Annotated in this window: 55 protein-coding genes; 27 read left to right on the top strand and 28 right to left on the bottom strand. The window is 69.6% G+C overall.

Translation table 11 applies throughout. From position 1 onward, the window contains the following. From H0488_RS03900 to H0488_RS03845, 12 genes are all read right to left on the bottom strand, one after another. A partial coding sequence (locus tag H0488_RS03900) for a hypothetical protein (RefSeq protein ID WP_183097967.1) occupies positions 1–251 on the bottom strand: 251 nt, incomplete at its 3' end. Positions 252–271: 20 nt separating this feature from the next. Further along, positions 272–547: a hypothetical protein gene (locus tag H0488_RS03895; protein WP_183097966.1), complete on the bottom strand. Its 276-nt coding sequence runs from the start codon at positions 545–547 to the stop codon at positions 272–274. Then, positions 544–798 (bottom strand): hypothetical protein, encoded by a 255-nt coding sequence (locus H0488_RS03890; protein ID WP_183097965.1) that lies wholly within the window; start codon positions 796–798, stop codon positions 544–546. Before H0488_RS03890 ends, H0488_RS03895 begins: the two co-directional genes overlap by 4 nt. Before the next feature lie 2 nt (positions 799–800). Next, entirely contained in the window at positions 801–1,385 is a 585-nt protein-coding gene (locus tag H0488_RS03885; protein ID WP_183097964.1) for a hypothetical protein, read from the bottom strand. 122 nt (positions 1,386–1,507) lie between these two features. Then, complete coding sequence (locus tag H0488_RS03880) at positions 1,508–2,344, bottom strand: hypothetical protein (RefSeq protein ID WP_183097963.1); 837 nt, start codon at positions 2,342–2,344, stop codon at positions 1,508–1,510. After that, entirely contained in the window at positions 2,277–2,798 is a 522-nt protein-coding gene (locus tag H0488_RS03875) for a hypothetical protein (RefSeq protein WP_220794167.1), read from the bottom strand. Before H0488_RS03875 ends, H0488_RS03880 begins: the two co-directional genes overlap by 68 nt. A 134-nt stretch (positions 2,799–2,932) precedes the next feature. Continuing rightward, positions 2,933–3,163, bottom strand: a complete 231-nt coding sequence (locus tag H0488_RS03870; RefSeq protein WP_183097961.1) for a DUF1059 domain-containing protein — start codon at positions 3,161–3,163, stop codon at positions 2,933–2,935. Continuing rightward, positions 3,160–3,414 carry a hypothetical protein gene (locus tag H0488_RS03865; RefSeq protein ID WP_183097960.1) on the bottom strand — a complete coding sequence of 85 codons (255 nt, stop codon included), beginning with the start codon at positions 3,412–3,414 and terminating at the stop codon, positions 3,160–3,162. The genes H0488_RS03870 and H0488_RS03865 overlap by 4 nt, the downstream gene beginning before the upstream one ends. Before the next feature lie 28 nt (positions 3,415–3,442). After that, the gene (locus tag H0488_RS03860) at positions 3,443–3,688 is read right to left on the bottom strand and encodes a hypothetical protein (RefSeq protein WP_183097959.1); all 246 of its coding nucleotides are present in this window, start codon (positions 3,686–3,688) and stop codon (positions 3,443–3,445) included. A gap of 17 nt (positions 3,689–3,705) precedes the next feature. Continuing rightward, on the bottom strand, positions 3,706–4,452 hold the full coding sequence (locus H0488_RS03855; RefSeq protein WP_183097958.1) for a PsbP-related protein: 747 nt from the start codon (positions 4,450–4,452) through the stop codon (positions 3,706–3,708). A 160-nt stretch (positions 4,453–4,612) separates the two neighbouring features. Then, entirely contained in the window at positions 4,613–5,488 is an 876-nt protein-coding gene (locus tag H0488_RS03850) for a phosphoribulokinase (protein ID WP_183097957.1), read from the bottom strand. Between the two features lie 10 nt (positions 5,489–5,498). Further along, complete coding sequence (locus H0488_RS03845; protein WP_183097956.1) at positions 5,499–6,572, bottom strand: class 1 fructose-bisphosphatase; 1,074 nt, start codon at positions 6,570–6,572, stop codon at positions 5,499–5,501. Between the two features lie 236 nt (positions 6,573–6,808). On the opposite strand from H0488_RS03845, the gene H0488_RS03840 reads away from it, so the two are divergent. Beyond that, on the top strand, positions 6,809–7,855 hold the full coding sequence (locus H0488_RS03840; protein ID WP_183097955.1) for an HAD-IIA family hydrolase: 1,047 nt from the start codon (positions 6,809–6,811) through the stop codon (positions 7,853–7,855). 18 nt (positions 7,856–7,873) lie between these two features. On the opposite strand, the gene H0488_RS03835 is transcribed toward H0488_RS03840, so the two are convergent. The 7 genes from H0488_RS03835 to H0488_RS03805 all read right to left on the bottom strand — a co-directional run bounded on the left by H0488_RS03835 (position 7,874) and on the right by H0488_RS03805 (position 13,877). Continuing rightward, positions 7,874–8,902 carry a hypothetical protein gene (locus tag H0488_RS03835; RefSeq protein WP_183097954.1) on the bottom strand — a complete coding sequence of 343 codons (1,029 nt, stop codon included), beginning with the start codon at positions 8,900–8,902 and terminating at the stop codon, positions 7,874–7,876. 160 nt (positions 8,903–9,062) lie between these two features. Next, positions 9,063–9,650, bottom strand: coding sequence for a hypothetical protein (locus H0488_RS03830; protein ID WP_183097953.1), 588 nt, complete (start codon positions 9,648–9,650; stop codon positions 9,063–9,065). A 135-nt stretch (positions 9,651–9,785) separates the two neighbouring features. Then, positions 9,786–10,715, bottom strand: coding sequence for a class I fructose-bisphosphate aldolase (locus H0488_RS03825; RefSeq protein ID WP_183097952.1), 930 nt, complete (start codon positions 10,713–10,715; stop codon positions 9,786–9,788). A gap of 83 nt (positions 10,716–10,798) precedes the next feature. After that, complete coding sequence (locus tag H0488_RS03820) at positions 10,799–11,626, bottom strand: hypothetical protein (RefSeq protein ID WP_183097951.1); 828 nt, start codon at positions 11,624–11,626, stop codon at positions 10,799–10,801. A 13-nt stretch (positions 11,627–11,639) separates the two neighbouring features. Next, positions 11,640–12,440, bottom strand: coding sequence for a hydrogenase nickel incorporation protein HypB (gene hypB, locus H0488_RS03815; protein WP_183097950.1), 801 nt, complete (start codon positions 12,438–12,440; stop codon positions 11,640–11,642). A gap of 21 nt (positions 12,441–12,461) precedes the next feature. Then, positions 12,462–12,818 (bottom strand): hydrogenase maturation nickel metallochaperone HypA/HybF, encoded by a 357-nt coding sequence (locus H0488_RS03810; RefSeq protein WP_183097949.1) that lies wholly within the window; start codon positions 12,816–12,818, stop codon positions 12,462–12,464. A 3-nt stretch (positions 12,819–12,821) separates the two neighbouring features. Continuing rightward, positions 12,822–13,877 carry an AraC family transcriptional regulator gene (locus H0488_RS03805; RefSeq protein WP_183097948.1) on the bottom strand — a complete coding sequence of 352 codons (1,056 nt, stop codon included), beginning with the start codon at positions 13,875–13,877 and terminating at the stop codon, positions 12,822–12,824. A 239-nt stretch (positions 13,878–14,116) separates the two neighbouring features. Between H0488_RS03805 and H0488_RS03800 the strand changes: the two genes are divergently transcribed. Genes H0488_RS03800 through H0488_RS03725 form a run of 16 tightly spaced genes read left to right on the top strand, consistent with a single transcriptional unit; the run spans position 14,117 to position 29,416 of the window. Continuing rightward, entirely contained in the window at positions 14,117–14,680 is a 564-nt protein-coding gene (locus H0488_RS03800) for a DUF1641 domain-containing protein (RefSeq protein WP_183097947.1), read from the top strand. 24 nt (positions 14,681–14,704) lie between these two features. Beyond that, on the top strand, positions 14,705–15,676 hold the full coding sequence (locus H0488_RS03795) for an NADH-quinone oxidoreductase subunit B family protein (RefSeq protein ID WP_183097946.1): 972 nt from the start codon (positions 14,705–14,707) through the stop codon (positions 15,674–15,676). 57 nt (positions 15,677–15,733) lie between these two features. After that, complete coding sequence (locus tag H0488_RS03790; RefSeq protein WP_183097945.1) at positions 15,734–17,341, top strand: nickel-dependent hydrogenase large subunit; 1,608 nt, start codon at positions 15,734–15,736, stop codon at positions 17,339–17,341. A gap of 12 nt (positions 17,342–17,353) precedes the next feature. Continuing rightward, the gene (locus H0488_RS03785; RefSeq protein ID WP_220794166.1) at positions 17,354–18,163 is read left to right on the top strand and encodes a hydrogenase maturation protease; all 810 of its coding nucleotides are present in this window, start codon (positions 17,354–17,356) and stop codon (positions 18,161–18,163) included. A 36-nt stretch (positions 18,164–18,199) separates the two neighbouring features. Continuing rightward, positions 18,200–18,481 (top strand): hypothetical protein, encoded by a 282-nt coding sequence (locus H0488_RS03780; RefSeq protein ID WP_220794165.1) that lies wholly within the window; start codon positions 18,200–18,202, stop codon positions 18,479–18,481. A gap of 26 nt (positions 18,482–18,507) precedes the next feature. Next, a complete protein-coding gene (locus tag H0488_RS03775; RefSeq protein ID WP_220794164.1) occupies positions 18,508–19,824 on the top strand; it encodes an amino acid adenylation domain-containing protein in 1,317 nt (438 codons plus the stop codon). A gap of 5 nt (positions 19,825–19,829) precedes the next feature. Continuing rightward, positions 19,830–20,735, top strand: coding sequence for a NifU family protein (locus H0488_RS03770; RefSeq protein ID WP_183097944.1), 906 nt, complete (start codon positions 19,830–19,832; stop codon positions 20,733–20,735). Positions 20,736–20,737: 2 nt separating this feature from the next. Further along, positions 20,738–21,952, top strand: coding sequence for an NHL repeat-containing protein (locus H0488_RS03765; RefSeq protein ID WP_183097943.1), 1,215 nt, complete (start codon positions 20,738–20,740; stop codon positions 21,950–21,952). Further along, complete coding sequence (hypF, locus tag H0488_RS03760; protein WP_183097942.1) at positions 21,949–24,336, top strand: carbamoyltransferase HypF; 2,388 nt, start codon at positions 21,949–21,951, stop codon at positions 24,334–24,336. Before H0488_RS03765 ends, hypF begins: the two co-directional genes overlap by 4 nt. 1 nt (position 24,337) lies before the next feature. Then, entirely contained in the window at positions 24,338–24,631 is a 294-nt protein-coding gene (locus tag H0488_RS03755; RefSeq protein WP_183097941.1) for a HypC/HybG/HupF family hydrogenase formation chaperone, read from the top strand. Next, positions 24,628–25,395, top strand: coding sequence for a hydrogenase assembly protein HupF (locus H0488_RS03750; RefSeq protein WP_183097940.1), 768 nt, complete (start codon positions 24,628–24,630; stop codon positions 25,393–25,395). The genes H0488_RS03755 and H0488_RS03750 overlap by 4 nt, the downstream gene beginning before the upstream one ends. Beyond that, positions 25,392–26,066, top strand: a complete 675-nt coding sequence (locus H0488_RS03745) for a D-sedoheptulose-7-phosphate isomerase (RefSeq protein ID WP_183097939.1) — start codon at positions 25,392–25,394, stop codon at positions 26,064–26,066. The genes H0488_RS03750 and H0488_RS03745 overlap by 4 nt, the downstream gene beginning before the upstream one ends. Beyond that, positions 26,063–27,175: a hydrogenase expression/formation protein HypE gene (gene hypE, locus H0488_RS03740; protein WP_183097938.1), complete on the top strand. Its 1,113-nt coding sequence runs from the start codon at positions 26,063–26,065 to the stop codon at positions 27,173–27,175. The genes H0488_RS03745 and hypE overlap by 4 nt, the downstream gene beginning before the upstream one ends. A gap of 22 nt (positions 27,176–27,197) precedes the next feature. Next, on the top strand, positions 27,198–27,476 hold the full coding sequence (locus H0488_RS03735) for a HypC/HybG/HupF family hydrogenase formation chaperone (RefSeq protein ID WP_183097937.1): 279 nt from the start codon (positions 27,198–27,200) through the stop codon (positions 27,474–27,476). A gap of 7 nt (positions 27,477–27,483) precedes the next feature. Next, positions 27,484–28,632 (top strand): hydrogenase formation protein HypD, encoded by a 1,149-nt coding sequence (hypD, locus tag H0488_RS03730; protein ID WP_183097936.1) that lies wholly within the window; start codon positions 27,484–27,486, stop codon positions 28,630–28,632. Continuing rightward, the gene (locus tag H0488_RS03725; protein WP_183097935.1) at positions 28,619–29,416 is read left to right on the top strand and encodes a DUF6390 family protein; all 798 of its coding nucleotides are present in this window, start codon (positions 28,619–28,621) and stop codon (positions 29,414–29,416) included. The genes hypD and H0488_RS03725 overlap by 14 nt, the downstream gene beginning before the upstream one ends. A gap of 9 nt (positions 29,417–29,425) precedes the next feature. On the opposite strand, the gene H0488_RS03720 is transcribed toward H0488_RS03725, so the two are convergent. After that, positions 29,426–30,385 (bottom strand): phosphoribulokinase, encoded by a 960-nt coding sequence (locus H0488_RS03720; RefSeq protein WP_281369506.1) that lies wholly within the window; start codon positions 30,383–30,385, stop codon positions 29,426–29,428. A 20-nt stretch (positions 30,386–30,405) separates the two neighbouring features. Further along, the gene (gene tkt / locus H0488_RS03715; RefSeq protein WP_220794163.1) at positions 30,406–32,415 is read right to left on the bottom strand and encodes a transketolase; all 2,010 of its coding nucleotides are present in this window, start codon (positions 32,413–32,415) and stop codon (positions 30,406–30,408) included. Positions 32,416–32,527: 112 nt separating this feature from the next. Between tkt and H0488_RS03710 the strand changes: the two genes are divergently transcribed. Together H0488_RS03710 and H0488_RS03705 are read left to right on the top strand one after the other, a co-directional pair. Next, positions 32,528–33,220, top strand: coding sequence for a response regulator transcription factor (locus H0488_RS03710; protein WP_183097933.1), 693 nt, complete (start codon positions 32,528–32,530; stop codon positions 33,218–33,220). 10 nt (positions 33,221–33,230) lie between these two features. Beyond that, positions 33,231–34,418, top strand: a complete 1,188-nt coding sequence (locus H0488_RS03705) for a GAF domain-containing sensor histidine kinase (protein ID WP_183097932.1) — start codon at positions 33,231–33,233, stop codon at positions 34,416–34,418. A 7-nt stretch (positions 34,419–34,425) separates the two neighbouring features. Here H0488_RS03705 and H0488_RS03700 read toward each other — a convergent pair whose 3' ends face one another. Further along, a complete protein-coding gene (locus H0488_RS03700; protein ID WP_183097931.1) occupies positions 34,426–35,436 on the bottom strand; it encodes a class I fructose-bisphosphate aldolase in 1,011 nt (336 codons plus the stop codon). A 34-nt stretch (positions 35,437–35,470) separates the two neighbouring features. After that, complete coding sequence (locus H0488_RS03695; RefSeq protein ID WP_246371424.1) at positions 35,471–36,364, bottom strand: LysR family transcriptional regulator; 894 nt, start codon at positions 36,362–36,364, stop codon at positions 35,471–35,473. Positions 36,365–36,484: 120 nt separating this feature from the next. Between H0488_RS03695 and H0488_RS03690 the strand changes: the two genes are divergently transcribed. Genes H0488_RS03690 through H0488_RS03680 form a run of 3 tightly spaced genes read left to right on the top strand, consistent with a single transcriptional unit; the run spans position 36,485 to position 39,285 of the window. Continuing rightward, a complete protein-coding gene (locus H0488_RS03690) occupies positions 36,485–37,936 on the top strand; it encodes a form I ribulose bisphosphate carboxylase large subunit (protein ID WP_183097930.1) in 1,452 nt (483 codons plus the stop codon). Between the two features lie 16 nt (positions 37,937–37,952). Beyond that, entirely contained in the window at positions 37,953–38,381 is a 429-nt protein-coding gene (locus tag H0488_RS03685; RefSeq protein ID WP_246371422.1) for a ribulose bisphosphate carboxylase small subunit, read from the top strand. Continuing rightward, positions 38,371–39,285 (top strand): AAA family ATPase, encoded by a 915-nt coding sequence (locus H0488_RS03680; protein ID WP_183097929.1) that lies wholly within the window; start codon positions 38,371–38,373, stop codon positions 39,283–39,285. Before H0488_RS03685 ends, H0488_RS03680 begins: the two co-directional genes overlap by 11 nt. A gap of 592 nt (positions 39,286–39,877) precedes the next feature. Here H0488_RS03680 and H0488_RS03675 read toward each other — a convergent pair. The 3 genes from H0488_RS03675 to H0488_RS03665 all read right to left on the bottom strand — a co-directional run bounded on the left by H0488_RS03675 (position 39,878) and on the right by H0488_RS03665 (position 48,660). Further along, entirely contained in the window at positions 39,878–41,248 is a 1,371-nt protein-coding gene (locus H0488_RS03675) for a WS/DGAT/MGAT family O-acyltransferase (RefSeq protein WP_183097928.1), read from the bottom strand. A gap of 7 nt (positions 41,249–41,255) precedes the next feature. Continuing rightward, on the bottom strand, positions 41,256–46,733 hold the full coding sequence (locus H0488_RS24920; protein ID WP_220794168.1) for an ATP-binding protein: 5,478 nt from the start codon (positions 46,731–46,733) through the stop codon (positions 41,256–41,258). A 535-nt stretch (positions 46,734–47,268) separates the two neighbouring features. After that, positions 47,269–48,660 carry an EAL domain-containing protein gene (locus H0488_RS03665; protein WP_246371428.1) on the bottom strand — a complete coding sequence of 464 codons (1,392 nt, stop codon included), beginning with the start codon at positions 48,658–48,660 and terminating at the stop codon, positions 47,269–47,271. A 914-nt stretch (positions 48,661–49,574) separates the two neighbouring features. Here H0488_RS03665 and H0488_RS23880 point away from each other — a divergent pair. The 5 genes from H0488_RS23880 to H0488_RS03645 all read left to right on the top strand — a co-directional run bounded on the left by H0488_RS23880 (position 49,575) and on the right by H0488_RS03645 (position 54,171). Beyond that, the gene (locus H0488_RS23880; protein WP_246371427.1) at positions 49,575–50,030 is read left to right on the top strand and encodes a relaxase domain-containing protein; all 456 of its coding nucleotides are present in this window, start codon (positions 49,575–49,577) and stop codon (positions 50,028–50,030) included. After that, a complete protein-coding gene (locus tag H0488_RS03660; protein ID WP_312856202.1) occupies positions 49,994–52,156 on the top strand; it encodes an AAA family ATPase in 2,163 nt (720 codons plus the stop codon). The genes H0488_RS23880 and H0488_RS03660 overlap by 37 nt, the downstream gene beginning before the upstream one ends. 303 nt (positions 52,157–52,459) lie before the next feature. Beyond that, positions 52,460–52,696: a hypothetical protein gene (locus tag H0488_RS24915; RefSeq protein ID WP_183097926.1), complete on the top strand. Its 237-nt coding sequence runs from the start codon at positions 52,460–52,462 to the stop codon at positions 52,694–52,696. After that, complete coding sequence (locus H0488_RS24910) at positions 52,689–52,880, top strand: helix-turn-helix domain-containing protein (RefSeq protein ID WP_312856201.1); 192 nt, start codon at positions 52,689–52,691, stop codon at positions 52,878–52,880. The genes H0488_RS24915 and H0488_RS24910 overlap by 8 nt, the downstream gene beginning before the upstream one ends. Positions 52,881–53,277: 397 nt before the next feature. Next, positions 53,278–54,171: a Fic family protein gene (locus H0488_RS03645; RefSeq protein WP_220794161.1), complete on the top strand. Its 894-nt coding sequence runs from the start codon at positions 53,278–53,280 to the stop codon at positions 54,169–54,171. 23 nt (positions 54,172–54,194) lie between these two features. Here the strand turns inward: H0488_RS03645 and H0488_RS03640 are convergent, their stop codons facing one another. Beyond that, complete coding sequence (locus tag H0488_RS03640; protein WP_183097924.1) at positions 54,195–55,376, bottom strand: tyrosine-type recombinase/integrase; 1,182 nt, start codon at positions 55,374–55,376, stop codon at positions 54,195–54,197. A 258-nt stretch (positions 55,377–55,634) separates the two neighbouring features. Beyond that, a partial coding sequence (locus H0488_RS03635) for a flavin monoamine oxidase family protein (RefSeq protein WP_183097923.1) occupies positions 55,635–56,982 on the bottom strand: 1,348 nt, incomplete at its 5' end.

Raw genomic sequence — 56,982 nt, 5'->3', positions numbered from 1 at the left:
CGTCCTCGAACGGCCGAGGTGGCACGCTCCTGCGCGGCGCCGACGGCGCTGGAGAGTCCGTCCGCCGCGACGCTGAGGTTCTGGTTGAGTGCAAGCACGCCTGCGATGACGTTCTCGCAGTCTTGCCGGATGGTGACCACGACAGGTACCGCGGCGGCCAGGGTGTCACCAGTACGTCGCAGGAGCCGCGCGAGGTGCTGGACGAATGCGACCAGCACGGCGATCAGTGCGACGACGACGACCAGGCTCAACACGGCCATGAGATTGGTGTTCATAGTGGTCCCGTCTTGCTCGAGAGTGCCTGGACGTGTGCGCCCACCTCGACGCCGAGTGCATGGATGAGCTGCGCTGTCTCGTGGAGGTGCGGATAAGAGCCGGTGTTCGCGTCCAGGTGGTCCAGTCGGACGGCGACCACGCCGACGTGGTGGCCGATGTCGCCGACGAACGCGGAGAGCAGGCAGAGGAGGACGACGACGACGAGCGCGACGACGATGCCGATGCCGATGCAGATCCACCACAGGGCGGTGGTGTCGCTGACGGCGGTCATCGTCCACCTCCGAAGAACTTCGCCCGGACGCCGCTGACCGCGGCGTAAACCTGGACCACCTGTTCGTTGACGGCCGGGATGACCTGCAGGATGTCGGTGTTGCGTCCAGTCGCGCTCAGTGCGACGGCGATCTCCCGCACCTGCACCGAGATGCGCCGGGCGAGGTTGAGGATCGTCGCCACACAGATGACGACGACCGAGACGAGCACGAACGCGATGACGAGGCCGAAGTACCAACCGGGATGACCCATGATCAGTTCCCTCCCGTGAGGTCGCCGAGCAGCGTCTCCAGGCCCAGTACGGGGCCGAGGCTGCGAAGCAGGAGCGGGCTGTTCTCGATGCGCCGGGCGCTGCCGTCGATGCGTTCGACGCTTCCGTTGATGCCGCGCACCGCCTGCCGTAGGGGTTCCGTCGCGGCGAGGATTCGCGCAAGCGATGCGTTGGTGTCGTTCAGGTCGTCGCCCATCGAGGACGTCAGTCCGGCGACCGTCCGTAGATCGCCGACGATGTCGCCGACCTGGCCGTGGATGCTGTCGACTAGCCGATTGAGTACGACGACAGCGGGTCTGATCGAATGGGTCGATCGTTTGATCCCATCGACTGAGGTGCCGATCGTGGTCACGTGCTCCCTCGTCGAGGCGAGGTTGCCGTTGATGTGATCGGTTGCCTGGACGACCTCGTCGAGGTGGGTCGACAGCGGCTTGGCCGCGATGGCGATCTGGTGGCTGAGCCGGACGGTCCTGTCGAGTACCGGAAGTCGCTCGATGTCCTTGTCGATACCGTCGGTCGCGGGCTCGATGGCGCTTGCGACATCCCGGTTGATGGCGTTGGCGGCCACCGCCGTGCGGGTGAGGAGGACGACGGCGGTCAGCGCGAAAAGTAGGAAGACGACGAGGTTGACGGCGATGGCTCGCCGCTGCCCGGCGTACGGCGTCGTCGAGTAGCGATCGATGAGACCCGTCAGCACGGCTGCCTCCCGTGCAGCACGTTGATGGCCGGGCTCTCGCAGACGTGCTGGAGGTGAAGGTTGACCGAGCCGAGGCCGGCGAGGATGTTGCCGAGGCCGGCACGGGTTGGCTGCAGGTGACCGACGATGGCCTGGACCGTCGCGCTGGTCCTGGACACGCCCGCTGGACCGTCGCTGTTGAGCGTGACCAGGTTGCGGTCGATCGCCGAGGTGGAGTCGAGGATCGAGGTGAGTAGCTGCGAAGTATCGGTCAGCTGCGAGGTGATGTGGGTCAGCAACGGCGCGCTGGCGCTGAGGTCTTCAGCGACCGAGGCGAGGTGTCCGCTGGTGCTGGCCAGTGACTGGTTGATGGCATCGCCGTGGTCCCTGACGGACTGGAGGTCCGCGCGGATCGCCTCGGCCTGAGCCGGAATCGGCCGGAGCGACTGGTCAATCTTCGCAAGGTTGGCGTTCACGGCGTCGATCTGCCCGGGCAGGGTCTTGGTGTTGCCGTTGACGTCGGTCACGGCATCTCGGGCGGTCGCCAGATGCGTGTTGATTCCGGCGAGCGAGCTGGAGATGAAGATCAGGTAGGCGATTACCGTCAGCGCGACGATCACCGCGAGGGCGATCCAGGTCCTCAGCCAGAGATCGACGCCTCGTCGCTGGGAAAGCTGTTCGGAGTCGAGGTCGAGGATGTCCTCGATGCGGGTGTCGGTTGCCATGGTCAACGTCCAGTTCTCGTCGGGATGGTCTGGCGCAGCAAGGGCTCGCGCGTTCGAATCAGCACGGGCTGCCGCCGTTGAGTCCGTCGTCGATGCAGCGCGCGAGGTGGGCAGTGCGGACCGCATGGGTGTTGATATTGCGGGCGTCGGCGAGAATGACGCCCACGACGTCGGCCGCTCGCGCCGCGCTGTCGTTGATCAGGCGGATGCCACGCTGGATGGCCACCGCGGTGCGAAGGATGCCGGCCGCGTCTGCATTGATCCCGCCGGCCGTGGTGGAGATCGAGTTCGCCTGCTGGTTGATGTCGGTCACGTCGCCCAGGATCGTCGCGGCGCTGGCGTTGATCGACCGCGCACTCGAGTCGATGGACTCGGCGTGGCGCTGGATTCCAACAACCGCGTCGTCGATGTCGCCGGCGACTGCCTCGACGTCCGTTAACGACGCGTCCAGTGGCTGTGCACTGGCAAGGATGGAGGCCGCGAGCTTGTTGGTCCGGTTCAGCTGCATGATCGAGTCGGTGTAGTCGTTGATGCCCCGGCCGCTCTCCGCGATGTCAGCCGCCTCATCGCGGATCTGCACAGCGTTCGACTCCGTTCGGTGCAGCAGGAGGAGCAGGACGATCGCGGCGGCGACGACGACGGCGATAGACGCCAGCCCGCCTGGTGTGACGCTGCGCCGTGACGGCGGTCGCGCCGGGAAGAAGTCGTTGGTGTTCACGATGCGTGCTCCTTGCGGTGAGAGTGACGGCCGGATGGACCCCTGGCCGGGAGCTCAGCGACGTAGCGTTCGACCAGCGCGCTCAGTGCAAGCGACGTCGTACCCGTGCCGTGGGCTTTGTTGACGTGCTCCACGACCGCGGCGACCGCGGCGGGCTTGTCGTCGGAGATCATCCGCCAGTCACAGACGAAACCGAGTGCTTGGCATTCGACCGCGTAGTCGGTCACCTGGATCCCCCCACAGTGATGCCAAGGGTGCGGGCGACGCCGGTCACCAGCTCCTCGAGCGATGCGACGTTGCTGCCGATGCCGCCGACCAATTCGCTCGCGGGCTCGGTCTGCGACGCGACAGTGAGCAGGAGCAAGCGGGCGTTGGCGAGCTTCGCGGTGATGCTGCGAAGGGCCGCGATCACGCGAACCAGGTAGAAGACGACCATCGCGATCGCAGAGATCGACAGGACGACGGCCAGCGTGGTCAAGAGAGTCATCAGGTATCCGTTCCGTGGCTTAGAGGAGAGGCGACAATGCGCCGACGTAGTCGCCGACCAGCCCGGGAACCGCGCCAGTGAGCGTCTCCGTCTCGATGAGCGCCGGGATGCCGTCAAGGACAGGGACGATGCGCTGGCACTCCATGACGACATCGCTGAGTGCTTGATCGATCGCGAGCAGGCTGCTCTCGAGGTCTACCAACGCGCGGTGCAGGACCGGAAACGCCGCTGACAAGAGCAGCACTCCGAGGATCAGCCAGATCATGTGTTTCTCCTGGTTGCTCAGTGCGGGAGAGCCGTGAACGAGGCGACGACTTGGTCGAACCCGGACGCATAGTCAGCGAAGCGGCTGGCCGGGACGACCTGGAAGACGAGCGTGTGCAACTTCCTGCCGTCGAAGACGAAGTAGTGGGCGTGGATGCCACGCCGGTCGCCGTCGCGGAAGTAGTACAGGTAGTAGACGGCGGGGAAGCCGGCGAGCTCGATCTCCCGGACGTCGAGCACGGTGATGTCGGCGTCGGGGCTGGACAAGATGGCGTCGGTTACCGCATGCAAGTCGCGGAGGTCAGCCAGTGCGGCAGGGTGTTGGAGCGGCAGTGTGCGAATGCTGAAGGCACTGCGGCGGTCGATGCGGACAACATGGCCTGTGGATGTGCGCAGTTCCGTCCAGGTCTCCGGGTACGTCAACTGGTACCCGAACTTGCGGTCGGTGAGAGTTCGCCGTTCCGGCTGGCTTGTCAGAGGCTGGTTCTCGACCTCGGGCACTGGACGTGCTGCCCGGTCCTGTACGTCCGAGCCGGACGACGTCGCGGCGCCTGGCTCGCTGGCGGGGGCCTCGCGCGTCTGCAGGTACCACACCGTGCCGCTCGTCGCGACGGCGAGCGAGACAACCCAGGCGCCCACCGTCGCGCCGGTCCGGGTCCACGCGGCGCTGAGCCGCTGTGTATGACCAGCGATTGATGCCGACTCCGTGCTGCGTGTCGCCCGCACGGTGGTGCTTCGCGAATCACTGTCGCTGATCGTTGGCATCGCGCACGTCTGCTTTCTGCGGAGGGAGCCCGGCACCCCACCCGACCGTGATTGACGAACCGCCGCCTCACCTCAACGGGTGAGGAATGGTGTGATGCAGGTCACGGAGGGCTTTGGAGGGTGCCGTCCGCCGTGCCTCCGCAGTGGCGGACTGACGCTCTTAGCGCGCCCGATCCCGACGCTCGATCAGCCGCCACAGCATGGGGGTGAAGATCAGCTGCATCGCGAGATCCATCTTCCCGCCCGGGCACACGATCGTGTTCGGACGCGACATGAACGAGTCGTGCAGCATCGACAACAGATACGGGAAGTCGATCCCACGCGGGTTGGCGAAGCGGATCACGAGCATCGACTCGTCCTGCGACGGGATCGTGCGAGCGATGAACGGGTTCGAGGTGTCCACCACCGGGACCCGCTGGAAGTTGACGTGCGTCTTGGAGAACTGGGGGCACATGTAGTTCACGTAGTCGTGCATCCGGCGGAGAATCGTCTCCGTGATCGCCTCGGTGGAGTAGCCGCGCTTGGACTTGTCGCGGTGCAGCTTCTGGGTCCACTCCAGGTTGATCACGGGCACAACCCCGATCAGGAGGTCGGCGTGGCGCGCGATGTCGACCTTCTCGGTGACGACTGCACCATGCAGGCCCTCGTAGAAGAGGAGGTCGGTCTCGGCCGGCAGGTCCTCCCACGGCGTGAAGGTTCCCGGCTCCTGGCCGTACGGCGCTGCCTCGGCCTCGTCGTGGAGGTACTTGCGCACCCGCCCGTGGCCGCTCTCGCCGTACGTCCGGAAGAGATCCTCCAGCTCCTCGAACAGGTTCGCCTCCGGGCCGAAGTGGCTGAAGGTGTGGTTGTGGTCGGTGAACGCCTTCGCCATCTCCTCCTTCATGCCCATCCGGTCGAACCGGTGGAAGCTGTCGCCCTCGATGAAGGCAGCCGTCAGCTGCTCGCGACGGAAGATCTGCTCGAACGTCCGCATCACGGATGTCGTGCCCGCGCCGGACGAGCCGGTGATGGCGACGACGGGGTGCTTGTCTGACATCGGTCCCTCCTCAGTTCGCGGCGCGGTAGAGGCCACGGAGGCCGTAGAGCGGGTACTCGGCCTCGGCGACGTCGTCGGGGTCCTCGTGGTAGCGCACGATCCGTTCGACCTCCTCGCGGCAGCCGAAGATGAACCCGATCCGCTGGTGCAGGCTGGTGGGCTCGACATCGAGCACGCGGTCAGTCCCGGTGGTGGCCAACCCGCCGGCCTGCTCCACGAGGAAGGCGATCGGGTTCGCCTCGTACAGCAGGCGCAGCCGGCCCTCGCGTGCCGGGTCCTTCGTGTCGCGCGGATAGAGGAACACGCCGCCCCGGGTCAGGATCCGGTGTGTCTCCGCGACCAGCGACGCGACCCAACGCATGTTGAAGTCCTTCTCTCGTGGACCGGCAACGCCGGCGAGGCACTCGTCGATGTAGCGACCGACGGGTCGTTCCCAGAACCGCTGGTTGGAGCTGTTGACCGCGAACTCCGAGGTCGTCGCCGGCAGCGTGATGTCTTCGTTGGTCAGGAAGAACTCGCCCAGCTGCGGGTCCAGCGTGAAGGCGTGCACACCGCGGCCGACCGAGAGCACCAGCACCGTTGAGGGTCCGTAGATCGCGTAGCCGGCCGCAACCACCTCGCGACCGGGCTGGAGGAAGTCGGCGACGGTTGCGTCCTGTCCCGGATGCGGAGCGCGCATGATCGAGAAGATGCTCCCCACTGAGACGTTGACGTCGATGTTCGACGAACCGTCGAGCGGGTCGAAGGCGAGCAGATACTTGCCGCGCGGGTACGTCGACGGGATCGGGTAGGGATCGTCCAGCTCCTCCGACGCCATCCCGCCGAGCTGGCCGCCCCACTCGGTGGCCCGGAGGAAGATCTCGTTCGCGACCACGTCGAGCTTCTGCTGCTGCTCCCCCTGCACGTTCACGACCTCGGCCTGACCCAGGAGGTCGGTGAGGGCGCCGGATGCGATCCGGCGCGAGATCGCGGTGCACGCGAGGGCGACGTCGAGGATCAGCGAGTTGAGCTCGCCGCTGGATCCAGGGTGGCGGCGACGCTCCTCGATCAAGAACCTGGCCAGCGTCGATCGGTCGGTGAGCATCTGGATCCCTCTCCCTGGGGTCGGCGGGTACATCTGGAGCACACCAGTGGTGCACCGCTGGTGCATCCAGCCGACGGGTGACGTGGAGGGTGACCGTTGGCCGGTGCCCTTCGCGACCTGCGGAGACCGAGGACGCGTCTTTCACCCCACTCGCCATCCGGCAGGGTGAGCCCGCAGGAGGCGCTGCCCCGTAGGTTCTGGGCCTCGTGAGTTCGCGACCCTTTCCCCGGCCCTGGATGCGTCGACGCACGGATGACGCCCTGCGGACGCCAGGTCGGCACGGGCCAGCGCTGGTCAGTGACTACCGCGGCGTGATCTGCGACCTGGACGGCGTCGTCTACCGCAGTGGTCGCGACATCGCCGGGGCGATCGACGCGCTCAACCGCGTCGTCCGGTCGCGGCGCTCGATCGTGTTCGCGACGAACAACGCGTCGCGAGAGCCTTCGACCATCGGCGCCCACCTCCAGGAGCTGGGCCTGGTCGACGGTCCGTGGTCGGTCGCCACGAGTGCTGATGTCGCCGCGCACCATCTTGCTGCCTTGGTCCCACCCGGCAGCCCCGTGCTGGCCGTCGGTGGGCCGGGAGTGGCGGCCGCCCTGGACGGCGTCGGACTTATTTCCGTGAGAGTCGGCGACCCCGCGGCTGGGTCGGTGGTCGCCGTCGTCCAAGGTCTGGGACACGAGGTCACCTGGCGCGAGCTCGCCGAGGTCGGCTACCTCGCCCGGGCCGGGGTGCCATGGGTGGCGACCAACCTGGACCCTGCGGTTCCGACCGATCGCGGCGTCGCTCCCGGGAACGGCGCGCTGGTGAAGGTGGTCGAGACGGTCGCCGGCGTCGCCCCGCGCTCGGTGGGAAAGCCGGAGCCCGGGTTCTTCGCGACCGCCCAGCGGATGCTGGGCACGCCGCTCGAGCAGACCCTGCTGTGCGGCGACCGCCTGGACACCGACATCGCGGGCGCGCGAGCAGCGGGCATCGACTCACTGCTGGTCCTGTCCGGGATCACCGACCTGCAGGCGTTGGCGTCCGCGCCGACCAGCCTGCGTCCCACGTTCGTGGCGCCTGACCTCGGCGGACTCGTGGCCCCGGCCAGACGGCTCCTGCCGGCGCGGGACGAGGCGATCAGGCTCGCTGACGGGGTCCCACATGCCGCCGATGTCACGGACCGTCAGCGGGTGCTGGAGTGGGTCGTGATGACGTCGTGGGCGGTCGTGGACTCCGGCGGTCAGCTCTCGGACCGCGGGGAACCCTGGCGGGCGCTGGCACGCCAGCTTGCGCTGCCGTGACCAGCGCCCGCCAGGCCGTCAGGCCGAGACGGCGCGGGGCGCCGCGTGGGCGGGGGCTGCGGCGACCCGCCTGGCGAGCAGCGGCATGCACATCAGCGCCAGGCCCGGCAGCAGCAGCCACCAGTACAGCGAGGAGGTCGGCATGCCGTCGGTGGGAATCTGCTGGACGTCCTCGAAGCTGCCGACGTTGTCGCTGATCGCCGTGACGTCGGACTGGAATCGGGGAAGAGCGGCGTCGAGCGATGCCACGCCCACGGCGACATCGGGGTAGTTGTCGGAGAGGAAGGCCATGAACTCCTTGCGGCTCATCCCGAGGGCGTCGGCAAGGGCCGGGATCGTGTCGGCCTGCAGTTCGTCGGCCAGCGCCTGGACGGTGTCGAGGTCCGCTCTGCTCTTGTCGGCTCCCGCCTGGGTGAAGTAGGGCTCCAGGCCGGCAGTGAGGTCGTCGACGGCAGTGCCCTTGCCCTGGACGTTGAACAGGGTCGAGATCGCAACCAGGACCACGCCGACGACGACACTTGCCGCCACTGCGGGACCCGAAGCGTCCTTGCCGTGGTTGTCCGCCCGAACCGCTCGCGCGGCCAGGACGACGAGCGCCAGACCCACGAGCACGAGGAGGTACGGCAGGAGGGTGCTCGGCAGCCAGCCGGTCGGGATCGAGTCGGCACGCTCGAAGTTGCCCTGTTGAGCCTCGAGCTCGGTCACCAGTCCGTCGAACCGCGGCACGATCTGGTCGAGCTGGGCGACGCCGTCGGTGACAGCGGGATCGTTCTTCGCCAGGTAGCTCGCGAACTCCTTGTCGGTCATGTCCAGTGCGGCGGGGAGTGCGGGCAGGGTCTCTGTCTGGAGCTGGGCCGACATCCGCGCGACGGCGTCGATGTCACTCCGGGACTGCTGCAGGCTCTGGTCGGTGAAGGTGGTGCGGAAGTCGCCGGTCAGCTTCTCGACGGAGTTGGTCTTGCCGAAGAGCCCGGTGGCGAACGGGAAGACCAGCAGCACTGCTCCGAGGACGAGGATGGCGATGACGGGTGCGCGTCGTGCGAGCACGGCTTTCTCCTATTCGGGACGCGAGACCGCGTCCGGTGTCGCGGCGGGGGAGTTCCGCCTGACCTGTGACGTGCGCCACATGGCTGGATCGCGAGCATGGACGCGTGGAGATGCGCGGCGTCACCCCCGGACGGGTGAGTTGGCGGGTGTCTCGCCTCGCCTACGGCGCCGGGAGCGGCCGGGTGACCCGACCCTCCAGCTCGTCCCACACCCGGTCGGCGCGGCCCCACACGCCCCGGACCACGCTCCCCGCGAACCCTCGGTGAGGGAGGTGCGGGTGCGGGCGGGTGGGGGAGCGAGGTGCGGCCGCAGCGAGCCGGTCGCCGAGCGCCTGGGTCTCGGCCTCGGTGAGGATCTCGGCGAGTCTTTCGACCAGTCCGCGTTCCAGGTCCGTGACCGCGGCCAGGTTCTCCCGCACTGACCGCCACACCTCAGCCCAGGCACGGCCGACGTTCTGCGCCTGCCCGTACTGCTTCGCCTTGGCGACCACCAGGGCACGCTCGAGTCGCTTGGCCGACAGGAGGTACTCGCGGGCCGCGTCCCGGCCGTCGGACAGCCGGTGGTGAGCCGCCGGCAGGACGACTTGGATCACGGCTGTCAGGTGCTGGGTGGCAGCGACCAGGAAGTCGTCGGTGCACGCGCGCCCCTCGCCCGGCCGGTGGCGATCGGGAACCTCGCCAGCTGCTCGGTCCAACCGCTCGGTCAGGGCGTTCAGGTGATGATCGACGGTGTCGCGGAGAGTGGTCATGGCTGCTCCTCGGAGTCGGCGCGATAGGGAAGTCCACTACCGACAGTCGCCTCGTCTTCACAAGTGCACAAGGATGGAATCCGCCTCCCCCGCCGGACTCACCCCTACGGGCGAGGGCCCTCCTCCGGGCGGCGGTCAGCGGCCGGCGAGTGCCGGCAGCAGCGCGCGATGCAGCGCGTCACAAGAAGCGCTCAGGCGTTGGTGGCCGCGGGCCAGACCGCCGGTCACCATTCCGTCGAGCGCCGGTTCGACCAGCGCACGTCCCATCGCATAGCCGAGGTGCCGTGCGTCGCCACGGACGGCGGCCAGCGCCGTCACGGCTTCGAGTTCCTTGCAGACCGTCGCGAGCGAACGGCCGGACGACATGAACCACACCGCCGGTACGGCGGTGGGGACGGCCTCGTCCAGGGTGTCCACGGTGAACCGAGCGACCTCGTCGGCGGACGAAGCTGCCCCCTGCGCGCGGCGCCCGGGAGCCACGAGGTTCGTCCGCACGACCACTCGTGACAGGTCGACACCGCGGTCGGCAGCCGCCGCGAACAACGCGGTCAAGGCGTTGACGGTGATCGCCCGGGTGACCCCGATGGTGCTCGCGTCAAGACCGGGCATCGCGGCGCTGAGGACCGGAACGAGTCCGGCCGCCTGGGCCGCCGCCGCGGCGGCAGCAATGGGCTCGACCGCCACGTGGGTGTCCCCCCGTGGGAACTGTCCCGGGCGGCGGTTCGACCTGAGCTCGACGAAGTCCACCCCGGCCTGCTGGGCAGCCCGGACCGCCTCGTCGTTCGCGGAGTCGTCTGCTCCGACTCCGATCCGCAGACCTATGAAGGGCAGCGCTGCGTGTGAGGCGACGGGTGCCGTCAGCGAGCCGAGGTGCCGTTCCGACAGCAGGACCCCGCCGAGGCGCCGGCCTGCCAGGGGCGAGCGCAGGGCGTGCTCGGCCAGCGTCGGGAGCGCCGAGGGCGGCAGGCCACGTCGCCGGGCCTCCTCGTCTGCGTACTCGTCCAGGACGAGCAGGCCGAGACCGGGGCGGAGGAGTCGGTCGAGGGTGATGCCGAGGCGGGACATGGAGCGACGCTAGGTGCGGGTTCCGGGCGCGCCATCACCCGCGCGGAGGAAGTGGGGGGTGGCGAGAGGAGGGCGCGCTGCCCTCAGGGTCGCAGCAGGCCGGGGTCGAGCCGCGATCGGCACTCCACGGACGTCAGGGTGGCGGCGACGATGAGCGCGGCGTCGTCCTGTCGGCCTTTGAGCTCGATGGCACCGCTGTCGGGACCGTCCCTATGCGCCATCAGGAAGTCGTACAGCTGCCAGTCCACCGCACAGGCGGTCGTGATCGGGTCAGCCTCGGGGAGGCTGGCGCCGGCAATGGTGGCGCGGAGTGCGTCGCGGTGCTCGACGAGCGCCGCGTCCTTGTTCACGCCCGAGCTGTCGAACAGGAGCATGCTCAGCGTCGCCGGGAGGCGTCGGCCGTCGGTCGTCCGGACGACCCAACGCGCGCCTGCCCATGGACGGTCAGGGTCGGCGACGACGAGGTCACCGAAGCCCTCGACCACGCCGACCGAGGGATCGTCGAGCTCGGCCTCGAGCGGCGCCGGTCCGAGCAGCCCGATCGGTTCGCGGGCGAGGATGCTCACCAGTGCCGCGGTCCCCACGATCTGTCCGGCGCGCGCGTCGACCTGGGTGCCGGTCGCTGCGGCTGCGGCGGCGTACTCGTGGCACAGCCGGTCGAGGGCGCGGTGCAGCTCTCGCAGGGACCGCCCCTCGGCCTCGTCGGGTCGTCGCCCCCCGCCGAGGATCTCGCCGTAGCGGCCGGTCGCGATGATCAGTGCGTCGTCCAGGGCCTCGAGGTGGGTCGGCAGGAGCATCTCGGGCTCGTCGTCGACCTCGACGAGCCGAGGCAGGGTGATCGGCCGTCCGTCGACCGTGGCCCAGTAGAAGCCCAACTGATCCTCGTCCTGGACGATGCGGGGTCGCGCCATCAGGTCGACCTGCTCACCGCTCGGCCCGCCGGAGCCACGCCAGCCAGGCGTCCATGCCGGTGCCTGTCCGGGCGCTGACCTGGATGGTCTCGACGCCGGGATTGACGGTCTGCAGGTTCTTCTCGAACAGCTCGAGGTCGAAGTCCAGGTGGGGGAGAAGGTCCATCTTGTTGACGATGACGGCGTCGACCGCGCGGAACATCACTGGATACTTCAGCGGCTTCTCCTCGCCCTCCGTGATCGCGTAGACCATCACCGAGCGATGGGCGCCGACGTCGAACTCGGCGGGGCAGACCAGGTTGCCGACGTTCTCCACGAACAGCAGGTCCAGGCCCTCGAGGTCCAGGCGGTCCAGGGCGTTGGCAACCATGGGTGCGTCGAGGTGGCACTCCCCACCGAACCCGTTGGCCGTGTTGAGGAGAGACACCCGCGCACCGACCGCCGAGAGCCGGTCGGCGTCGATGCTGGTCTCGATGTCGCCCTCGATGATGCCGATCCGTCCGGGATCGGGCACCGCGGCGAGGGTCCGCTCGAGCACGGTCGTCTTCCCGGCTCCGGGCGACGACATCAGGTTCAGGGTGAGGACGCCCGCGCGGTCCAGCCGCTCGCGGTTCTCAGCAGCGCGGCGGTCGTTCTCGTCGAAGATCCGCTCGAGGACGACGATCCGGTCAGCGCCGGTCGCGTAGCCGGAGTGGTCTCCGTGCAGATCCGCCTCCGGCTCGTGGCTGTGGCCGCCATCGTGTTCGTGCTCGTGCCCATGGCCGTGGCCATGCCCATGGCCGGTGTCGTCGTCATGTCGGTGGAAGCGCCCCATGGGCCAGCTCCTCGCCTTCTCCTAGCCCAGGTCCGCGCCGGAGTCGGCGAGGTCGAGGGTCGTGATCAGAAACTCTTCTCCCGTGAGCAGCTCGAGATCCGGGCTGCCGCACTCGCAGCACAGCAGCACCAGCGTGTCGGCGATCGTCGTGCCGGCAGCGCAGGCATTGCAGCGCGCGCTGACCGCGACCGACTCGATCGCCAACTCCGATCCAGCCAGCGGGCTGTCGGCTGTGACCAGGTCCCAGCAGTACCTCAGCGTGTCCGGCACCACCTGTCGGAGACGGCCGAGACGAAGGTGCACGACCGTGACCGTGCGGTCACCGGCCGCCCGGTTGACCACCTGCTGGATCGAGTTGCACAACGAGAGCTCGTGCATCCGTCACCGCCTCAACGTCTGGGACGGGGACTCGCCGAACCGGCGCCGGTAAGCGCCCGAGAAGTTGCCGAGGTGCCCGAATCCCCATCGCTCCGCGACGCCGGTGACCGTGACGCCGTCGGAGGGCAGTGCCGCTGCGAGCTGGTCGCGTGCCCGCTCGAGCCGACGGTCGCGCAGGTAGTGCATGGGGGTCGTCCCCAGGTCGTCGTGGAACGCCTGCTGGATGGCGCGAACGCTGAGGTTGATGGCCTGCGCGATGTCCTTGAGCGCGATCGTGTCGGCCAGGTGACCTTCGATGAAGTTGATCGCCGCCCGGGTCGCGGCGCGGCCCCCGTGCGGCGCCACGTGGGTGAGGTCGCTGTGGACCGACGATGCCTGGACCCAGAGCAAGGAGGAGATCACGAGCTCCTCGATGGGACCTCCCCCGATCCCCTGCTGGACCAGGGAGCGCGGTGTCATCACCTCGCTCGACAACAGCTGGAGCGCGCCGTGCCACCGGACCGCCGGGTCGGTGGTGAGGTCCATCTCGGGGTCGAACACCACGGGCTTGTCGACGCTGCGCCCGAGCATCCGTGAGAGCTGGTGCTCGAGCGCCTGCACCTCGATCCGGACCACCAGCAACGGTGTGTCCAGGGCCAGGGACAGATAGAGCTTCGTCGCCGGGTTGACGACGATTGCCTGATAGGTGAGCCCGCTGACGTCCGCCCCGTTGTAGCGGCACTCCATGGAGCCGCTCGCGGGCATCAGCACCAGGAAGTGGTTGCCGGTCGCGGCGAACTCCAGGCGTGCCGGGTGGTGGTAGTCGAGGTGGGCGAAGGTGACGTCCCGGAGCCGGACCGCGAACATCGAGGCCTCGAACGGCTCGTCACCGCCCAGCACCGTGAGCCGGTGCCGCCCCAGCAGCTTTCCCGCGAGCACCTCGGCCTCGTCGCGGCTGCCCGTGCAGAACACCGGGTGCTCGGCCAGCGCCGTCGGCACACCACGGGAGCGGATCCGCCTGCGCACCGGAAGGTTCGTGCGGGAGGTGTTGATGAAGCCGAGCCTCGAAACGCGCGTCACGGATCCTCCTTCCTACGTCGACCCGGTGTGATGAGTGTCGCCCAATCTCCGCGCGCATGCGCATGAGCGGCGATATTCGTGCGCGAAACGGATAGCGCTTGCGCGAACGGGATAGCCCGGGACCTTTGGCCCTATCTATCTTCGTTTGAAGTTCGTCACACTTCCTAGGTTTCAACCGGACATGCCGGCTTCTCGATGCGGCCTCACCGGGGGACACCCTTCAGGACCCAGGAGAGCGCATGACAGCAGGACTCTCGGTCCACCAGCAGGCGTCACTCGACTCCCTCATGGAGCGACTCGACGACCCGCAGGTAGCGGCCGCCCTGATCAATCTGCTCGACCATGCCGACCTGCTCGCGATCCTCATCGTCGGGCTGGACGGCTTGGTCAGCAGGAGCGAGACCATCGGCGACGCCCTCGTCGATGGCATCGACGAGCTGCGCGGAGTCGCAGCGGCCAGCAACGAGGCGATGGGGACCCTCGAGCTCGGCGAGATCCTCGCCAGCCTGATGACGTTGTCCTCGTCACTTCCCAAGATCACCCCCGCGGTCACCCGTGTGGTTGATTCGGGCTTGATCGAGCACGTGCTCGACTCCGGGATCACAGACCCGGCCATGGTCACCGAGATCGCCCGGATCGGTCGCGGTCTCACAGCCGGGGCCGGTCGGGCAACCACGGATCCGATCGCAGTCAACGGCCTGTTCTCGGCCATGAAGCTCCTCAAGGATCCCGACATCCAGCGCGCGGTCAGCTACTTCGCTGCGGTCGCCAAGTCCATCGGCGTCGAGCTCGACAAGAGCTGACCAAGAGAAAGGCAGAACCCTTCGATGTCCTCAGTGCTCTGGTTGCAAGGCGGCGCGTGCTCCGGCAACACCATGTCCTTCCTCAATGCCGAGGAACCGAATGTCGTCGACCTGATCGTCGACTTCGGCCTCGAGCTCCTCTGGCATCCCTCTCTTGGTCTGGAGCTGGGTGAGAACGCCCAGAAGATCTTCTGGGACTGTGCCCGCGGGGATCGCCCGCTCGACATCTTCGTCTTCGAGGGGACGGTGATCGAGGCTCCCGACGGGTCAGGCCGGTACGACATGTTCGCCGACCGACCGATGAAGGACTGGGTGATCGACCTCGCGAACGCAGCGTCGATCGTCGTCGCGATCGGGGACTGCGCCTGTTGGGGTGGCATCCCGGCGATGGAGCCCAACCCCTCGGACTCGACCGGCCTGCAGTTCCACAAGCGGGCCAAGGGCGGCTTCCTCGGACCCGACTGGACCTCCAAGGCCGGCCTTCCCGTGATCAACATCCCTGGCTGCCCGGCCCACCCCGACTGGATCACCCAGATCCTCGTGGCCCTCGCCACCGGTCGCACGGCCGACATCGCACTCGACGACCTGCACCGGCCGCAGACCTTCTTCAAGACCTTCACCCAGACGGGCTGCACCCGCGTGCAGTTCTTCGAGTACAAGCAGTCGACCCTCAGCTTCGGCGAGGGCACCCGCACCGGCTGCCTGTTCTACGAGTTCGGCTGCCGTGGCCCGATGACCCACAGCCCGTGCAACCGCATCCTCTGGAACCGCCAGTCCAGCAAGACCCGCGCCGGCATGCCGTGCCTGGGATGCACAGAACCCGAGTTCCCGTTCTTCGACCTCAACAAGGGCACCGTCTTCAAGACCCAGAAGGTCTCGGGCGTGATCCCGAAGGAGGTGCCGGAGGGCGCTGACCACCTCACCTACATGGCGCACGCCTCCGCTGCGCGCATCGCCGCCCCCTCGTGGTCCAAGGAGGACATGTTCGTGGTCTGACGCCCTGACCGCACCCTCCAGCAGCTCCCTCCTAGGCCAGCACAGAAAGGCCAACGCATGACCAGCACCGACCTCTTCGTCAGCCCCCTGGGCCGCGTCGAAGGTGACCTCGACGTCCGGGTCACGATCACCGATGGCGTCGTCACCTCGGCGTGGACCGAGGCCGCGATGTTCCGCGGATTCGAGATGATCCTGCGCGGCAAGGACCCGCAAGCCGGCCTCATCGTGACGCCGCGGATCTGCGGCATCTGCGGTGGCAGCCACCTCTACAAGGCCTGCTACGCCCTCGACACCGCCTGGAAGACGCACGTCCCGCACAACGCGACCTTGATCCGCAACATCGCGCAGGCGTGCGAGACCCTGCAGTCGATCCCGCGCTACTTCTACGCGCTGTTCGCCGTCGACCTCGTCAACAAGAACTACGCCAAGTCCAAGCTGTACGACGAGGCGGTGCGCCGGTTCGCGCCGTACGTCGGGACGGCGTACCAGAAGGGCGTCGTCCTCTCGAACAAGCCGGTCGAGGTCTACGCGCTCTTCGGCGGGCAGTGGCCGCACAGCTCGTTCATGGTTCCCGGCGGCGTGATGAGCGCTCCGACCCTGAGCGACATCACCCGCGCCACGGCCATCCTCAACCACTGGCGGGACAACTGGCTCGAGGCCGAGTGGCTGGGCTGCTCCGTCGACCGGTGGCTGGAGGTCAAGTCCTGGGAGGACATGCAGGAGTGGGTGGAGGAGAACGAGTCCCAGTACAACTCCGACTGCGGCTTCTTCATCCGCTACTGCCTCGACATCGGTCTCGACAAGTACGGTGCCGGGGTCGGCAACTACCTCGCCTCGGGGACGTACTTCGAGCCGTCGCTCTACGAGAACCCCACGGTCGAGGGCAGGAACGCTGCGCTCATCGGACGGTCGGGCGTGTACGCCGGCGGGCAGCACTTCGAGTACGACCACCTCCGGGTCAGCGAGGACGTGACGCACTCCTACTACCAGGGCGACCGGCCGCTCCACCCGTGGGACGGGGAGACCATCCCGATCGACCCCGCCGAGGGCCGCAAGCAGGGCAAGTACAGCTGGGCGAAGTCCCCGCGGTACGACGTCCCCACGTTCGGCCAGGTGCCGCTCGAGGCTGGTCCGCTTGCACGGCGGATGGCCGCAGGCAATCCGGACCACGCCGAGCACCAGGACTACGACCCCCTGTTCATCGACATGGTCGACAAGCTCGGACCCTCGGTCTTCGTCCGCCAGATGGCACGGATGCACGAGGCCCCGAAGTACCTCAAGTGGGTCATGGACTGGCTGTCGCGGATCGACCTCCACGACTCCTTCTACACCAAGCCGATCGAGCCGCTCTCCGGCAAGGGCTTCGGCGGCACCGAAGCCGCGCGGGGGTCGCTCCAGGACTGGATCGTGATCGAGGACGGCAAGATCGCGAACTACCAGGTGGTGACGCCGACGGCGTGGAACATCGGTCCGCGTGACGGTCAGGAGACGCTCGGTCCGATCGAGCAGGCGCTCGTCGGTTCGCCGATCGTCGACATGGAGGACCCGGTCGAGCTCGGGCACGTGGCGCGCAGCTTCGACTCCTGCCTGGTCTGCACGGTCCACGCGTACGACGGCAAGACCGGCCGCGAGCTGAGCAAGTTCGTCGTCAACGGGATGGTCTGAGCAGGCCCTCCCATGACCGACGCCGTCCTGCCCCACCAGCTGCTCGACAACGGGTTGGCGCCCGAGCCGTGCGAGCTGCTGGTGATGGGTTGCGGCAACCTGCTCCGGGGTGACGACGCGTTCGGGCCCCGCCTGATCCGGCTGCTCTTCGAGCAGGGGGTGCCCCAGGGCGTCCGGCTGGTCGACGGCGGGACGGCGGGCATGGACGTCGCCTTCCAGATGCAGGGGGCGGCCCGCGTCGTCATCGTCGACGCGTCCTCGACCGGCTCCTCGCCGGGCACGATCTTCCGCGTGCCCGGCCAGGAGCTGGCGGACCTGCCTACGGTCTCGGGGCTGCACACCCACTCATTCCGGTGGGACCACGCGCTCGCGTTCTCCCGATGGCTGCTGGGTCCGCTGTGCCCTACCGACGTGACGGTGCTGCTGGTCGAGGTCGAAGACGTGACGCCGGGAGCGGACCTGTCCGCAACGGTGCTCGCGGCGCTCGAGCCGGTCGCCGGTCTGCTGCGGTCCGACTTCTTCCCGACGACCGCAGCGGAGTCCGTTGTCGTCACGGCCGATGGCTACCTCCACCTCGACGCCGACCTGGCCGAGCGCTACTTCCCTGCGGGAGTGGTCGGCGCACTGGCAGACGCGGGCCGCGTCCTCCTGGTGCCGATCCGGAGCCAGGCGAACGGGGGGCACCTGCTGAAGCGCCGCAACGCGAACGGCGACCGGTCCCTCCTGATCCGCGAGATCCTCGATGCCGATCCCGAACCCGGGACGTGTGGCGTTCACTGGGACATGCAACGTGGCGCGCTGGTGGTGGAGCTGAGCAGCTGACCCTTGGTGCACCCGCCCTCGGAAGGCAGGTCCCGCATGGACGCAGATGAAATGGACGCAGATGAAGAAGCCGAGCGACTGAGAAGGAAGGAGTGGCGAACCGTCGAACCGACAGGACGGCACGAGGCCTACGACGTCGAGACCGTCGTGGTCCCGGACCGAGGCCAGTGGGCGGTCGAGATCGTCGTCGTCTTCGAGGACGAGATCGTTCGCAAACGCATCCAGACCTACCGCACGGAACGACTGGCACTCATCAGTGCCTACCTGATCAAGCGGACCGCCCGCCGAGAACTACCTGGTGGGCCGATCCGAGGGTGACACCAAGCATGGATAGGGCGAGTTCCATGAACCGCAGACAGATCACGATCGACCGACCACAGCCGCTTGGCGCATTCCCGTTGCCGGCGGGCTACCTGCTCGTCGCCGGCACCGACGACCCCGAGGTCACGCAGGCCGTGGCCGAGTTGGTCGCGGGCCGGCAGCCGACGACCTGGCCGGCGGCCATGACCGGCCACCGGCTCGCCCATGAGGGCATGCACGACGCCGCGGTCGAGATCTTCGCCGCCGAACCCGCCGATGACGCGGTGGCGGCGTACAACCGGTTCGTCATCGACCCTGCCGGCGCCGACCCGGCGGCCCTGCGAGCCGCCCTCCCCGACGCGTTCGCCCCGCTGGTCGACGTGATCGCCTACGCGGTCGGGATGACCGACCAGCCGCCGCTCGAGGACGCGGCGAAGGGCGAGGTCCTCGCGCTCGTCCTGGCCGCCCGGGCGAGCGCCTGGCTCGATGCCGGTGACACCAGCTCGGCAGCCGACCTGCTCCGACGGGCGGCCGATGTCGCCGAGGAGGCCTCGGCGACGCCGCTCGCGGGCGTGCTGCTCGGCAACCTGGCCGTCGTCGCCCACGACCACCGGCTCGCAGACGCGGATCCGGTCGCCGACATCAGGCGGGCGCTGAAGCTCCTGGCCACCACCGACCTGGCGGTCGCCCGGGCCGAACTGCACCTGCAGCTGGGGCTCCTGCTGCATGCAGAGGCCGCGTCCGGTCGCGTCCCGCTGACCGACGCCGTCGACCAGTACTACTCGGCGCTCCAGCTCGTCGGTCAGAGCGATGCCCCGCACGTCTGGGCGGCAGCGAACCTCAACCTGGGCACGGCGTACCTGACCATGCCGATGATCGAGGCCTCCGACCAGCTGCGGGCCGGGATCGCCATGCAGGCGCTGCGTGCGTCGCTGGAGGTGTTCACGAAGGACGAGCACCCGCAGGAGTGGTCCAGCGCCCAGATGAACCTCGCCAACGCGCTGGTCTACACACCGTCGACGCACCAGGGCGACAACCTGGTGGACGCCGTCGAGCGGTACGAGGAGGTGCTCGAGCTGCGGGAGCGGGACGGCGACCCGGTGGGTCGTGCGCGGATCCTGGCCAACCAGGGCAACGCCCTCGCTCACCTCGGGGTCTTCGACCATGCCAAGGCGAAGCTCTACGAGGCCCGGTTCCTCTTCGAGGAGCACGAGGACCACGACTCGGTGATGGCGGTGCGCAGCGTGCTCGACGAGATCGCCAAGCAGACGGTGCCCGACGGTGCGCCGCGGGTCGGTGGTCTCCCGGAACCCGGCGAGGTGGCACGTCTCCGTGCCGCCCAAGAGTCGGAAGGAGTGTGAGTGCAATGACCGCAGTCGCCCACCGGCCTGAGAGTGCCCAGCCCGAGGACCGCGACGTCGAGCAGCTTGCCCAAGCGCTGGACGAGGCGCTTGCCCTGATCGACGGACTCGACGACCCGACGGCGCTCAGCGCCACGCTCGCCGTACGGCGCGCGCTCGACGACGCTCACCGGGCCGCGCTGGTCCACGTCGTACGACGGCTGCGTGACGACCCGCGGGGCAAGGAGCTGCTCTTCGAGCTCGTCGACGATCCGGCCGTGCGGATGGTCCTCCTCATGCACGAGATCATCCGGCCCGACCCGATGACGCTGGCCGCCAACGCGTTGGAGCAGGTGCGGCCCCAGCTGCAGTCGCACGGAGGCGACGTCGAGCTGGTCCGGATCGAGGAGGGCACCGCCTACGTACGGTTGTCCGGTGCCTGCAACGGCTGCTCGATGTCCGCGGTGACGATGCGCAACGGCGTCGAGCAGGCGCTCAAGGCCGAGGTGCCCGGCATCGTCGGCGTCGAGGTGCTGCCCAACGAACCGGGGCCGACGCTCATCCAGCTCAGCGAGATCGGTGTCCGGTCCGCCGAGCCCGACAAGGGCTGGGTGCGGTCGGACCCGCTCGACGCGTTCGAGCTCGACCAGCTGCGGGCCGTCGACCTGGTGCCCGACGACGGCGCCGCCGTGTCGGCGCTCGTCGTCAACCTCGGCGGCCAGCTCTCGGCGTACGTCAACGAGTGCGCGCACCTGGGCATGCCGCTGGACGGGGCTGAGCTCGACCCGGGCGATGGTTCCCTGACCTGTGAGTGGCACGGCTACTGCTTCGACGCCCTCTCCGGCGAGTGCCGCACCTTCCCGGGAGCGCAGCTGGAACAGCTGCCGCTGCGGGTCGAGGACGGCCACGTCTGGATCCGTGTCGGCGAGTAGCGATGCGCGTCCAGATCATCCCCACCGGTGCCGAGCATCTCGGCACCCAGCTCGGCGTGAGCCCGTTCGCCCCGGCCGGGCCCGCTCCGGACACCTACGGTCCGTGGCGGCCCGAGGTCGTGGTCGGCGCCGAGTCGGCCGGGGGTCTGCTGCTGCCGCCGGCTCAGCCGACCGCGTCCTTCGTCTATGCGCCCCGCGGCGTGCTGCTCGACGAGGGCCTGCTCGTCGTCGCCGACACCGGCAACCACCGGGTGCTGGTCTTCAACCGGATTCCTTCCGGCGACGGGGAGCCGGCCGACCTGGTGCTCGGACAACCGGACGAGGTGACTGAGGGACCGCAGGCCGGTGGCGCCGGTCCGGCCGCTGGGATGAACCTGCCGACCGGGGTGGTCCGAGCCGAGGACGGGCGGTTCGTCGTCGCGGACGCATGGAACCACCGGATCCTGGTCTGGGACTCGCTCCCCGACAAGGCCGGGGCGCCCGACCTGGTGCTCGGACAGAAAGGTCCGGAGGACGTCGAGCCCAACCGCGGCGGCGATCCCAGCGCGCGTTCGTTCTACTGGCCGTTCGGCATCGCCGTCGTCGACGGCAGGTTCTACGTCGCCGACACCGGCAACCGGCGGGTCCTGGTGTGGACCGACGGCATCCCCACCGATCCCGACCAGCCGGCGGACGTCGTACTCGGACAGCCTGACGCGATGAGCCGCGGCGAGAACCGCGACGGTCCGCCCGACGCCGGATCCTTCCGCTGGCCGCACACCGTCACCGGGACGGGCAGCGGCGGTGTGGTCGTCGCCGACGCCGGCAACCACCGGCTGCTCGGCTGGCACGCGCACCCCGACGGCGACCGCCCGGCCGACTACGTGCTGGGCCAGCCCGACATGACCACAGCCGTCGAGTTCCCCTACCGGCGGCAGACCGGCACCGGGCTCCGGTTCCCGTACGCGGCGGTCCACGCGCCCGGGGGACTCGCCGTGGCCGACACCTCGAACAACCGGGTGCTGCTGTGGGACGGCGACCCCCTCGACCAGCACACCGAACCCGTGCACGTCCTCGGACAGCCGAGCTTCTCCGCCAACGGGGAGAACAGGTGGGAGCAGGTCGCGCGCGACACCTTGTGCTGGCCCTACGGGCTCTCCGCTCATCGCGACCGGATCGCGATCGCCGACTCGGGCAACAACCGGGTCGTCGTGTGGAGCCGGGGAGGTGCACCGTGAACCCGGTCCGCCGCGCGATCGAGGTCCGCGGGGTCGTCCAAGGTGTCGGCTTCCGGCCGTTCGTGGCGCGGCTGGCCGCCGAGCGGGGGCTGGTCGGAGAGGTCGGCAACGACGAGGTCAGCGTCTTCATCGAGGTCGAGGGGTCGGCGCCGCTGGTGGACGACTTCCTCTCCGCACTGAAGGCGCAGACTCCGCCAATGGCGGTGGTGTTCGACATCGCCGTCAGCGAACGGGCGCCGCGCGGAGGCAACGGGTTCCGGATCGTCCCGAGCCGGCGGCGGCCCGGTGCGCGCACCCTGGTGCCGCCGGACGTCGCCACCTGCGCGGACTGCTTGTCCGAGCTGGGGGACCCGACCGACCGCCGCCACCGGCATCCCTTCATTACCTGCACCAACTGCGGACCGCGGTTCACGATCATCACCGACCTGCCCTACGACCGACCGGCCACCACGATGGCCAGCTTCCCGATGTGCGGGTCGTGCGCCCGGGAGTACGACGACCCGGCCGACCGGCGCCACCACGCCCAGCCGATCTCGTGCCATGACTGCGGACCGCGGCTGTGGTGGGAGCTGGCCGGGGGGGCGGGCGAGCCGCTGCTCGGCGACACCGACACCTTGGCCACCGCCCAGCGGTTCCTCAGCGACGAACGGATCGTCGCGGTCAAGGGGATCGGCGGCTTCCACCTGGCGTGCGATGCCACGTCCACGGTCGCCGTACAACAGCTGCGGGAGCGGAAGCGGCGCCCTCAAAAGCCGTTCGCCGTGATGGCCAGGGACCTGGACGCCGTACGCCGGATCGCCTTCGTGCCCCCCAGCGCCGAGCTCACCCTGACCCAGCCGGCCGCGCCGATCGTGCTCCTGCCGATCCGTGAGGACGGCCCGCTGGCGCCGGGGATCGCGCCCGGGCTCGACGAGGTCGGCGTCATGCTGCCTTACACACCGCTGCACCACCTGTTGCTCGCGGCGGTCCCGGGCCGGGACGCCCCGGCGCCGACGCTGCTCGTCATGACCTCGGGCAACCTCTCCGACGAGCCGCTGTGCTTCACCAACGACGATGCCCGCGCGCGGCTGTCGTCGATCGCGGACGGGTTCTTGATGCACGACCGCCCGATCGCGGTCCCGTGCGAGGACTCTGTCGTGACCCTCGGGAGCAACGGCGAGGTGCCCGTGCGCCGCTCGCGCGGCTTCGCACCCATGCCCGTGGCGCTTCCCAGCGACGGTCCGACCACGCTCGGGGTCGGGGCGGAGATCAAGAACACCTTCTGCGTGGCCCGCGACGAGCTCGCGTTCTGCTCCGCTCACGTCGGCGACATGGGCAGCCTCGAGAGCCAGGCCGCATTCGCCCGGTCGGTGGACCAGCTGACCCGGCTGCGGGCCGCGAGCCCGGAGGTCGTCGTCGCGGACCTGCACCCGGGCTACGCCACCCGCCGCTGGGCGGAGGACTACGTCGAGCGCAACCCGGAGACCCGGCTCGTGACGGCCCAGCACCATCACGCACATCTCGCATCACTGCTGGCCGACCACGGACTGGTCGGCACCCCGGTCGTCGGGGTCGCCTTCGACGGCACCGGCTACGGGTGCGACCGGCAGATCTGGGGTGGCGAGGTCCTGGCGATCGGCGTCGACGTCGCCGAGTGCACGCGGATGGGCCACCTCGTTCCCCTGCGGATGCCCGGCGGCGACGCGGCGGTCCGCAACCCGTTCCGGATCGCGCTGGGACTGCTGCACGGCGCGGGTCTGGGGGCCGTGCCCTGGGCGCCCGACGAGATGGAAGAGGCCGAGGTCCAGACGGTCAGGTCGCAGCTCGACGCGGGCCTGGGCTGCCTCGACACGACCAGCGTGGGCCGCTTGTTCGATGGCGTCGCTTCCCTGCTCGGCGTCCGTCATCGCGTCACGTACGAGGCGCAGGCGGCGATCGAGCTCGAGGTGTTGGCCCGTACGGCGGCGCGCCCTGCGGAGCTCCCGTTCCCGGTCACCAGCGAAGAGGTGCCGCAGCTCGACTGGCGCCCGCTCGTCACCGCGCTCGTCGCGGCGAGGGACTCGGGGACCGACCGCGCGGAGCTGGCGCTGGGGTTCCACCGCGCTCTCGGAGCAGCGACAGCAGCGTTGGCGCTCGGCATCGCGCGCCGCGCGAACGTCGACAGAGTCGGACTGACCGGCGGCGTGTTCGCCAACCGGGTGCTCACTGCAGAGGTGACTGGCCGGCTTCGCGCCGGCGGTCTCGAGGTGCTCACGCACCGCCGGGTCCCCTGCAACGACGGGGGACTCAGTCTCGGCCAGGTCGTGATCGGCCGGGCCATGGCAGCTCGTGAGCAGCTGCTGACAGATCGTCGGGCGAACGGCGCGGTCCCCCTGACCGCGCCGGGACGAGAAGAGGTTGATTGAGATGTGCTTGGGAGTCCCTGGACGGATCGAGAGGACGTGGGTCGACAACGGCGCGCTGATGGCCGAAGCCGACTTCGTCGGCGAGCGGCGCAAGGTGTGCCTCGACTACCTGCCGGATCTAACGATCGGCGACTACGTCATCGTGCACGCCGGCTACGCGCTGACCCGCCTGACCGAGGAGTCGGCGCGTGAGACGGTGCGGATGATGGTCGACCTCGGCCTTCTGGAAGCGGCGGAGACCGCACCGGGGTCGAGCGCGATCGTCGAGACGATCGGGCAGGAGGTGGCGCCATGACTGCTGTCGTCGGGCCCCAGGCCGGGCCGGTCACCATGATCGACGAGGAGCTCTCGGCTGACCTGGCCGGCGCCGCGCTGGCCCTGGCGCGCCGCTTCCACGCAGGTGCCACGCTCTGGGTGCTGTCACCGCAGTGGGAGCCGCACTCCCACCACGTCGCGGTCGAGTTCGTCCATCCGGTCATCGTCGGCAAGCGTGCGCTGCCCGCGGTCGCCCTGGTCGCCGCCGACCTCGTCGCCGAGACCCGGATCGCGGTCCGCCCGGGCGACGTGGTCCTCGCGGTCGCCGGCGCCGACCAGGCCCAGGTCCTCGACGTGATGCGACGCGCACCCGCCTGGGGGGTCGAGACGATGTGGATCGGGTACGGCGACCGGCCGGCCGCCGGCGCGGCCAGCCACGTGCTGTGGGTTCCGTCGGACGACCCGATGGTGCCGGCCACCGGCAGGTTCGTGCTGATGTACCACCTGCTGTGGGAGCTCACCCACGTCTGCTTCGAGCACCCCGGCCTGCTCACCGTGCCCGACGACGACTGCACCGACGAGGTGTGCATCACCTGCAGCGACGAGGGACGGCTCGGCGAGGTGGTCGCGCCGCCGGCGGAGGAGTACGCCGGAGCGCTGGTGCGCACGGCCACCGGCGAGGAGTACGTCGACGTCACGGTCGTCGGCGACGTCGTACCCGGAGACCTGGTCATCGTGCACGCCGGTGCCGCGCTGACCCGGCTCGAGGATTCGCCCCAGGTGGGGCAGTGGGGGCCGAGATGAGCGACCAGGGTCACTCGACCGACTTCCTCTACCCCTTCCTCGAGGGACAGGAGACCGACGCCGCCGGCCTGCTGGCCGACCTCGCCACGTCCGCCCGGAGCAAGGCCGCCGAGAGCGCCCGACTGCAGGAGGAGTCGCTCGCCGAGTGGGATGCCGGGATCGAGGCGGCCGGTCGGGCCATGGCCGAGCGCTTCGCGGCCGGGGGTCGGATGTTCACCTTCGGCAACGGCGGCAGCTCGACCGATGCCGCCACCATGGCAGCACTCTTCGCCCGGCCGGCCCATGGCCGGCCGCTGTCCGCGCGCTGCCTGGCGGCCGACCAGGCCGTGCTCACCGCCCTCGGCAATGACGTGGGGTTCGACGTGGTGTTCGCCCGTCAGGTCATGGCGCACGCCCGCACCGGCGACATCGCCGTCGCGCTCTCGACCTCCGGGAGCTCCGAGGACCTGATGGTGGCGCTCGCCGAGGCCCGACGCCGGGGTCTGCTCACGGTCGGCTTCTCGGGGTACGACGGCGGTCGGATGAGTGTGTCCGAGGACGTCGACCACTGCTTCACGATCCGCTCCTTGAGCATCCACCGGATCCAGGAGAGCCAGGCCCTCGTCGGCTACCGGCTGTGGTCGGTCACCCAGCACCACCTCGAAGCACTGCAGAACGGAGCACCGCGATGACCAGCGAACGGTTGACGCCGTCGGCCAGCCAGGTCCCCGACCCGGAGGACCGCACCCGGCTGCGGGTCGAGGAGTTCCGGAAGCGCCGGCCCCGGCTGATCGACGAGGTGGTGACCATGGCCCACGGTGCGGGTGGCAAGTCGTCGGCCGCCCTGGTCGACCACGTCTTCGTCGAGGCGTTCCGCAACCCGCTGCTCGAGCAGCTCGGCGACGGCGCGCTGCTGCGGCTGCCGAGCGGCGAGCGGCTCGTGTTCTCCACCGACTCCTTCGTCGTCCAGCCGATCGACTTCCCGGGCGGCACCATCGGCGACCTCGCGATCAACGGCACCGTCAACGACCTCGCGGTCAGCGGTGCGGTGCCGCAGTGGATCTCGGTCGCGTTCGTGCTGGAGGAGGGCTTCCCGATCGATCGGCTGCGCCAGCTCGCTGCCGACATGCGGGCCGCGGCGGACGCCGCCGGGGTGCAGATCGTCACCGGCGACACCAAGGTCGTCCCGCACGGCTCGGCCGACGGCCTCTACATCACCACCGCGGGGGTGGGCGTGGTGCCCGCCGACCGTGAGCTGTCGCCAGCCGCGGTCCGGCCCGGCGACCGGCTGATCGTCTCGGGCACCATCGCCGACCACGGCATGGCCGTGATGCTGGCTCGCGGCAACCTCGCCATCGAGGCCGACATCGAGTCCGACACCGCCCCGGTGAACGGCCTGGTGGAGGCGCTGCTCGCGGCGGCGCCCAGCACCCGCTGGATGCGCGACGCGACCCGGGGCGGCCTCGGCACGGTGTGCAACGAGCTCGCCCAGACGGTCGGGCTCGGAGTCGTGATCGACGAGGGCCTGCTGCCGATCGACCCCACTGTCCTCGGGTGCTGCGACATGCTCGGCATCGACCCGATCTACGTCGCCAACGAGGGCAAGTTCGTCGCCGTCGTGGCGGCCGAGGAGGCCGAGGCGGCCGTCGCCGCACTCCGCGGCCTGCCCGGGGGAGCCCAGGCGGCCGTGATCGGCGAGGTCATCGCCGAACCTGCAGGAATCGTGGCGATGCGGACGCCCTTCGGTGGCACCCGCATCGTCGACATGCTCGTGGGCGACCCGCTGCCGCGGATCTGCTGACCGAATCGAGAAGGAGCACATCATGTGTCTGGGCATTCCCGGCCAGGTCGTCGAGATCGTCGATGAGGCCGAGCACCTGGCCCGCGTCGACGTCAGCGGCGTCCGCCGCGTCATCAGCGTGAAGCTGCTGGCCGAACAAGGGGTCGCACCGGGCGACTGGGTGCTGGTCCACGTCGGCTTCGGCATGGCCAAGATCGACGAGCAGGAGGCCCAGCTGACCCTCGACCAGGTCCAGCGGATGGGCCAGGACTACGTCGACGAGATCGAGCTTTTCAAGACCACCGCAGCGGAAGCGAGTTGAGCCACCCATGAAGTTCGTCGACGAGTTCCGAGACCCGGCCGCGGCACGCGCGCTGGTCAAGTCGATCACCGAGCTGGCCGGAGACGACGAGTTCAAGTTCATGGAGGTGTGCGGTGGCCACACGCACACCATCTACCGACACGGCATCGAGCACCTGCTCCCGGCCAACATCGAGCTCGTGCACGGCCCGGGCTGCCCGGTCTGCGTGATCCCGATGGGCCGGATCGACGACGCGATGTGGCTCGCCGAGCAGCCGGACGTCATCTTCACGACCTTCGGCGACATGATGCGCGTCCCGGGATCGCGGGGCAGCCTGCTCGACGCGAAGGCCCGCGGCGCCGATGTGCGGTTCGTCTACTCACCCCTGGACTCGGTGAAGATCGCCATCGACAACCCCGACCAGCACGTGGTCTTCTTCGCCGTCGGGTTCGAGACCACGGTGCCGTCGACAGCGGTCACCCTGATGCGTGCCAAGGCGCTGGGGCTGACGAACTTCAGCGTGTTCTCCAACCACGTCACGATCGTGCCGCCGATGAAGGCGATCCTCGAGAGCCCGGACCTGCGACTGTCTGGCTTCCTCGGCCCCGGCCACGTCTCGACCGTGGTCGGCACGCACCCGTACCGGTTCGTGCCCGAGGTCTACGGCAAGCCGGTGGTCGTGGCCGGGTTCGAGCCGCTCGACATCCTGCAGTCGGTGTACATGCTGCTGGAGCAGCACCGTGACGGTCGGTGCGAGGTCGAGAACCAGTACGCGCGCGTCGTCAGGCCAGAGGGCAACGTCGCCGCGCTGAAGCTGATGGGGCAGACCTTCCAGCTGCGACCGCACTTTGAGTGGCGCGGGCTCGGCTTCATCTCGCAGAGCGCACTGCGGGTCCACGACGACTTCGCCGACTTCGACGCCGAGGTCCGGTTCTCGATGCCAGGTGTCCGGGTGGCCGACCCCAAGGCCTGCCAGTGTGGCGAGGTGCTCAAGGGTGCGATCAAGCCCTGGGAGTGCAAGGTCTTCGGCACAGCGTGCACGCCAGAGACGCCGATCGGCACCTGCATGGTGTCGCCGGAGGGCGCGTGCGCGGCGTACTACAACTTCGGCCGGCTGCACCGTGAGACGGCCCAGATGGTCGGGCAGGGGGCAGTGGGTCAGGGTGCCGGCGTCTGAGCAGCCCACCGCGGAACGGCCGTCGGGCCACCGGTTGTTCGCGCAGTACGCGCACGCGCCCAACGCGCTCGGGTACTGCGGTCCGACCGGCTCGGCGGCGCTCGTCGCCGCCGCGACCGGCTCGCCCCCGGTCGCGGCGGCTCTCGAGGTCGCTGCGGTCGCGCAGCGGTTCTCCGGCGCCTGGCCCTATCAGCGGTTGCTTGCCGCGATGGCGGGTGTCGAGGATCCGCTCGACCCGTCGGTGGTCCGGGGGTACTGGACCGGCAACGCGATGTCCGCGGCCATCGACCGGTCGGAGTTCGGTGCCCGGTTGATCGCGGAGCTGGCTCCCCAGGCGGGCCACTACTGGACGCACCTCAACCAGGACCTGCTGCCGGAAGCAGCCCCGAGCCACGCGTTCCACGTCCTTGGTGTCTACCCGTGGTCCCGGCTGCTCGGGGTCGGCCCGGAGCCGCTCGGGGTCCTCGAGTCGTGCCGGATCGCATGGGCTTCGGTCGAGGAGGTGCTGACCGACGAGCTCGTGGTCACCGGCCCACAGCTGGAGTACGACGCCGGTACCGATGCGGCGCCCGCCGTACTCCGTCTCGGGCGGCCGATGACCCGCCGGATCCGCTACCGGCTCGACGGGCACCCGTTCGTCGACGATCTCGCCCCGGGCGACACCGTCGCCGTGCACTGGGACTTCGCCTGTGATCGCCTCACCGCGGATCAGGTCTCGTCGCTGGTTGCCCAGACCACCCACCAGCTCACCGCGATGGCGCCGCGGGTGGCGGGACAGCGCTGAGCGCAGGCCTCAGACGCCGACGACTTGGCCGAGCGGCTCGTGCGCCTCGCCACGGCTCACCTGGAGGAGGTGGAAGAGCAGGACCAGTTGCGCGATCGCCAGCGGCTCGCTGCGGTCGCCTCCGGTGATGGCGCCGAGTCCCGCGGGGGGCGGGCCGACGGCGCCGACCGCGCCCCAGATCACCTGCTCCAGCTGCGTCGTCTCCTCGGCCGAGGAGTATCCGTGCACGTGCAGGCAATCGGTCGGCGTGCCGTCGACGTCGCGCACGATCCGCAGGTGCATCGCTGCCCGGAGGTCGTCGGTCAGCGTCGCGGTGAGGTCGGCGTGCTGGATCGTCGGGCGTAGCAGCACCTCTGCTGACAACGGCGTGCCCGGGGGCTCGTCGTGGTGACCGGCAGGCGCGAACCTCACCACGATGTCGGCGTGGCGGCGCTGCGACCGGGTGTACGCCGCTGACTCCTGCTCGCGCAGGGCGAGCTCGGCCAGCACCTGGTCCGCGGTGTAGCCACGCTCGCCGGTGTCACGGGCGACCTTCCAGCCGTGCCGGACCTCCTGGGGTGGATCCAGGAACACGGTGGCGTCGAAGCAGGCCCGCATCAGTTTGGTCTGGAGGGGGTGCAGACCCTCGACCACGACGAACTCCCGCGGCTCGACGTACACCGATCTGCTGAACGTGCCGGTCGCGTGGTCGTAGACGGGCTTCAGCACGGGGCGCCCCAGCGCAAGCAGCTGGAGATGCTGCTCGAGGATGTCGAGGTAATTGCAGTCGGGGTGGAGGGCCGTGAACGGCAGGCCAGCGCGCTCGGCGCGGTCGTAGCGGTGGTAGTCGTCGGCGCAGAGGGAGAGGCATCGGTCCTGACCGATCGCGTCGGTCAGGCCACGCGCGAGCGTGGTCTTTCCCGAGGCGGAGTCGCCAGCGATGGCGAGCATGATTGGCTGGGGTCTGGCTGGCGATTGCGACCGGCTCATCTTGACGATCTTCTCGATCATCAGAGCAGACCGGCTGAGTCGAGTGCGCCGCGGGCGACAGCGGCCACGCCGTCGGCAGTGAGACCCACGTGGGCGGCGACCGCCCAACCTGGGCCGGAAGCGCCGACCCTGCCGACGCCGACGACGGCGTCGGCGAGGTGCCGCCAACCGATCGTCGACCCGGCCTCGACCGCCACCGTCACGGGAGGCAGCGGCAGGAGGTGTCGACGGGCCTCGAAGCGCTCCCGCCACGGGACCGAGACGACCCGCACCGTCATCCCGTCGCGGGCGAGCGTGCCAGCAGCCGCGAGGGCGAGCGACACCTCGGAGCCGGACGCCAAGAGCTCGATATCCGGGTCCGGGTCGTCGCGGACGACGCGGAAGCCGTCGGTGGCGAGGAAGCGAGGCGGAGCGCTCGAGGGCGCGGCAGGCAACGATTGTCGTGAAAGCACCAGGACCGTCGGACCGTCGAGGCGGGCGAGTGCGCAACGCCAGGCCTCGGCGGTTTCCTGGGCGTCCGCGGGACGCAACACCCGCACCCCCGGGATCAGCCGCAGCGACTCGATGTGCTCGACGGGTTGATGGGTGGGGCCGTCCTCGCCGACCCACACCGAGTCGTGGGTCAGCACGTAGATGACCGGCTGGCCCATCAGCGCCGACAGCCGCAGGGCCGGGCGGAGGTAGTCGGCGAAGACGAGGAACGTGCTGCCGAAGCAGCGGAACCCGCCGTGCAGCGAGATGCCGTTGAGGACGGCGGCCATCGCGAACTCCCGGATCCCGAAGTCGATCCGGGTGCCGCCGTAGTCCCCCTTCACCACCGAGGAGGCGCCAATTTCGGTCCCGGTCGAACCCGAGAGGTCGGCCGATCCGCCCACGAGCTCCGGGACGGCCTCGGTCAGCGCCGCCAAAACCTGGCGCGAGGACTCACGGCTGGGTGTCGGCTCGACACGCAGGCCGGCGACCAGCTGGTCCCAGAACGCATCGTCGTCGACGTACGCCGTACCTCCGCTGCACCGCCGGTCCCACTCGCCGGCGCGGCCCGGGTCGGCGGCGCGCAGCGCGGCGAGCTTGGCCTCCCAGCTCGCGCGTTCGGTCCGGCCACCGGTCGCCAGCTGCTCGCAGTGTGCACTCACAGCCGAAGGCACGACGAACGACTCGTCGGGCCACAGCACGCGACGCTTCGCCTCCGCCAACCGCTCGCTTCCCAGCGGGCTGCCGTGGGCTGCGGACGTGCCGGCGACGTCGGGAGCGCCGTGCCCGATCACCGTCCTGACCGCGATCAGGCTCGGCCGCGGATCAGCGCCGGCCTCGATCAGAGCAGCGTCGATCGCCTCGATGTCGGTACCGTCCGCGACCCGCGAAACGTGCCAGCCGTACGAGCGGAACCGTGCGAGCTGGTCGTCGGAGCACGAGCGTTCAGTGCCGCCGTCGATCGTGATCTCGTTGTCGTCGAACAGCACCGTCAGCCGCCCGAGCCCGAGGTGGCCGGCCAGTGAGGCGGCTTCGTGGCTCACGCCCTCCATCAGGCAACCGTCCCCGGCGATCGCCCAAGTCCGGTGCGAGACCAGCTCGGGGAACCGCGCGTGCAGCATGCGTTCCGCGAGGGCCATACCGACAGCCATCGCGATCCCTTGCCCGAGAGGGCCGGTCGTCGCCTCGACGCCGGCAGTGTGGCCGAACTCCGGGTGACCGGGAGTCCTCGAGCCGAGCTGGCGGAAGTCCCGCAGGTCGTCCTTGCTGAGGTCGTACCCGAACAGGTGCAGCAGGGCGTACTGGAGAGCCGAACCATGTCCGGCCGAGAGGACGAAACGGTCCCGGTCCGGCCACTCCGGTGCCCCCGGGTCGTGCCGGAGGTGGCGGGACCACAGCGTCCACGCCATGGGCGCGGCGCCCATAGGCATGCCCGGGTGGCCGCTGTTGGCAGCCTCGACCATGTCAGCGGCCAGGAACCGCACGGTGTCGACGGCCAGCTGGTCGAGGGTGTCGGCGTCCGCGGCGGTCGTGCGCGTTCGGTCGGAGGAAGTGCTCACTGTCCCAGGAGACCGGAGCGTCGGAGCAGCGGACTCACCCGGACGGGTGGAGGGACTGGTGACATTCCCGCGGGGGCGCCCGGAGGGTGCCACGGTGACCTACGCTGCGAGGATGACGGCCGACGAGACCGACGCCACGGTGGATGCCCCCCGAGCGCCCAGCCGCGTCGTGCTGGCCGACGACCACGAGATGGTGCTGCACGGCGTGCAGGCCATGCTGGCCCATTTCAGGGACGACGTGGAGGTGGTCGGGACGGCGACCACTCTCGACGAGGCGCTGGCCGTCGTCAGTCGTGAGCAGCCCGACATCGTTCTCTGCGACATCCGCCTGGGCCGCGACAGCGGTCTCGATCTGTGCCGCCGGCTCAAGCTGCTCGATCCCGGGATCCGGGTCGTCTTCCTCACGGTCTACGACGACGAGCAGTACGCCTACCAGGCGTTGCGCGCCGAGGCGTCGGGTTACATCCTCAAGCGGGTGGACGGCGGCGAGCTGGTCGAGCACCTCAAGCGGGTCGTCGAGGGCGACGTGGTGATCGACCCCACGCTCGCCGGCCGGATCGCGATGTCGGCGGCTCGGATCAACTCCGGGGAGTTCTGGCCCGGCGCGCGTCTCGGACTCACCCAGCGGGAGAGCGAGGTGCTCGCACTTCTGGTCGCGAGTCACTCGAACAAGGGCATCGCTGCGAAGCTCGTGGTGAGCGAGGACACGGTGAAGACCCACATCCGTGGTCTGTACCGGAAGCTGGGCGTCGCCGACCGGGGAGGAGCGATCGCGGTGGCGTTGCGGGAGGGCCTCTACCAGTGAGCGCGTCTCGATGACCGACCTCACCCGGATCCACGAGCTGCTCGTGGTCGCGGGAGAGTTGGACCTCCGATCGGTCGCCCGTGCCTTCGCCGAGATCTTCGAGTCGGACGGCGCCACCGCGTTCGTCATCGTCGACTCCGACCTGACGGTGGGTGGTGCCTACCCGGGGGACGATGCCGCGGCCGGGACCCTGCGGATCCCGGTCGGGTACGGCGTGGTCGGCCTGGTCGCGCAGAACGGCAACTCCGTGACCATCGTCGACGACTCGCCGCGGAACCCGCAGCACCGGGCTCTGCTCCATCTCGCCGAGGGCCAGGTCGTGTCGAGGCTGTGCGTCCCCGCGCACGGGCTCGAGGGCGCCATCGTCGGCGTGATCTCGGTGCATCGTTTCGACCACCGCGCGTTCGGCGAGGACGAGCTCGCCCGGGCGCAACGACTTGCCGACCTGGTCGGACTGCGGCTCTACGCCGAAGGTCTGCGGGGCGCCGCCGAGGAGCACCACTCGTTGCGCGACCAGCTGATCGCCCAGGCCATCTCGGCCCAGGAGGCCGAACGAAGACGGATCGCGGGCGATCTGCACGACGGCGTCACCCAGGCTCTCGCCTCGCTGTCGTTCCACCTGAGCGCAGCCCACACGGGACTGTCCGTCGCCGCGCGAAACGGCGCGGCCGACGACCATCCGCTGATCGCCGGGACCCTCGACGAGATTGCGGAGGCCAAACGCCTGGCCGGCCTGGCGTACGACGAGACGCGAGCAGCGATCACCGGGTTGCACTCGCTGCTGCTCGAGGACCTGGGCCTGGTCGCCGCCCTCGAGTCGCTGTGCCAGTCCCTTCCGCAGCTCGATGTGGAGTTCCGCTCCGACCATCCCGACGAGTTCACCGTGGTGCCGGACCATGCCGCGGCAGCACTGTTCCGGATCGCGCAAGAAGCGCTGAACAACGCGATCAAGCACGCCCAGGCGCAGCGGGTCGTGCTTTCGCTACGTCGGGTCGGTGACGCAGCCGTGCTCGGTGTGACCGACGACGGTGCCGGTTTCGACGTGCGTTCCGTCCGCGGGCGTCCGCCGGCGGAAGCCGGCGAGCACTTCGGGCTCGCCTCGATCGTGGAACGCTCGGCGCTTATCGGGGCGACCTTGCGGATCGACTCGATCGAAGGTCGGGGCACTGCGGTCATCGTCGAGCTCCCGCTTCACTGACCGGCTCTCAGGCCGAGGCCGGCGCCGGTTCCGCACCCTCGAGCGCGGCAGCGGCGCGAGCGCAGTTGGAGAGCAGGGTTGCCTGGGCGTCGCTCAGGTTCGCGTCCTCGCCACCCCAGGCGTGCAGGGCATCGCTGACCAGGGCGCGGCCGAACGAGTACGTCAGCCGCCACGGTGCGCCGACGGCGATCCCGTTCAACGCGGCGAGGTACTGGCAGGCGGTGGCGTTGTCGTGGCCTCCGGAGAGGAACGCGATCCCGGGCACGGTGCTCGGCACGTGGCGCTCCAGGACACGCAGCGTTGCGTCTGCGACATGGCTGGGCGTCACCGAGGGGCCAGTCGTCCCGGGCGTCACCAGGTTGGGCTTGAGGACCATCGCCTCGGGCTCGACCTTCTGGAGCCGCAGCTGTGCGAACACGGCAGCGAGCGTCCGGTCGGTGACCTCCTCGCAGCGACCGATGTCGTGCGCGCCGGCGCAGAGCACCTCGGGCTCGACGATCGGCACGATGCCCTGTTCCTGGCAGAGGGCGGCGTAACGGGCAAGGGCGTGGGCGTTGACCTCGATCGAGTGCTCCGTCGCGGTCTCGACGTCGATCACGGCGCGCCACTTCGCGAAGGCCGCCCCGAGGTCGGCGTACTCGGCAAGGCGGTCACGTAGCCCGTCGAGGCCCTCGGTGACCAACGCCCCATGGCCGAAGGCGAGGCTGGTCGTGCCGGCGTCGACCTTGATGCCGGGGAGGATCCCGCACTGCTTCGCAGCAAGCGGGAATGCCACGTTGCCGTCAACGGTGGCGACCTGCTGCCGGAGGGTCTCGTCGCAGAGGATGATCCCACTGACCATCCTGGAGAGGCCGCGGGGCGTGAGCAGCAGCTCCCGGTAGCGCCGCCGGTTCTCCTCGGTCGGCGCGATGCCTTCGGCGGTGAGCCTCTGGGACATCGTCCCGATGCTCTCGTCCGCGGCCAGGATGCCGCGGCCCGAGTCGACCAGGGCGAGGGCGGTTTCGGCGAGTGTTCGCATGCCCCCAGCCTCGGGCCGCTGCGGGCGCGGCTCGTCACCCCCTCGGGCGAATCCGAGGGTGGAACCGCACGTCCTCCGGCTGGTCGGAGTCACAGACGTGCTCCAGGAAGAGTCGCGCAGCCGGCGATGGCGTGGCGTTGGTGACGACGTGCCACGGCCGGTCGAGGGGAGTCCCCGCGACCGGCACCCTGCGCAGGGTGCCGTCGGACAGGGCCCCTGCTACGGCGTCGGCGTGCACGACCGTGAGGCCGAGCCCCTCCCGGGCAGCTGCAACGACCGCGCCGTGGGTGCCGAGGGTGAGGAACGGAGGCTCCCATCCGTGCTGCTCCAAGAGGGCGAGGCAGGTCTGGCGCGTCCCCGAGCCTGCGCCCCGGAGCAGCCAGGTGGCAGTCGGTGGCGGGACGTCGTACGACGCTCCCGCGACGACGATCAGCCGGTTCGGGCGCTCGGCGACCGAAACCAGCCCGGATCCACGCGGCGGTCGGCCAGCGATCGCCACATCGGTCTCGTGGTGCACCAGCTCGGCGAAGAGCTCGTCGCGCGGCAGCACCGAAAGACTCATCTCCACCTGGGGCTGGCGGGCGCGGAAGGTGGCGAGGAGACGCGGGAGGGCGGTCTCGGCTGCCGTCGCCACGGCACCGATCCGCACCCGCGCGGTCCCGGCGGCTTGGACGGCCGCCTCCGCCTCCTCGGCCAGACCCAGCAGGGTCCGGCAGTAGTCCGCGTAGGTCGCGCCTGCCGCGGAGAGCCGGATGCCGCGGCCCTCGCGGGTGAACAGGTCGGTGTCGAGGTGCCGCGCGATCTGGGTGACCGCCGACGACACCGCGGGCTCGGTGACGTGGAGGTGGGCAGCCGCCGCGCGCACGCTGCCGAGGTCGACGACGGCGAGGAAGGTGCGCATCCGCGACCAGGTGACCGGGTTGCTCATGGCCAGATACTAAAGCGATCACCTAAATATTGGCACCAAAGATTCCATTGTCGTTGAAGCAGTACGACGAGCAGCATGGTGCCGACGTACTCACGAGGAACTCTGACGAAGGAGCGAGCGATGGTGGCTGTCGAGCCCGAGAAGAAGGCCGACCGGTGGGATCCCGGGGTCCACAGCTATGCATCGATGGGCTACTTCGATGCCGACTACGAGCCGAAGGAGACCGACGTCCTGGCGGTGTTCCGGGTGACGCCGCAGCCCGGTGTCGACCCGATCGAGGCCGCAGCGGCGGTCGCGGGCGAGTCGTCGACGGCGACGTGGACGGTCGTGTGGACTGACCGGTTGACCGCGAACTCGCACTACCAGGCGAAGGCCTACCGGGTCGAGGACGTGCCGGGCCGCCCCGGTGAGTACTTCGCCTACATCGCCTACGACCTCGACCTCTTCGAGGAGGGGTCGGTCGCGAACCTGACCTCCTCGATCATCGGCAACGTCTTCGGGTTCAAGCCGCTCTCGGCGCTGCGCCTCGAGGACATGCGGATCCCCGTTTCCTACGTCAAGACCTTCCAGGGTCCGGCGCACGGCATCGTGATGGAGCGCGAGCACCTCAACAAGTACGGCCGCCCGCTGCTCGGCGCGACCGTCAAGCCGAAGCTCGGCCTGTCGGCCCGCAACTACGGGCGCGTCATCTACGAGGCGTGCAAGGGCGGGCTGGACTTCACCAAGGACGACGAGAACATCAACTCCCAGCCGTTCATGCGGTGGCGCGACCGGTTCCTGTTCTCGATGGAGGGCGTGAACCGCGCGATGGCCGAGACCGGCGAGGTCAAGGGCCATTTCCTCAACGTGACGGCCGCGACGATGGAAGACATGTATGAGCGCGCCGAGTTCGCCAAGGAGCTGGGCAGCGTGGTCGTGATGATCGACCTGACGGTCGGCTACACGGCGATGCAGTCGATGGCGAACTGGGCCCGCCGCAACGGCGTCCTGCTGCACCTGCACCGCGCCGGGCACTCGACCTTCACCCGTCAGAAGACGCACGGCGTCAGCTTCCGGGTGCTGGCCAAGTGGTGCCGGCTGATCGGGGTCGACCACCTCCACGCGGGAACCGTCGTCGGCAAGCTCGAGGGCGACCCGGCCACCACGCGCGGCTTCTACGACACGATGCGGGAGGACTACGTGCCGACGAACCCGGCGAACGGGATCTTCTTCGACCAGCACTGGGCCAGCATGCCCGGCGTCCTGCCGGTCGCATCGGGTGGGATCCACGCCGGGCAGATGCACCAGCTGCTCGACCTGTTCGGGGACGACGTGATCCTGCAGTTCGGTGGTGGCACCATCGGGCACCCGCTCGGCATCGCCGCAGGCGCCGAGGCCAACCGGGTCGCCCTCGAAGCCGTGGTCAAGGCCCGCAACGAGGGCCGTGACCTGTTGCGTGAGGGCCCCGACATCCTGCGCGTCGCTGCGGGGAGCAACCGCGCGCTCGAAGCCGCGCTCGCGACCTGGGGCGACGTCACCTTCGACTACACGTCCACCGACGCACCCGACGCGGTCCCCACCGCTTCCTACTGACCGGCCGAGAGGACTCATGACCATGCAGCTTCGCCACGGAGCGTTCTCCTACCTTCCCGACCTGACCGACGACGAGATCGCCCTCCAGGTCCGCTACGCCCTGGATCACGGCTGGCCGGTGTCGATCGAGCACACCGACGACCCGCACCCGCGCAACATCTACTGGGAGATGTGGGGACTCCCGCTCTTCGATCTCATCGAGCCCGACGGGGTCATGGCGGAGATCGCCGCCTGTCGGGGAGCCTTCCCCCGGCACTACGTCCGTGTTCTTGCGTACGACGCGCGGCTCGGCCGGCAGACGACGGCCCTGTCCTTCCTCGTGCAGCGCCCGGCGCACGAGCCTGGCTTCGAGCTCGCCAGGACCGAGGGCGCCGGGCGGGCACAGGCGTACCAGGTGAAGACCTACGCCGCCGCTGCCCCGCCCGGAGAGCGCTATGCCGACTGAGGCTGACGCGACCGACGAGCTGACTCTCGAAGAGTTCGACCTCGCCTCCGACGACTCGAAGCGACAGGTCGAGGAGACACTGGCCGCTCTCGAGAACGAGCTGGTCGGACTGGGCTCGGTCAAGGATCGGGTGCGCGAGATCGCGGCGCTCCTGCTGGTGGACCGGGCCCGGGAGCAGTTGGGCCTCAGCTCGTCCCGACCGACCCTCCACATGAGCTTCACCGGAGGGCCGGGCACCGGCAAGACCACAGTCGCGCAGATGATGGCCAAGATTCTCCACTCCCTCGGCTATGTCCGCACGCCGCGGGTGCACACCGTGACCCGGGACGACCTCGTCGGCCAGTTCATCGGGCACACCGCGCCCAAGACAAAGGAGGCGATCGCCCGCGCAGCTGGTGGCGTCTTGTTCATCGACGAGGCCTACTACCTGTTCCGGCCAGAGAATGAACGGGACTACGGACAGGAGGTCATCGAGATCCTGCTTCAGGAGATGGAGAACGAGCGTGCCAGCCTCGTGGTGGTCTTCGCCGGTTACGAGGACCGGATGGACACGTTCTTCTCAGCCAATCCCGGCCTCTCCTCCCGGGTGCCGCACCACATCTCCTTCGAGGACTACTCCCATGACGAGCTGATGCGCATCGCGGACCTGATGGTCGCGAAGGAGAACTTCCGGTTCGATCCGGCAGCGCGTGCCGCCTTCGCGGACTACCTCGAGCTCCGGATGAAGCAGCCACGGTTCTCCAACGCACGAAGCGTTCGCAACGCCGTCGAGCGATGCCGGCTGAGGCAGGCGAAGCGGCTCGTCGAGCTGCACAAGCCGCTGACCCGGGACGACCTGGTCACCCTCACCGAGACCGACGTGCGTGGAAGCAGCCTCTTCCGGGACGGCGCGAGCGCCGGATGAGGGGCGGGCCCTTCGGCCCACTGGCGTCCCCGTGCCCGTTACCTGACCGGCGGGCACGGGGACTTCGTCGATCCGAGGGGCGCGTAGCCACCACCCGACAACGGCAGACGTCGCCTACCAGCCGCCGTTCTCGGCAGCGCCGAGAGGCGCTCGGTGAGTTGATCCATCCGGCTCTGGCCGGCGAGGCCCACCCCACACGGTTTGAGCGCGAAATAGCACATTTCCCCTGGTGGGCGCCGCGATCATCGGAACGCACCAGTTGTCACCGATCCGTGCAGCAGGCCTCACGGATCTACTGCACGATCTGGTGACAGGCCTACTCCTGGTGCAGCACGGGGGAAGTGGGGCCTTGCACCCTCCCTTTGGGATATTGTCAGTCGAGACCTCACCCCGCGCTTTGAGCGTGAAAGTGCACACTGCCCATGTTGGCGTCGAGCCGCTTCCCTGCGGTGGTGTGCGGCGAAAGCGGTGGAGAGGGAGTTCGGTTCCAACGGCCCACCGGACGGCACCGGACCGGGCGCGGCCGCGCTGGGATGCGAAGTACCGACCACTTCAGGGCTCGACAGTCATAGCCGGCACAAGGACGCACTGCCTACGGCTGGGGCGCCCGGCTGAGCTCGACCAGTTCGGCCAGGGAATCGTGCAGATGTCCCATGAGTTCCCACACGTCAGGCACCAGATCCCGGCAAGCGACAAGGCCGAAGTCGAGCCTGCGGTTGTAGGAGAACACCGTGATGTTCAGTGCGCCCGTCGTGCTCGTCACGGCCGAGACCGGGTAGATGCCCTCGACCCGGCCGCCGGCGAGGTACAGCGGGACCTGGGGTGCCGGGACGTGGCTGACGAACAGGTTGAACGGCGGCCCCGCCACGCCGGCGAGGTTGAAGAGCGCCCGCGCTGCCACCCCTTGTCCGGCGGTGGGGAGGAGCCCGGCGAGGTCGCGCAGCAGCGTCGCGGGCAGCGACTCGAACCGCGCCTTCGCCCGGTCCATGGACTCCCGCATCGCCACGACCCTGGCCCCGGGGTCGGGCAGGTTGGTGGGCAGCTCGGCGAGCATCACCGACAGCTCGTTTCCTCCGGATGCAGTCTGGCCGCGCCGGCGTACGGACACGGGCACCGCGGCGACCAGGGGTACGTCGGGCAGGGCATCGCGCTCCTGCAGCCAACGGCGAAGTGCGGACGTGCACAGCACCATCACGATGTCGTTGACCGTGCCGCCGTACTTCCGGCGCACCGTCTTCACGTCGTCGATCGAGACCGAGCCGAACGAGAAGCGACGGTGGGCGCTGATCGTGCCGTTCAGCGGCGTCCGCGGTGCCCGGGGACCGGACGCCAGGGCGCCCAGCGAACGCAGGGCCGGGGGCAGGGTCCGCGCGAGCTTCACCTGGTCCTTGGCGGCCGCCGCGAGCCCCTGCTGGACGAGGCCCAGCCGCGACGGGAGCGGGTCGGGCTGGAAGGGACGGTCCTCGGGTTCCACCGTGCGCGGCTCGGGGCGGATGTCGAGGAAGCCGGCCAGGATCTTGGCGCCGGAGACCCCGTCGACCGCGGCGTGGTGGATCTTCGAGTAGACCGCGACCCGGCCGTCCGCCAGCCCGCTGATCACGTAGAGCTCCCAGGGCGGCCGGCGGCGGTCGAGTGCTCGAGCGTGGAGGCGAGCGATCTGCTCACCGAGCTGTTCCGGGGACCCCGGGGCGGGGAGAGCGAGCTCACGGACGTGGAAGTCGAGGTCGAACGCGGGGTCGTCGACCCAGTACGGCCGACTGAGTCCGAGCGGCACCTCCACCAGGCGCTGACGGAAGATCGGCCACAGGTGCAACCGCTCGGCGAGCAGGGCGCGCACCGTGCCGAGACCCCAACCGTCGCCGGCCGCACCCGGGTCGACCACCATCAGGGACGCGACGTGGCCGACCGTGGTCGGCGACTCGATCATGAGGAATCCCGAGTCCAGGGACGAGAGCTGGCGCACGACGGTCTCAGCCCCCCGCGATCGAGCGTTCGATGACCGCGATGATCTCCGGCCGCAGCCGCTCGGGTGCGATGACGGCGTCGACAGACCCGACGGTGACGGCCCGATGGATGTCGTGCACGCCGTCGAACTCGGCTGCCACCTCGCTGATCTTCTCCGCGCGCAGCGACTGCCTCAGCTCGGCCAGCTCGACCACGAGCGGCCCACGCTCGGACGGGGACGCGTCGGCGACCGCGGCCTCCAGCTCCTTCACCTTCGGATCGGCGGCCGTGCGCTTGTCGACCTCGCCGGCGAAGACAACGGCCGCCGCCGGGGCCCCGCCGATCACCGAGGCGAAGGAGCCTTCGAGCGCAAGGACCGTCATCTGGGGGTTCAGCGCCTTGGAGAACACCACGAACGCGCCGCCGTGGTAGCGGGAGATCACGCAGAACACGATGGGACCGCGGAAGTTCACGATGGCGCGCCCGATCTCGGCGCCGTACTCGAGCTGCAGGTTGCGCATGGAGTCCGGTGACCCGTCGAAGCCGGAGAGGTTCGCCAGCACTACCAGGGGGCGGTTGCCGCTGGCGGTGTTGATCGCCCGGGCCGCCTTCTTCGAGGACCGCGGGAACAGCGTGCCGGCGGTGTAGACGTCGGGCCCGTCGGTCGGCGGGAAGCCGCGGCGTGGCACCGGCTTGGACTCGATGCCCAGGAGGCACACCGGATGGCCACCGAGGTGGGCGTCGAAGACCACGGTCGTGTCCGCGTCGGCCATCCCCGCCCACCGCTCGAGGGGGGTGTGGTCCTGGTCGGCCACGGCCCGCATGACGGTGCGGATGTCGAACGCCTTCTTGCGGTCCGGGTTGCTCACCGGGGAGAAGATCTCGCCGACGGTCTTGAAGTCGCTGCCCGGTTCGGAGTGTGGGTACGTCGAGACGTCGCGGTCGGTGGGATCGCTCGTGGCGGCGTGCCGTGGACCCGACTCGCCGGGTGCGACGTACGTGTGCTCGTAGTGCGCCATCAGGACGTCGCACGCCCCGGAGAGGTCCGGGGCCCAGTGGTGGGCCTGACCGTTCGGGCCCATCACCCGGTCGTAGCCGCCGATGCCGAAGTTGTCCTCCGCCGACACACCGCCGGAGAAGTCGAGCGACTGCTTTCCGGTCAGCACCATCGCGCTGTCCGGCGTCATCACCAGGATGCCCTTGGTGTGCATCAGCATCGTGGCCTCGGCGTTCCAGTACGGCTGGGCGCCGACGTTGATGCCGGCCACGACGACGTTGATCTCCCCGCCGGCCTGGGTGAACTCCACGATGCGGCGCAGGGCGGCGGCGACCCAGTCCATGTTCTCGGTGCCGGAGTCCATCGAGATCCGGGCTCCGGCCGACAGCGCGAACCACTCGACCGGCACGCCCATCCGCTCGGCGAGGTCGAGGGCGGCAATGACCCGGGAGCACTCCGGCTCCGAGACCGCGCCGAGTGCCTTGGTCGGGTCACCGCAGAGCACCACGCGCGTGACCCCCTCGGGGTGGAGCGCGGTCGGGGTGGAGGCGACCGCGACGAGGATGCCGGCGCTGTTGAGCCCGCGCGGCCGGTTCACCGGCACCAGCACGCCCGAGTCGTCGAGGTCGTGCTCCACGAGGGTGCCGCCCTCACCGGCGACGATCGCCTCGAGCTCGTAGGGATAGACCAACCCGCGCCGCCGGGCGCGCAGCACCTTGGACTCGTAGTCGTCCAGCGGCTGCAGCAGCTCGGTGGGCGGCGCCTCGATCGAGGAGACCACACCGGCGCCCGGCCGCGCGTGGAACCGGATGGCGATCGGCGACGGCGTACCGTCCGGACCCGCGATGCGGCCCTGGGCGAGCACCTCGGCGATCCCGGCGCCGTCGGTCAGCGGGGTGATCTTCTGCTGCAGGCTCGTCAGCTGGGCGATGTCGGCCTCGACCAGCGGCCACACCTGGACCCACACGTGGTTGAGGTCCAGCTTCGCGCCCGCGGCGCCTCGCGCCGTACGCGCGCGTCGGATCGCTTCCAGACAATTCTCCACGGCACGCTCGGCGTGGGGGAGTGCCGTGACCACGCCGTTCTCGTCGTGTACGACGGCGAGCTGACGCACCTGCGCGAGGGCGACCAGCCGGCGGTCCGCGGCGTTCTCCCTGGCCACGCACTCGTAGAGCAGGACGTCGTCAGGCGCCTCGATGCGGGTGACGTGGAAGTTGCGCAGCCGCCAGAGGTTGAGGCGACGCCCGACCATCGGGTGCACGCCGTGGACGAGCTCGTCCTCGACCACCGCGCCCGACTCGTCGGACCGGAACGTGTAGTAGTCGACCGGCCGGCCCTCGCCCGGGCACACGGCGACCGTGACCCGGCGGGCGTCCTGAGTGAAGCCGAGGCCGGACAGGGCCTTGGCCAGCTTGTCGCGACCGAGGGAGATGGACTCCGGGGCGGAGGACCAGTGCAGGTAGAGGTCCACGACGGCCTCGGTGCCGTCGCGTCGTGCGGCCAGCTCCGCCTCGAGCCCGGTCACCAGGTCCGAGCCGTCAACGAGCTCGGCGACGGAGCCGACGGTCGTGACCACCCGGGTGGGTCGCTCGTCGAGCAGGTAGTCGGCGACGGCGAACGGGTGGCCGTCGTGGTGGGACGCGGTCGGGCCGTGGAGGTCGAAGTCGCGGTAGTGGCGCTTGACCAGGACCTCGAGCATCGGCTCGGCGCCGCCGACGCCCTGCTCCACGCGCTCGGCGAGGAACCGCACGATCTGCTCGGGGATCCGGGCTAGTGCGTCGATGCGCTCGGCGCGGTCCGCGGCCTGCGGGTCGGCGGCGAGCGCGGTGACCTCGTCACGTACGCCGGCGAGGACGCTGGCGCGCTCCTCGTCGACGAGCGGCTGGTCGAACCAGCGGAAACGGACACTGCGGGCGAGGTCGCCCACTGCCGGGAAGCGCAGCTGGGTGGCCTGCTTGAGCCGCTCGAGCAGCTCCCGGACGCTCCCCTGCACCCCGTCGGGCGGGGCCGGCTCGTCGATCCAGCGCTGGAGGAGGGCGGTGACGACCTCGACGTTCTCCGCGGGCCGCCGCAGGGCCAGGAAGATCCGGAAGACCGCCTCCTCCAGGGCTGGCGTCCGCTCCAGGTCGCTGACTCCGTAGCGGGCGAGCACCCGCTCGAGGCGGTCGCGGAACAAGTCAGGGAGCCCGCCGCGCTCGGTGTCGAGGCTGTGCAGGAACGTGTGGAAGTGCTCGCGCGAGCTGTGCACCCGCAGCTCGGTGCGGAGCTCCTCGCCGGCCGCGTGGTTGCGGCTGAGCTCGGCGAACTCGGTGAACAGCGCGAACAGCTCGGCCTCGTCGCCGACCACGTCCTCCCCTGCGGCACGGAGCTCGTCCCGGGCTTCGAGATAGCCGCGAAGCGTCGCGACGCGGTCGTCCCTCGGCACGTCGTAACCCTGAACGAGAGCGGCGAGCTCGGCGAGGTGCCGGTCGGCCAGCTGCCGCGCGGTCTGCGCCGTGTTGTCAACGGGGAGGTCGAGGGCCGGTGCCTCGCTCGCGGCCTGGGGCGCCTCGTCGGCGACGTCGTCACTGATCGGTTCGAGCCGGACGAGGGGCGCTCCGGTCTCCACCTGGCTGCCGGTGGCCACCAGCAGCTCGCGCACGCGGGCTGTGAACGGCGACTGGATGACGGTCTCCATCTTCATCGACTCGAGCACCAGCACCGGGGCTCCGGCGGCAACCTCGTCGCCGACCGCCGCGGGCGTGGCCACCACCAATGCGGGGGCGGGCGACCTGAGCACGCCGCCCTCGTCGCGGCTGACCCGGTGGGTGACGCTGTCGACCTCGACCAGGTGGGTAGGTCCGTGGGTCGCGGTGACGACGCGGTGGCGGCGGCCGTTCACGAGAAGGCGCGAATGGACCTCGTCGATCCGCTCGATCTCCACGTCGGCGGTCTCGACGGCGGTGCCGGCCGCGATGCTCACGCGGTAGCGACCGGACCCCGTCTGCAGCGCGGTGACCTGGTACGTCGTACCGCGCAGCTTCAGGTCCGTCGGCTGGCCCACCTTGTGCTGGACCTGGGGACGGCCACCGTGGGCGGTCTCGAGAAGGCGGTCCACCTCGACGCGTCGGTGCTCGTCGTACGCCTCGATCGCGGCGACGACCAACGCGACGCCGGAGTGGGCATGCGACGTCAGCCTGCCCTCACCGCGCACCCGGTCGATCCATGCAGTGTCGGCCCAAGCCGGCTCGCCCGAGACGACCTCGGGCTGATCGAGTAGGTCGAGGATGAAGCTCTTGTTGGTGGTGCCGCCCTCGATGACCACGGTCGTCTCGGACATCGCGCGCCGGAGACGGGCCAGCGCCTCGTCGCGGTCGCGGCCGTAGGCGATGACCTTGGCGATCATCGAGTCGAAGTCGGCCGGGATGGTGTCGCCCTCGCCGAGGCCGGTGTCGACGCGGACACCGGGACCGCTGGGCAGCTCGAGGCGTACGACGCGGCCGGGTGCGGGCGCGAAGTCGCGGTCCGGGTCCTCGGCGTTGAGCCGCGCCTCGATCGCATGCCCCGACTCCACGGGCCTGGGCTGGTCATCGAGGCGGCCACCCCGGGCCACGTGGATCTGCGCCTTGACCAGGTCGAAGTCCGTCGTGACCTCGGTGATCGGGTGCTCGACCTGCAAGCGGGTGTTGACCTCCAGGAACGCGAAGGCCTTCTCGCCCGGCTGGTAGAGGAACTCGACCGTGCCCGCGCCCTGATAGCCCACCGCCAGCGCGAGGCGCTCGGCCGAGGCCTTGAGGTCGTCGACCTGGGCGGGCGTGAGCAGCGGGGATGCGGACTCCTCGATGACCTTCTGGTTGCGGCGCTGCACCGAGCAATCGCGTACGCCGAGGGCCCAGGCCGTGCCGTGGCCGTCGGCGATCAGCTGCACCTCGACGTGTCGGGCCTCGGTCACCAGGCTCTCCAGGAACACCACGCCGCTGCCGAACGCCCGCTCCGCCTCGTCCCGGGTGCGCTGGTAGGCGTCCTGCAGCTCGGCGGGAGTGGTGACCTTGCGGATCCCGCGGCCACCACCGCCGGCGCTGGCCTTGAGCATCAACGGGTAGCCGACGCTCTCGGCCGAGGCCAGCGCGTCCTCCAGGGTGTCCAGCGGCCCACCGCTCCACGGGGCGACGGGGACGCCGACCTGCTCGGCGAGCCGCTTCGCGCCGATCTTGTCCCCGAGGCGGCGCATCGCCTCGGCGCTGGGGCCGATGAAGGTCACGCCGAGGCGGTCGCACAGCTCGACGAACGCCGGCTCTTCGGCGACGAAGCCCCAGCCGACCCAGGCGGCATCGGCTGCCGTCTCGACCAGTGCGCGCTCGAGCAGGGCGAGGTCGAGGTATGGGCGGGCCGACGCAGGCCCCAGCGGGTAGGCCTCGTCGGCCTCCCGCACGAACCTCGCGTTCCGCTCGACGTCGGTGTACAGCGCCACCGTCTCGAGCCGCTCGCCGGCGGCTCGCAGGTCCCGGGCGGCGTGGATGGAGCGCATGGCCGCCTCGCCACGGTTGACGATCGCGATTCGCTCGAAGCTCACTGTGATCCTTCACCAGGCCTTGTCGTCGGTTGGCACGGTCGTGCTGGCACGAGGTTGACAGTTAGTGGGGGTTACGGGCGAGTCACCCGGAGGACCCCACAACCAACAACGCCCAGATCTGGCGGGTGTGGCCAATATGGGGGCCTGCCGGGGTGCCCAAGCCCGCTGGGCCCCCCTCGACTGGTGGGTCTGCGACGCTCGTCGACCTCCACCAGACGCCCCGGGGGTACCGGCGCCGCGATGCCGTCGGAAGGGTCCCAACAGTTGGCCGCGTGAGGGAACGAGTCACACGGTGAGCCGAGAGGCGATGTGACGCCGCGGAGATCCACCTGATTACGGCCCACCTCCGACCGTCCAGGAGAGTGACAGGATTGACGCGTCGCCCCGGTGGAGCAACTCGCGACTGCACTCTCCCTTTGCCACTTTGGCGGGCGAGAACGGGCCAGGGTGACGAGTTGGGTTGGCCAGGGCTACGGTCTGGCCGTTCGCGTCAGGTCGTGGGCTGGTGCAGAAGGTCGCTGATGGTCTGAGGCGGTGCCGGACGGTGGTGCAGGTAGCCCTGGCTCACGTGGCAGCCGAGCTCCTTGATCTGGTCGAACTGCGCCTGGGTCTCGACGCCTTCGGCGACGACCGTGAGGTCCAGCGCGCGTCCGAGCGCGACGATGGAGGCAGTGACCGCTCTGTCGGTTCTGTCCTCCAGCCCGGAGACGAAGGATCTATCTATTTTGATCTCGTTGAACGTGAACCGGCGGAGATAGTCCAGGGAGGCGTACCCGGTTCCGAAATCATCGACCGCGAGCGCGACGCCCAGCTCGTGGAGGGCGAGCAGATCGGCGGCGACATCGTCGACTCGTATGGCGAGCTGCCGTTCGGTGATCTCCACGCCTAAGCGTCCGGGTGGCAGGTCTGACTCGGTCAAGAGTCTTTCGATGACTCCGACCAGGTGACGTCGTCCGAGCTGATCGCAGGAGATGTTGACCCACATCAGCGGGGCGCGATCACCGTGTGCGCGTTGCCATTGGGTCGCTTGGGCGATCGCTGTCTCGATGACCCAGTCCCCGACAGGGGCAACCAGATGAGGGCCTTCCGCCGCCGCGAGGAACGCCGCCGGCAGCAGGAGGCCGCGACTGGGGTGCTGCCAGCGTAGGAGTGCTTCGACAGCCACGATCTCGCCGCTGTCCACGCTGTACATCGGCTGGTAGTGGAGCAGAAGCTCTGCTTCGTCGAGGGCTCGGCGGAGCTCCAGGACCAAGGAGCTCAGACGCAGCTGCGACACCCGGCGCAGGGCGAGCTCCGCGACGCGAGAGGTCGACTGCACTGCCAGCGCGGAGGCCAGCTCCGTGCGATCGGTAGCGCCCGTGACGACGCTGGCCGATTCCTCTGCCGTGCCCGCGGCGATTTCCGCGATGGAAGCTGCGGCCAGCGCCGCCAAGGCAGCAGCTTCGGCAGCCAGTGCAGTGGCACGCGAGACCTTGGCGGCCGCTTCATCGGTCAGTTTCGCTTGAGCGATGACGTCAGCGGCGACGGTGGCCGCAACGGCGGCCGCGACGCGTCTGGCACCCTCGGGATCTACATCGTCGGGCAGGTCAGCTGCGATCGTCACCAACGCTTTGACCGCTGCCGCTGCGACGCTCATCGCGCGTGATGACGCTTCCTCCTGGACCGCAGTCGCCGTCAGGGCGGCGATCTCGGCTGCAGCGGACGCCGCCGCAGCAACCGTGTCCGCCGCCGCGTACTTGGCAGTTGTGGCAGTTGTACCGGCGGCGTCCAGCGCATCGCTTGCCGCGGCCGCAGCTTCTTTCGCCAACTGTGCCGTTGAGGCTGCATCACCTGACGCCATGGTCGCGGCATCGGCCGCGGCGACCGGGTTCGTCGGACACATCACGACGAGCCGTCTCTCGCTGAGTACATGAGTCCTTCCCTGAACGTCGGCTCGACCCAGATGTCCTCTCAATCTAGGGCGGCCCGGCGACACTCTCAGCGGATTCTCCCCATCTGGCATCCAATTGACCGGGCTCGGGATTTGCTCTGGCTGTTGCAGCGTGTCGATGTCGATGCCGGTGCCGGTGCCAGTGAGCCGGCTTGAGGTGGGTTCTCCGCGGCTGACCTGACCAACAGTGCTGCCTTCACGCGGGCGGCTGCACCGGGTTTACAGACGCGTCGCCCGGTCGTGACCGAATGGGTAGTCCGACATCCGCAGGGGACGGCGGGAGTCGAGGAACGACAGGGGACCGAGGAGCTTCCGAATCAGATCGACGGACTGCTAGCCGAAGGTCGGGAGGGCTAGGCGAGCCCTAGCCCCGAGCCCGGGTCTGCTGCACCGATAGGTGACAGCTTGACCAAGCAGACGGCGTGATCGACGCGGTCAACTCAGCCGAGATTGCACATCCCCTTTGGAACCTTGGCGGGCGAGAACATCCGGGCGGACTATGCATCCGCGGGTGACGGGAGTACGCCGGCGCGCCCACCGCCAGTGCCTCATCTTCGGCGGTTCCCCCAAGGCGGAGTGAGTGCTGGTGCGACAGCCCTGGTGACGACTGGTGCCAGGGTCGTCGGCTACAACCGCCACGTCCTGACCCGTACACAAAACCCGAAACCGCCACCCACATCCGACCACCACTGCCGAACCTTGACGACCCTTCACGACCCCGAAAATCCCCGCCCTCGACCTGCCCTTCACCACTCCAAACCGAGCGGCACGCATGCTACGAAGGTTCGTAGATCGGCCTACCCCCTGTGGGTGGGCCGAGCGCCATTTCTGGGGTCGTTGACGAGTGGTGACGGGCGGTGACGAGGATGCGGGGTGGGGTCGCGATCTACCGCGGATCGGCTGCGGCCGCCCGCAACTATGTCGAGGCCGACCGGTCCCGTGCCGATGACTACTACCTGGCCGAAGGCACCGGGGTCGCCGCGCGGTACGTCGCCACTCAGTCGACCCTGATCGCCGAAGCGCCGATGGAGGGCGACACCTACGAGTGGTGGGTGGCCGGCTACGACATCGACACCGGCGCGGCCAAGGGACGGCTGGTGAAGGTCGACAACGGGGTGCGGTTCGCCGAGGTCGTCGTGAACGGCCCGAAGACCTGGTCGCTCGCGGCCGCACTGGATCCGGAGATCTCCGAGGCGTACGACGCAGCACAGACCAGTGCCGCCGAACAGATCATCGGCTGGGTCGCTCAGCACGCCACCACCCGCGTGGGCCACGGGATGGTCAGGTGCAGGTGCCGGTCGAGCGGATCGAGGCGGCGGTGATTCGTCACCACACCTCCCGGGCTGGTGATCCGCATCGGCATCTTCATCTTCAGGTCAACGCCCGGGTGTTCGCTGAGGGGAAGTGGCGGGGGCTGCACACGGTCGGGCTGCGGGACCTGGTGGCCGCCCTCAACGGGATCGGGCATGCGGCTGTGATGTGCGGCCCGCAGTTCCGGACCGTGCTGGCCCGCCACGGGTTCACCCTGGACGAGGACGGTGAGATCAACGAGCTGGCGCCGTACGCCGGCGCGTTCAGCGCCCGGTCGGCGCAGGTCGGTCGGAACATTGCCCGATACGAGGCGGCGTGGCGCCGCGACCACCCCGACGAGGAGCCGGGACCGAGGTTGCTGCGTGCCTGGGACCGCCGGGCGTGGGCTGACGCCCGGCCGGACAAGGTGGTGCCGACGTCGGGGGAGGAGCTGCGGCAGCACTGGGTCGAGGAGTTGGACGCACTGGGGTTCGTCTACCCGCAGCGTCCCACGGGGCTGCCGGTGACTCCGGTCGGGGCGCTGGACCGGGACGCGATCGTGGAGGTCGCGTTGACCCGGCTCGGTGCGAAGCGGTCGGCGTGGAACGCCGGCGACATCCGCGGTGTCGTGGAGGAACTCATCGCCTCAGCAGGCGTCATTGCCGAACCGAAAGTCCGCACAGAGCTGACCGAAGACCTGACGGCACGCGCCGTCGCCGCCAGTCGGCCGTTGCTTGCTCGAGGCGACGTCCCCGAGCACGTCCGAGCGTTGACCAGCCGACGCGTCCTCGCCGTCGAGGCCGAGCTCAACGACCGGTTGTCGCTACGAGCCGAGCTCGGAGCCCGTCACCTGGTGGTGGTCGAGGGAGCCGCGGGCGCCGGGAAGACCACTCGGCTGCGCGCCCAGCGCCGGGCCGTCCAGGCGAGCGGGAGCCAGATGATCGTGGTGACCCCGACCCTTAAGGCCGCCCGGGTCGCCGCCACCGAGGTCGGGTCCAGCGCGTTCTCCGCGGCGTGGCTGGTCCACCAGCACGGTTGGCGTTGGGACGCCGACGGCCGCTGGACCCGCACGGCCGTCGACCGGATCGACCGGGCCGCGGTGCTGAGGCCCGGTGATGAGCTGGTGGTCGACGAGGCCGGGATGCTCGACCAGGACACCGCCCGCGCGCTGCTCACCATCGCCGACGAGGCCGGCGCCCGTCTCGTACTCATCGGCGACCGCCACCAGCTCCCTGCTGTCGGCCGCGGGGGAGTGCTCGACCTCGCACTGCGCTGGGCCCCGCCGGAGGCGGTCAAACAGCTCACCACCGTGCACCGGTTCACCGACCCGACCTATGCCGACCTCAGTCTGCAGATGCGTACTGGTGAGCACAGTGGTGAGGTCTTCGATGCCCTGCTGGAGCGTGGGGAGATCGTCGTCCACGGCTCTGAGGCCGAGGCGATCCAGGCCATCGCCGCGGTGCGCGGACTGGTCCTCGCCGACACCCGCGACCAGGTCATCGCCCTCAACGCTGCCATTCGCGACCAACACGCAGGTGGTGATGGTGAGCGCAACGGTGAGGTCTTCACCACCCGCATCGGCGAGGTGATCGGGGTGGGGGATCGGGTCGCGACCCGCCGCAACGATCGCGATCTCGGCGTTGCGAACCGCGACACCTGGACCGTCACCGCCGTCAGCGGCGACGGCAGCGTGAAGGTGCGCGGACGACCCGGGGAACGGACGCTGCCAGCCGGCTACGTGCGAGAGCATGTCGAGCTCGCCTTCGCCACCACTGTGTACGGCGCCCAGGGCGAGACCGTGGACCACGCCCACTTGCTGGTCGGGGAGACCACCGGTGCCGCCGCGGCGTACGTCGCCATGACCCGGGGTCGGAAGTCCAACACTGCCCACCTGGTCGCCGACTCGGTCGACGAGGCGCGGGTGCAGTGGGTCGAGGTGTTCGCTCGCGACCGCGCTGACCTCGGACCCGCTCACGCTGCCCGAGTCGCCGCCGAGGACATCGACCGCTACGGACCCCGTGCCCGACCCAGGCGCGCACCTGACGGCGCGGCCGCCCTGCAGGCCGCAGCCCTGACCGGCACCCGGCCGCGGCGCCCACGGGACCCGATCCCCGGCCCTCGCCCAGCACCCGACCGTGGGATCGGCATCGGCTTCTGAGGTCGCCGCCAGCGCCCGTCACGCAACCGACACCGACGTATCTGGCCGATCCGGAGCGGTCACCGTTGCCTTTCCTTCATGAGGAGCTCGCGGCCAAATGCGAGCCCGGACGAGAGGAATCCAGCCGATGACCACGATGCGGACAAATTTTGGGGGGACGCCTCCTGGCCTGCGCAAACGCGGCGACGGGGCGGGCGTACCCCCCGTTATCCACAAGGGGGTACGCCCCCAGGGGGTACGGAAACGGGGACGTCGGTTCGTCACGCTTCGGTCGAGATCAGTCACCGAGTCGAGGAGACACTCGTGAACCCCATCCAGGTCCCCGCCGAGTGGGACGACAACGGCATCTTGCTGTTCGAAGAGTTCTGCGCCTTCATCCGCACACCCCAGCGCACCGTTCGGGACTGGAAGAGACGCGGCATTGGGCCGCGCTGGTGGCGGTTCAACGGCACCGGCCGGCTCTACACCACCGTCGCCGAACTCCGCCGCTTCCTGCGCCCACCAGCCGTCACCTCGAGGGAGGCCCGAAGCCGTGGCTGATCACGCCCGCACCCAGTACCTCACCCTCGCCGAAGCCGCTGAACTGATGTCGGTCTCGGTCAAGACCCTCCGCCGGAGGATCGCCGACGGCACGCTTCCCGCCTACCGATGTGGCCGGCGAGTCATCCGCGTCCGTGTCGCAGACCTTGAGCAGGTACTCCACCGGATCCCGTCAGCTCGGTGACTCTTGCCTTTGCTCGGTTGCCGGCTGAGCGATGCTCGGTGTCCGTTTGTCACTAATAAAGTGACATATCCAGCGCGCTGGACTAGCGTTGGCACTTAATTAAGGACAAAGTGACATGGCTCAGCATCTGTACCGCACGCCCGATCCCGATCTGGAGGACCAGCAGATCATCGGGGAGATCCACGACGTCCGCGCCTCGCTCGCGGATGTACTTCGCGCGCCGCGACGCTGGAACGGGCTGCTCCGCCGGACCTCCGCGGCTCGCGCGATCCAGGGCTCGAACACGATCGAGGGCTACACGGTCACCGACGAGGACGCCGTCGCAGCGATCGACGACGAACCACCGCTGAGCGCCGATGAAGCCACATGGGCCGAGATCCTCGGCTACCGCCGCGTGATGACGTACGTACTGAACGTCGCTACCGACCCAGGCTTCACCATCGACGAGGTCGTGCTGCGATCGATGCACTTCATGCTGCTCGAGCACGACTTGTCCAAATCGCCCGGCCGGTACCGGTCCACGGAGATCTTCGTCCGGGACGACAGGCGAGGCGTGGACGTCTACGAAGGTCCGGCCGCCGATGTCGTGCCCGAGCTGATGGGACGCCTGTCGGTTGCGTTGGCGAAGACGAGCACGCGCCAGGGAGCCGACGATCCGCTCGTGCGAGGCGCGATGGCCCACCTCAATCTGGTGATGATCCATCCCTTCCGCGACGGAAACGGCCGCATGGCCCGGGCCTTGCAGACGATGGTGCTCGCCCAAGACCACGTCATCGAACCGACCTTCTCCAGCATCGAGGAATGGCTGGGCAACAACACGCAGGACTACTACGACGTACTCGCTTCGACCGGTCGCGGCGCCTGGAACCCTGACAACGACGCCACGCTCTGGGTGAAGTTCAATCTCCGCGCCCACCACATGCAGGCCCAGACCGTCAGACGCCGGTTCGACGAGGCCGAGACCCAGTGGCGACACATCGACGCCCTACTGTCCGAGCACAAGCTCAACGAACGCGTCGGCAGCGCCCTCTTCGACGCACTTCTCGGACTCCGGGTGACGCGTCCGTCGTACATCAAGCTCACCGACCTCGATGAGAGGACGGCCACCCGCGACCTGGTGACTGCGACCGAGCGCGGCCTCCTCGAGGCCCGAGGTGAACGCCGCGGCCGCCACTACGTCGCCGGCCGACCGCTCAAGGACATCCGCGACGCGCTTCGCGCGGCACGCCAACCACTGACCGATCCCTATCCAACGCTGTTGGGCGAGATCCGTAGAGCGCAGCCCGCTTAGAGGGGCAGCACTAGCGCAATGAACTACCAGTTGCCGTTCTCGGCCAGTGCTGAGAGCCGCTCGGTGAGCTGGTCCATCCGGCTCTGACCCGCCCGCACGTAGCGGAGGGCAGCCGTCGGAGTGGAGTCGCCGAGAAACGCCTGGATCTCGCCGATGTTGGCGCCCTGCTGTGCGAGCAAGGTCGCACCGGTCGCGCGGAGGTCGTGAAACCTGAGATCGCCGCGACCGGCAGCGCGGCGGGCGCCGTACCAGCCGCGGTGCGTGTGCTTCCCCTGGAACCGGGCCGGATGCAGGTGCTGGCCGTGGGCGCCGGGGAACAGCAGTCCGTCGCGGCCGGTGACGTAGGTGCGCAGGTGCTTCCTGATCGCCGGAACGATGTGGGCGGGGATCCGCTGGTCACGGATTCCCGACGCCGACTTCGGTCCTTTGACGATCTTCTTGCCTGGCCCGGCCCGCGCGACTGCGCGGCGGATCTTGATCACGCGCTTGTCGAGGTCGACGTCCGATCTGCGCAGCTCCGTCAACTCTCCGTACCGCATCCCGCACCACAGCGCGAGCAACACCATCGCCTGCCACTCGGGCCGGATGTGCTCGAGGATCACCTCGATCTCCTTCGCCGTCGCGATCTGCTCGCGCTTGGGGGAGGTGCCCGAGCCGCCGCCACGGATCGCGAACGGGTTGACCTGGCCGACGAGCGGTCCGTGGGCGCTGGTAGCAACCGTCATCACCGCGCGGGCCAGCGTGTAGGCCTCGCGACGAGTCCGTTCCTTGTCGGCCGGCAGCCGGTCGTACCACTGGTTGACCATGGCCGGCGTGATCTCGTCGAGAGGGATGTCGCCGAACGTCGGGTTGATGTAGTTGGCCAGCATCCGCCGGTAGCCGTCCACGGTCGACGGCGCCAGGGCCCGCCCTTTGACCTTGCGCTCGATGAGGTAGCGCTGGGCGTAGTCGGCGTACGTCGGCAGCCGCGCGGCCTCGGCGGCCTTCCGCGCGGCCTCGATCCGGGCCCGCGGTGCCTGCCAGCTCTCCGGGTCCTCGGACCGTCGGTGCTCGGCGGCCAGCCACGCCTCGGCGTCGATCCTCGCGGTGAAGGTCTCGGGGGCCGTGTGGCGTACGTCGTCGTGGCCGATGTAGCTGGCTTGGTAGCGGCCGCTCGGCAGCTTCCGGATGTGTCCGAAGCCCCGATGCCTCGTCCTTCCTGCCATGTGATTCACCCCGAGTCGTGCGATCCGCGTGCTATCCACGTGCGATCCAGCAGGCAATTCGCGTCCAAAGTTGTCCACAGGACGGTACGCGAAGAATCGGCGTTTGTGCAGGTCAGAGGTACTTTTGTCCACCAGAGTCCACCTGTGGATAACTCTGCTGGATTCGCTTCGAATCCACTACCTGCCACAGCACCACCGAGAGGCCCGTCGCCCGCGGAGACGCGGGGGCGGGCCTCTCGCGTTGCGCTGCCTCGCCGGTCACGCGTCGAGGTCCGCGACGACCGCCCGGGCGGCGTCCTCGCCGGAGCGGACCGCGCCCTCCATGTAGCCGTTCCAGACCGGCGAGCACTCGGCGCCCGCCCAGTGGATCCGCCCGACCGGCTCCCGCAGGGCGGGGCCGTACGCCGTCCAGACGCCGGGGGTGAAGTGGGCGCCGTAGCAGCCACGGGTGAACTCCTCGGCCATCCAGTCGCGCTCGACGTACTCCACCGGGTGCAGCGCACGCTCGCCGAAGTAGCGCGCGAACGAGCCGAGCACGGCGGCCCGCCGCTCGGCCTCGGTCATCCGCGCGCAGCGGCGGGCCTCGTTGCCCTCGAGGAACCCCATCAGCACGCCCGGACCGCCCGCCGGCGGCGAGTTGTCGAAGGTGACCTTGACCGGCCCGCGGTCGGAGGCGGCCTGGCCGTTGAGACCGTCGGTGCGCCAGAACGGCTCGTCGTAGGCGGCGTACACCTTCATCACCGACCCGGCCGGGAGGCGCTGGGTGAGCTGGTCGCGCCACGACGGGAGCAGTGGGGCGTAGTCGAGCCGCCCGGCCAGCGTCGGCGGCAGGGTGACGATCACGTGGCTGCCCTCGACCGCGCCGTCGCGGGTGGCCACGGTGATCCCGACGGCGGTGTGCTCGATCCCGGTGACGACCTGGCCGAGCCGCACCCGATCGCCGAGCGCGGCGGCCATCGTGTCGGCGATCCGGATCGAGCCGCCGACGATCCGGTCCTGCTGCGCGCCGCGGTCGACCGACAGGAGCGTCTCGAGGTCGGTGCCCGAGTGTGCGTAGAACAACGCGTGCAGCAGTGACAGGTCGCCGGCGTCGGCGGCGAACACGGCCTCGCAGGCGACCCGGAAGTAGGCCCGGCCGGTCGGCGTGCGCAGGTTGCGGCGGATCCAGGTCTCGAACGTCTGCCCGTCGAGTCGCTCGGCGTCCGGCGACTGCCACGGGGCGAGGAGGTCGACCCGGTTGGCGAGCCGGGTGAACCGGGCCAGGCCCTGGCCGAGATCGGCGATCGCGAACGGGCTCATCCGCGGCAGTGCGCCACGGTGGGAGCCCATCCGCCGCTGCTTGCCGCCGAGGTCGACGAGCAGCTGGCCGTCGTCGTTGTAGGTGCGGAAGTGCTCGAGGCCGAGCTCCGCGACGAGCTCGTACATCCGGTTCTGGGTCGGCCCGATCCACTGACCGCCCAGCTCGATGGGTGTGCCGTCGGAGAGGTGTCCGCCCTCGGTGCGGCCGCCGACCCGGTCCCGCGCCTCCAGCACCACGACGTCCCGGCCGGCGGCGGCGAGCAGGCGGGCGGCGGACAGGCCGGCCAGGCCGGCGCCCACGACGATC

It is taken from the genome of Nocardioides pelophilus, from assembly GCF_014180685.1.
GTDB classification, from domain to species: Bacteria; Actinomycetota; Actinomycetes; order Propionibacteriales; family Nocardioidaceae; genus Nocardioides; species Nocardioides pelophilus.
The sequence above is the reverse complement of the archived record's forward strand: the minus strand, read 5'-3'. Positions and strand labels throughout refer to the sequence as shown.

Excerpts from the sequence above, each read along its gene's own strand:
- H0488_RS03840 (WP_183097955.1), top strand. The coding sequence starts at position 6,809 with ATGCGTCGACGCACGGATGACGCCCTGCGGACGCCAGGTCGGCACGGG.
- H0488_RS24920 (WP_220794168.1), bottom strand. The coding sequence starts at position 46,733 with ATGCGCTCCATCCACGCCGCCCGGGACCTGCGAGCCGCCGGCGAGCGG.
- H0488_RS03665 (WP_246371428.1), bottom strand. The coding sequence starts at position 48,660 with ATGTGTCCGACGAACCCGGTCGCCGCGGCCGATGCCGCGACCATGGCG.
- hypD (WP_183097936.1), top strand. The coding sequence starts at position 27,484 with ATGAAGTTCGTCGACGAGTTCCGAGACCCGGCCGCGGCACGCGCGCTG.
- H0488_RS03790 (WP_183097945.1), top strand. The coding sequence starts at position 15,734 with ATGACCAGCACCGACCTCTTCGTCAGCCCCCTGGGCCGCGTCGAAGGT.
- H0488_RS03765 (WP_183097943.1), top strand. The coding sequence starts at position 20,738 with ATGCGCGTCCAGATCATCCCCACCGGTGCCGAGCATCTCGGCACCCAG.
- H0488_RS03845 (WP_183097956.1), bottom strand. The coding sequence starts at position 6,572 with ATGCTCACCGACCGATCGACGCTGGCCAGGTTCTTGATCGAGGAGCGT.
- H0488_RS03645 (WP_220794161.1), top strand. The coding sequence starts at position 53,278 with ATGACGTACGTACTGAACGTCGCTACCGACCCAGGCTTCACCATCGAC.
- H0488_RS03685 (WP_246371422.1), top strand. The coding sequence starts at position 37,953 with ATGACCATGCAGCTTCGCCACGGAGCGTTCTCCTACCTTCCCGACCTG.
- H0488_RS03680 (WP_183097929.1), top strand. The coding sequence starts at position 38,371 with ATGCCGACTGAGGCTGACGCGACCGACGAGCTGACTCTCGAAGAGTTC.
- H0488_RS03700 (WP_183097931.1), bottom strand. The coding sequence starts at position 35,436 with ATGCGAACACTCGCCGAAACCGCCCTCGCCCTGGTCGACTCGGGCCGC.
- hypB (WP_183097950.1), bottom strand. The coding sequence starts at position 12,440 with ATGGGGCGCTTCCACCGACATGACGACGACACCGGCCATGGGCATGGC.
- H0488_RS03690 (WP_183097930.1), top strand. The coding sequence starts at position 36,485 with ATGGTGGCTGTCGAGCCCGAGAAGAAGGCCGACCGGTGGGATCCCGGG.
- H0488_RS03810 (WP_183097949.1), bottom strand. The coding sequence starts at position 12,818 with ATGCACGAGCTCTCGTTGTGCAACTCGATCCAGCAGGTGGTCAACCGG.
- H0488_RS03880 (WP_183097963.1), bottom strand. The coding sequence starts at position 2,344 with ATGCGGTCCGCACTGCCCACCTCGCGCGCTGCATCGACGACGGACTCA.
- H0488_RS03795 (WP_183097946.1), top strand. The coding sequence starts at position 14,705 with ATGTCCTCAGTGCTCTGGTTGCAAGGCGGCGCGTGCTCCGGCAACACC.
- H0488_RS03780 (WP_220794165.1), top strand. The coding sequence starts at position 18,200 with ATGGACGCAGATGAAATGGACGCAGATGAAGAAGCCGAGCGACTGAGA.
- hypE (WP_183097938.1), top strand. The coding sequence starts at position 26,063 with ATGACCAGCGAACGGTTGACGCCGTCGGCCAGCCAGGTCCCCGACCCG.
- H0488_RS03710 (WP_183097933.1), top strand. The coding sequence starts at position 32,528 with ATGACGGCCGACGAGACCGACGCCACGGTGGATGCCCCCCGAGCGCCC.
- H0488_RS03820 (WP_183097951.1), bottom strand. The coding sequence starts at position 11,626 with ATGGCGCGACCCCGCATCGTCCAGGACGAGGATCAGTTGGGCTTCTAC.
- H0488_RS03775 (WP_220794164.1), top strand. The coding sequence starts at position 18,508 with ATGAACCGCAGACAGATCACGATCGACCGACCACAGCCGCTTGGCGCA.
- H0488_RS23880 (WP_246371427.1), top strand. The coding sequence starts at position 49,575 with ATGCGGGGTGGGGTCGCGATCTACCGCGGATCGGCTGCGGCCGCCCGC.
- H0488_RS03695 (WP_246371424.1), bottom strand. The coding sequence starts at position 36,364 with ATGAGCAACCCGGTCACCTGGTCGCGGATGCGCACCTTCCTCGCCGTC.
- H0488_RS03770 (WP_183097944.1), top strand. The coding sequence starts at position 19,830 with ATGACCGCAGTCGCCCACCGGCCTGAGAGTGCCCAGCCCGAGGACCGC.
- H0488_RS03735 (WP_183097937.1), top strand. The coding sequence starts at position 27,198 with ATGTGTCTGGGCATTCCCGGCCAGGTCGTCGAGATCGTCGATGAGGCC.
- H0488_RS03800 (WP_183097947.1), top strand. The coding sequence starts at position 14,117 with ATGACAGCAGGACTCTCGGTCCACCAGCAGGCGTCACTCGACTCCCTC.
- H0488_RS03720 (WP_281369506.1), bottom strand. The coding sequence starts at position 30,385 with ATGAGCCGGTCGCAATCGCCAGCCAGACCCCAGCCAATCATGCTCGCC.
- H0488_RS03855 (WP_183097958.1), bottom strand. The coding sequence starts at position 4,452 with ATGCCAACGATCAGCGACAGTGATTCGCGAAGCACCACCGTGCGGGCG.
- H0488_RS03705 (WP_183097932.1), top strand. The coding sequence starts at position 33,231 with ATGACCGACCTCACCCGGATCCACGAGCTGCTCGTGGTCGCGGGAGAG.
- H0488_RS03755 (WP_183097941.1), top strand. The coding sequence starts at position 24,338 with ATGTGCTTGGGAGTCCCTGGACGGATCGAGAGGACGTGGGTCGACAAC.
- H0488_RS03745 (WP_183097939.1), top strand. The coding sequence starts at position 25,392 with ATGAGCGACCAGGGTCACTCGACCGACTTCCTCTACCCCTTCCTCGAG.
- H0488_RS03890 (WP_183097965.1), bottom strand. The coding sequence starts at position 798 with ATGGGTCATCCCGGTTGGTACTTCGGCCTCGTCATCGCGTTCGTGCTC.
- H0488_RS03825 (WP_183097952.1), bottom strand. The coding sequence starts at position 10,715 with ATGTCCCGCCTCGGCATCACCCTCGACCGACTCCTCCGCCCCGGTCTC.
- H0488_RS03895 (WP_183097966.1), bottom strand. The coding sequence starts at position 547 with ATGACCGCCGTCAGCGACACCACCGCCCTGTGGTGGATCTGCATCGGC.
- H0488_RS03830 (WP_183097953.1), bottom strand. The coding sequence starts at position 9,650 with ATGACCACTCTCCGCGACACCGTCGATCATCACCTGAACGCCCTGACC.
- H0488_RS03850 (WP_183097957.1), bottom strand. The coding sequence starts at position 5,488 with ATGTCAGACAAGCACCCCGTCGTCGCCATCACCGGCTCGTCCGGCGCG.
- H0488_RS03750 (WP_183097940.1), top strand. The coding sequence starts at position 24,628 with ATGACTGCTGTCGTCGGGCCCCAGGCCGGGCCGGTCACCATGATCGAC.
- H0488_RS03640 (WP_183097924.1), bottom strand. The coding sequence starts at position 55,376 with ATGGCAGGAAGGACGAGGCATCGGGGCTTCGGACACATCCGGAAGCTG.
- H0488_RS03785 (WP_220794166.1), top strand. The coding sequence starts at position 17,354 with ATGACCGACGCCGTCCTGCCCCACCAGCTGCTCGACAACGGGTTGGCG.
- H0488_RS03860 (WP_183097959.1), bottom strand. The coding sequence starts at position 3,688 with ATGATCTGGCTGATCCTCGGAGTGCTGCTCTTGTCAGCGGCGTTTCCG.